Here is a 57,671-nt window from a genome sequence, read left to right as displayed (position 1 = left end):
TCAATGGGTGCAAGACTTGAGTCTCAGCATGTAAACGATCACCAACAATTAGACTATCCCGTAATTCCGTGCCAGCACTAGTCGCACCTTTAATAACATGCCGCACACCAATCTGATAGCTGGCATCGCCTTCAAAATTATCATCTAAGGTGAAACCAAACCTTAAACGTTGATCTCCAGTAGAGCGCTGCCGCGCAGTGACATGTAAATCGTATAAATCTTTACCCGCAGGCGTTAAGCTGTAATCAACAATATCGAAATAGCCTAAACCGTGTACACTGTCTAAGCCACGCTGTAATTGCTCGATATTTAAAGCATCGCCTTCTTTAATCCCTAAGCGCTTGAGGAGAATATTATCTTTGAGACTCGAGTTATTTTCTAAAATAATTTTTGCCACATGCCCATCACGAATACCTTGCTCTTCTTGCTCATCCACCTTGCGTTTGGCTCGTTGCGTTTCTTGGTAATTAGGTACATAAGCCGCTAAACGCTTAATGGCACCGAGTTGAGCAAGTGCTGCTTTTTCCCCAATCGGAATTGTTTCACGCACACGATTAAAGGAGAGCGAGCCAATATCTTTTAAATCCGGTTCAATCACAATATTCGGTGCGCTTAAGCCCTTTAGTTGCGGCAAACTGTTTTTAGCAGTTAGGAATTGCATAGCCTGCACCGTGACTGCTACCGCAGAATTCAATTGCTCCCGCTTTTCAAATTTATAAGGCAAGCTCACCACGATCAGAATATCCGCTCCCATTTGCTTAGCGACATCCACTGGCACATTGTTCGACACAAAGCCATCCACTAGTACCCGATTATCAATCGTGATGGGTGAGAAAACGCCCGGAATCGACATACTAGCACGTACCGCCGTGGCTAAATTGCCTTTGCGTAAGACGACTTGTTCACCCGTTTCAATATCAGTGGCAATAGCACGGAAAGGAATCGGTAAGCGGTCAAAATCTTCGACTTGTGCCACGCGCTCTAATAAGCGCCGCAATTCAAACATCAGTTTTTGCCCACTCACTAAACCATCAGGGAGCTTTAAGGGTTTATCCTTAATCCCCACTTCAGCCGTATTAAAAAACCCCGCATTATCGCGTTTGAGTTGAAAACTTTGCATTTCCCGGGCTTGCTGATCTTCAAAAAGTCCCGGCCAATCTAATTCTTTAACGACTTTTTCTAGCTCTTCGGCTCTATAACCAGCCGCATATAAACTGCCTACAATCGCCCCCATACTCGTCCCTGCAATCACATCAATGGGCACGCCTTGCTGTTCTAAAATCTTTAAAACACCCACATGCGCAATACCTGCAGCACCACCTCCGCCTAACACTAAACCAATCCGTGGACGTTGTTTAGCAGATGGATTAGCAGCACAAGCAGAAGACGACAAGCTGGCTAGCAAACTTAGGCTAAGAACAAAGGCAAGTAGTTTAATAAAATTCATAATTTAGACTCTGAATAACTGCATAAAGTATAGGTGTCCAGACGAGCTGAACTCAACTTTGGGGGAATTACTGTTACAATAATCTGCATTAATTATAAAAATAAGAGATCCTCTAAGATGGCTTTAAAAGATTATTTACGCATTCTCGCGACTCGTGATGGCTCCGATTTATATCTCACGGCTGATGCGCCCCCCGCCGCTAAATTTCAAGGCTCGCTCAAACCCTTAGCCCGTGAACGCTTAAGCCCTGAAGATGTACATACGATGGCTTATGAACTCATGGATGCTGATCAGCGCCAGCAGTTTGAACACAAACCAGAGATGAATCTAGCGATTAGCGAGGAGGGAATTGGGCGTTTTCGGGTCAATATTTTCAAGCAACGGCATAAAGTGGCGATGGTGATTCGGAATATTAAAACTGAAATCCCAGATGCCAATAAGATTGGCCTGCCTGAAGTCCTAAAAAACGTCATTATGGAAAAACGCGGCTTGATTCTGTTTGTGGGCGGTACCGGCTCTGGGAAATCGACTTCACTAGCAGCTTTGATCGATTATCGTAATCGCAATTCTGATGGGCATATCATTACGATCGAAGACCCCATCGAATATGTGCATCCACACCGTAAATCAATCATCAGTCAACGTGAAGTCGGCGTCGATACTGATAGCTATGAAGATGCTTTAAAAAATACCCTACGCCAAGCACCGGATGTGATTTTGATTGGGGAAATTCGCACCCGTGAAACCATGGAGCATGCCCTCGCTTTTGCTGAGACTGGACACTTATGCTTATCTACACTGCACGCGAATAGTGCGAATCAAGCCCTAGATCGGATTATTAACTTCTTCCCTGAAGAGCGTCACCATCAGCTCTTGCAAGATTTATCCCTTAATTTAAAAGCCTTTATCTCTCAGCGTTTGATTCCCACCATAGAAGGTAAGCGCACGGCGGCGATTGAGATTTTATTGGGAACGCCTATAGTGCGTGATTTGATTATAAAAGGTGATGTAGGCGCGATTAAGGAGATTATGGAAAAATCTGAACAGCAAGGCATGCAGACTTTCGATGGGCACTTATATCGCCTCTATCGTGAGAAGAAAATCACCTTAGAAGATGCCTTACGCAATGCGGATTCGGCTAGTAATTTAAAACTGCGCATTAATCTTTCTCCAGATAATACCGCTACAGGCAACGGTGAAGCCGTTAAACCCGCCGAACGTTTGTCTGCTTTAGAGGGTCTATCTTTGGAACCGAAAGCGGAGGAAGTGGAAGAAGAAGCTTTCTAAACTTGCAGACTTCAGCTCAAGCCTAGCAAGTGGGAGCTTGAATCCTAATCTGTTCTAGCCCATGCTTAACACTTATTGCGATTACTGAATCAAAGAGTTCGCCATGACTGCCAAAACACCTCGTGTTCCTTTAATTAAGATTCCGATTACGGCTCAGGTTGAGTCCTTACGCCCACATTATACCCCTGAACAAAAGGCTGAAATTAAAGCCAAAATTGCTCAAAAGCTTAAAGAGCAGGATGCGGTTTTAGTCGCCCATTATTATGTCGATCGCGATCTACAAGAGCTAGCTGATGAAACGGGTGGTTATGTCTCTGATTCTTTAGATATGGCCCGCTTTGGGAATGAGCATCCGGCTAAAACGCTGATTGTTGCCGGTGTGCGCTTCATGGGCGAGACAGCGAAAATTCTGAATCCTGAAAAGCGCGTGCTCATGCCCACTTTAGAGGCAGAATGTTCTTTAGATTTAGAATGCCCTGCTGAACCCTTCTATAAATTCTGTGATGACAACCCAGATCGTACGGTGGTCGTTTACTCCAATACCAGTGCAGCGGTCAAAGCACGTGCTGATTACGTGGTGACTTCCAGTATTGCAGTTGAGTTGATTTCTTGGCTGGACGAACAAGGCAAGAAAATTCTCTGGGCACCGGATCGGCATTTAGGTCGGTATATCCAACAAGTCACAGGGGCAGATATGTTGCTGTGGCAGGGTGCTTGTATCGTGCATGACGAATTCAAGCATTTAGCTTTAGCCGACATGAAAGAAAAATATCCAGATGCCGGTGTACTAGTGCATCCAGAATCACCTGAAAAAGTGATTAAGCTCGCTGATGCTGTTGGTTCGACTACGCAGTTAATTAAAGCGGCGCAAACCTTGCCCAATAAGCGTTTTATTGTGGCAACCGATAGCGGCATTTTCTACAAAATGCAAAAAGCAGCACCGGATAAAGAATTTATTGCTGCCCCTACGATGGGTGAAGGCGCGACTTGTAAAAGCTGTGCACATTGCCCGTGGATGGCAATGAATGGCTTACACAATCTGCTACAAGTTTTGGAAACGGGCAAAAACGAGATCTTCGTGGATGAAGAAATCCGGGTGAAGGCTTTACGCTCCACCCAGCGTATGCTCGATTTTGCCAAAATGCGGCGTGGCTAATTTAGGTCAGTACTTGTGCAACTAAGGCACGTACTGAACCTAAGCCGGTAGCAACCCCATTACTGCCGTGTCCTGCATTAATATACAGGCCACGAATCTCGGGATGCTCACCCATGAAGGGTTCATCATTTTCTGAGAACGACAGTAAGCTACTCCAATGATTATGGATCGGCAGTTCTTCCAAGTCGGGCATTAAGCTCACTGCCACTTCGCGCAATGCTGCCTGTGCTTGTTCACTTAGGGATTTCTCTAAGCCTTGGGAAGAAAATACCGAGCCACACACAATTCGACCATCTTTACGCGGAATCAGATAATAATCCTTATGCACAATCATGCGTTGTAGCGTCTGATTGGGGGTACGGAACATAATTGACTCTGCCAGCAAGGGACGTAATTGCAGCTCGCTATCTTGGACTTCAGCAAACGCACTAGTCCAAGCACCAGCCGTCAAAATCACTTTATGCGCTTTGAATAATTCATCACCAATATAAACCCCGCTTGCTTGCCCATTTACAATATGTAATTGCTGTACAGCGAGGTGCTGACTTACTAACACTGGACGCATGCGTAACATGGCGCGTAAAGCTGCATTTAAACGGGGGCTGCGGACTTGCGCTAATTCTGGAAAATACAAGGCTTGTTTAAAAGCGGAACTGAGATATGCCTCATTAGCTTTCAAGATATGCCCCTCTAACAACTGCAACTGATAACCCCAAGTCTCAGCCCAAGCTTGTGCTGCCTGCTGCTGACTGGTATCAGTAATCAGTAGGCCAGACTGAATCCATTGTGGATCAATGCCCGTTTCCTGATACAGACGCTCACACAAAGCCGGATAATGCTTTTGGCTATCCTTTACCAAAGCACTCACAAATGCGCTAGCCTGCCAAGGGTATAAAGGCGTGATTAAACCACCACCTGCCCAAGACGATTCTCGACCTAATTCGTTTTGGTCGACTAGCATAACTTTCAGCCCTGCATCATGCAGGAATAAGGCGGTCAGCATGCCTTTTAGGCCACCGCCTACAATGATGACATCTTTCATGCAAATCCTTCGGGGTTGACTACGCAGCAGTATATCAGCCCCGAAGCGAGGATTTGATTAAAACAGTTTGAATGGATGGTCGCGAGTTTGCTCGTTAGGTGTACCCGGATTAGTGAATAGACTAGGATCAGGCATCCCCGACTGATGGGTTGGTGGTGTTGCTGCTACTATCGTTCCATCAGGAGCAACGACCGTACTAGGTGTATTTTCACTCGAAGCTGCTGCACGTTTGCCTAAACCAAAAATATCCACGGCATTATCGCTGGTTTGCTCAGATAAATTATTGACCTGTGTAAACAAGGCAGGATCAGGCATAGGGTCGTCTTGTTTAACTCCAGCAGCGGTTGGAGTGGCTACGGCTACTGTGGCAGGTGTTTTACTAGGGCCACCGACATTAAAAAAACTTTGATCAATGGTACTGGTGTCTGCTTGAACTAAAGAACTGAGCAACACCGCCAGTAGAGAAGAAGACAGCAACAATTTAGACATAATGGCTTACCTATCAAGCGAATTAGGGCAAAGCGCCTATCGGGTTATTATACCGAGGAATCCACGCTGCAAGCCAATAAGCTTAAAGGCTCGCGCTATACATGATCAGCATTAAACCTAACCAAGCAGCACTATGCATCCACATCGCCCGTCGATAGCGATGAGCTAGACGTGCGGGTGGCAAATTAGTAATCATAAACAAGCGTCCACCGCTCGATTGCTCAATCACATGTGTGCCGACCGTGTGTTGCTCATCCAGAAAATCCTCTTGAGCGACACGAGCGGCTGTTTTACACACTTCTTGCCATTCCGCTTCATCCAAGCGCCCATTCCCATTGGTGTCATAAGTCTCTAGCAGGACTTTGGGTCTCAATTTCCAGCGAGCTAAGAGTTCGGCTATCCGCTGGCGCATTGGTTGATGATTATCCGCTTTAAGGGTGCGCATATCACCGAGGACATAAAGCTCTTGTCCGGGGTAAATAGCATGCAGCCAATCGAAATGGGTATCGGCAGGACTCGTAATAATCTCCGCCTGTCGTGGATAAAGTAGGCAACGCCCATACCCATCATCCAACACGAAGGGCTGATCTTCGATATACCCCGGAATCCACAAAGTGACGGGTAAATTAGCTAACCCACGGATCGCTTCACCCGTTGGTAGAAAAGCCCGCCCACGTAAAGACAGATAACCTTGAGCGCTATGATTAATAAACGAATGCGGCGTATCCAACATTAAGCGGTAGCGCTTAAAAAAACCAATTGCAAACCACAAATTCAAACCAGCGGGCAGCAACAACCAAATCGGCTCAGTTTTAAGTATCAGCAGATAGCAAAGCAGCAACCACAGCGGTACAAATTTAAGTTGCGCTGCAAAATTGAGTAGACCCGCACGCCGTAACACCGCCGCAAACTGATTACGTGCTACCTGCTCCCAATCAAAAACGCCAATGTCTTGCATTTAGGATTGAAAGTGTGCGGCTACATCCACATCCGCTTTTTCTGCACTTGAAAAGGTCATTAGGCGGTAAGGCTTAAAACTTAAAGGACGTGCAATCAGTAAATCAGGAAATTGATCAATGCGGATATTATTAATCGTGGCTGCATCATTATAAAACTCACGCCGATCCGCGATGCTGTCTTCTAAACTAGTAATTCGCCGTTGCAATTGTAAAAAACCTTGGCTGGCTTTTAATTCGGGATAAGCTTCGGCCACTGCAAATAAATTGCCTAAACCTATCCGCAATTGCTCTTCGGCTGCACCTAAAGCACCTAAGTCGCCGCTATTCATGGCGCTGGCGACTTGGCTGCGTGCCTCAATCACGTGTTGCAAGGTATCCTTTTCATATTTCATATGCTCTTTACAGACCGTGATTAGCTTTGGCAATTCTTCATTACGCTGCTTGAGCAGTACCGCAATATTACTCCAAGCTTTATCCGTATTATTTTTGAGCATCACGAGCTGGTTATACAGCGCGATACCCCAAAACGCGAGACCACCCAACAGGGCAAAAAAGATTAAAAGTCCGCTGGTCATAGCTTTGTTTTTATAATGCATTTAGGGAATTTAACAGTAGCAAATTGTTAGGAAGGAGGTCGCTAGAGCCGATGATTGGTGGATACTAGTTCGAGCTGTTTAGAGTAGAATGGTTTTACGTTTTTTATATTTTTGGTACTAACCAGAAAAACGTATTACACTAATCTAATCGATCTAAGGTATAAGGAGCTTTTTATGCAACTCGCGACTATCTCACCAAAATTTCAGGTAGTAATTCCCCGCGCCATTCGTGAGCCGATGGGAATTCAAGCCGGGCAAAAGCTACAGGTACTGCGTTATGGCAATCGCATTGAGTTGATTCCATTTAAAACCGCTAAAGAACTGCGAGGCTTTCTCAAAGGCATTGATACCACGGTTGAGCGTGAGGGTGATCGGGTATGAAAGTCGTGGATTCTTGTGGCTGGCTAGAATACTTCGCTGATGGTAAGAATGCTGAGCATTTCGCGGCTGCTATTGAAGATACTGAACAACTTTTGGTTCCCTCGATTAGCATTTTTGAGGTATTCAAACGCACCCTCCAACAAAGTGGTGAAGATGCCGCTCTGCAAGTTGTTGCCATTATGGCTCAAGGGACTGTCATAGATCTGGATATGTCGATTGCCTTGAGTGCTGCGAAATTATCTGTAGAGCATAAAATGCCGATGGCAGATAGCATTATTCTAGCGACTGCTCAGCAGTACCAAGCTAGGGTATTGACTCAGGATAATGATTTTGAAGGTTTGACAGGAGTGGAGTATTTCAAGAAATAGCCAAATTTGTGGTATTAATGGCTAGACTTGGGTTTGGAGTGTCTTGAATGCCGCAAGTGGGCTTATGTCGAATTTTATTAGTCTCGTTATTGGGCGGTTTAGCTTGGCTTTATCAAGATACCTTGCTGAGCCTAGTAAGCTGGTTTCAAGCTGCCCAAGGCGATGATGCGCTGGATACGGCGGATAAAAAAAGTAGTGTCCTCAGCCTCCTATTAGCGCTCGTGGTTTTATTGCTGGGTTGGTGGCAAGGCTGGTGTAAGTCTATCACCACTGCGCTACACCGTTTATTGACACCCAAGCCTGCTCGGCAATTAGAACAGCAGTATTTGCAAACACTGCTACAAGATAAGCGCCGCATTCCTTTAGTGATGCGCGGCTATGTTAGTCTGGCTGCTGATTTTTGTAAGCATTCGCAGCTCGATTTGGGTGAGTGGATGCCAACTTTATATAGGCATGAGCCTTATTTAATGGCTAAAGCAAAACCCACTGCACAAACTACTGAAACTCACACCGATTTACTACAAGCCTTTCGCCGTTATCAACGCGTGGTGATTTTAGGCGAACCGGGGGCGGGCAAAACCTTTTCCTTGTGGCGCATAGCGGCTGAATATGCGCAAGCTGCGTTAAAAAACCAACGCGCTCCGCTGCCCGTGGTGATTCCGCTGAATTTATGGACACAGCCTGAGCAAAGTTTAGAGGCTTTTGTGGTACAGCAGATGGGGGTTTTAGCGCAGGAGTTTACGCGTTTGTGTCACGAGCGGCGCTTGTTGCCCTTATTAGATGCTTTGAATGAAATTCCGCATGAGCAGCAAACCCATAAATTAGCGCAAGTACGCGCTTGGCTGGCTGAAGACTTTCCTTATCTGGTTTTGACCTGTCGGGAGCGCGACTATGCCAAGATGGAGCAACATTTAGACCGACTAACCCTAGAGCCACTCAAGCCCCCACAGATTCAGCGCTTTCTGCAAAATTACTTTGCGTTTTTTGCCCAACAAGGTCGCGGGCGCGGCCAACAGGATGCTGAGGCTTTGTTTTGGCAATTAGCCGGTACGGAAATGCAGCAAGCTTGGCGACGCTGGCACACGCATCGCCCTGACTGGGAAACTAGATGGCGGAATTTCTGGCGACCTTATACACCCGCCGATTGGCAGCACTTCTGGCGAGAGGCTGAACCAGAAGGTTGGTTTTGGGAAAACTATTGGTGGGATGACACTCGCCAGAGTCAGCTAAAAAATCCACGTAGTTTATTAAAGCTTGCAGTCAATCCGTATTTACTGAACTTGATTACCTTGCTGTATGCCGAAGCAGGGGCTTTACCAGCGAGTCGGGTGGCTTTATTCCAAACCTTTGTGCAGGCGCTGCTCGTCCGTGAGCTGCACGAGCAAGGCAAGCTCCAAGCTAAGGCTGAGTTACCGACGACGGACTTACTCGAAACTGAGCTACGCCAATTAGCTTGGGCTTTACAAACCACCAATGCTAACGAACAAGAAGCGCGCACCGCCTTGGATTATCTGGCCGCTACTGAATTCATGCCAGTGGCTCATTTAGAATTTGCTCAAGCCGCAAGTTTATTGGAAATTACCCAAGGTCAAGTGCGCTTTACACATCAACTCTTGCAGGAATTTTTCACTGCACAGAGCTTCAAAGAACATCGAGAACAAGGCTGGCAGGCAGAGCAAATCTGGCTAAAGGCGAATTGGTGGGAGACGAATGGCTGGGAGGAAGCCGCTAAGCTGGCGGCAGACTATGAAGCCGAGCCGCAAGCCTTGATGGAGTGGTTAGTGCCAGCCCAACCACTGCTAGCCTATGAAATCGCTGAACAGCTTAATAGTTTAGACCCTGCTTTATTCGCGCCCTTCCGCGCTAACTGGCAAATGGCTATCACGGATATTGAAAACTACCCCAATCCCCATGAGCGCCACGCACTCAGCACTTTACTTGGCCATTTTGCTTGGGATCAACGCTTCGGCATCGGTTTGGATGCACAAGGCTTACCAGAGATTGATTGGCTAGACATTCCGGCAGGAGAGTTTATTTATCAAGACGGGGAGGTTTTGAATTTGCCCAGTTTTAAAATCAGCCGCTACTTGATCACTAATGCCCAATTTCAAGCCTTTGTGCAAGCAGCGGACGGGTATGCTGACCCACGCTGGTGGCAAGGCTTGAAGCGGCCTAAAACAGTCCAGCAATCCTATTGGCAAGCAAGCAATCGTCCTGTGGAGCGCGTCGATTGGTATGAAGCTCTTGCCTTTTGCCGATGGTTGTCTTTTAAGACGGATTTAAATATTAATTTGCCGACTGAGCAACAATGGGAAAAAGCTGCACGCGGTACCGATGGGCGCGAATATCCTTGGGGAGTCGAGTTCAAATCTTCGTATTGCAATGCTGAGGATAATCTGGGTGAAGCCTCCGCTGTAGGCATTTATCCGCAAGGGCAAGCACCTTCTGGAGCGATGGATATAGCGGGTAACGTTTGGGAATGGTGTTTAAATAAAGTTGACTCGTCTGAGGTAATTACACCGGATTTATCAGAAAATTCTCGAGTACGGCGCGGCGGCTCTTGGCTCAATGCCTCTGTTAATTTGCGGTGTGCGGTTCGTTTCTGGATTCATCCTTCTCTTCGGAACGACAATCTGGGTTTTCGGATTGTGAATTGTCCCTGCTAGTGGTTGGCTGCTTTCTGCATACTGTCTTCTGCTGGTTAGCTTGCCTCAAGGGCAAGCGTATCCGCCGCGTAGCGGCGGCGAAAATTTTGTTTTTTTGGAATCCGCATTTGACAGCTTAAATAGTGTATATACAATAAATAAAATACAGACTGCAACGAGAATTAGCTAAATGCTCGAGTTTGAATGGGATGACACTAAAGCACTTATCAATGAGAAAAAGCATGGTATTAGTTTTATTGAGGCAATGAGCATTTTCTCTGACCCACTTGAGTTGACCATGCTTGATCCAGAACACTCTAAAGAAGAGTTTCGCTTTCTCAGTATCGGACGCTCGGCACAGGGTCATTTACTCGTAGTGTCTTATACCGAGCGTCAACCTGCAGCCATTCGCTTAATTAGTGCGCGTCCAGCCACTCGCCATGAAAGGAAACAATATGAACAAGCTTGAAGACATGAAAGCCGAATATGATTTTTCGGGGGCGGTTCGTGGTAAACATCATGAAGCTTATACACAAGGCACTAGGCTCGTGATTACACGCGGCCGCCCCAAAGCCGAAGTCACCAAAGAGCGAATTAGCGTGCGGCTATCCGCAGAGGTTACGCAATATTTCCGTGCAACGGGCAAAGGCTGGCAAACCCGTATGGATGAAGTCCTAAAAGCCTATGTCGAGCAACAGCGTAGCTCTGGCTAAAGCTCAGGCAGTGGCAACTTAGCCCGCCACCCCATGCTCCCGCGTCGAGTTGAATTTAATCTCTGGCCATTTTTCCTGCGCCATTTGCAGATTCACTCGTGTGGGCGCGATATACACCAATTCACCCGCATGATCATAAGCTAAATTCTGTGCAGCCTTGGTTTTGAATTCTTCAAACTTTTTCTCATTATCGGAAGAAACCCAACGCGCTGTGGTCACATTCACGCCTTCAAAAATCGCATCAACTTTGTATTCATCTTTCAAGCGTTGCATGACCACATCAAATTGCAGCACACCGACTGCCCCTAGAATCAGGTCATTATTCAGTAGTGGTTTGAAAAGCTGAGTAGCACCTTCTTCGCAGAGTTCCGCTAAGCCTTTTTGGAGTTGCTTCATTTTCAGCGGGTCTTTGAGCTGAGCACGGCGGAAGAGTTCAGGGGCGAAGTTCGGGATGCCTGTGAATTGCAGGTTTTCGCCCATTGTGAAGGTATCACCGATGCGAATACTACCGTGGTTATGAATGCCGATAATATCGCCCGGATAAGCATCTTCTACGTGCTCGCGGTCGGAGGCCATGAAAGTAAGCGCATCCGGGATTTTCACATCCTTACCAATCCGCACATGCTTGGCTTTCATGCCTTTTTCAAACTTGCCCGAGCAAACCCGCAAAAAAGCGATGCGGTCGCGGTGCTGCGGATCCATATTCGCCTGAATCTTGAAGACAAAACCGGTGAAGTTATCTTCATTTGCCTCGACTTTGCGTGTCGTGGTGGGACGCGCTTGGGGAGCAGGTGCATTCGCGACGAAATCATCTAGCAGCTCACGAATGCCAAAGCTATTTAAAGCCGTGCCGAAATAAACGGGCGTGAGTTTGCCATCTAAATAGTCCTGCAAATCAAACTCATGGCTCGCACCTTGGACTAATTCAATTTCATCACGCAATTCTTGGGCTTGCGTACCGATTTTCTCATCCAGTGCTGGATTATTGATGCCTTGAATTTCTTCGTACTCTTGGCGACGCTCAGTATCTGGCTTGTATAAAATCACTTTGTCTTGATAAAGATGATAAATGCCTTTTAAGCGTTTACCCATACCAATCGGCCAAGTAATCGGTGCACATTTAATTTTTAAAACGGTTTCGACTTCATCTAGTAACTCAATCGGCTCTTTGCCTTCGCGGTCGAGCTTATTAATAAAAGTCATGATGGGGGTATCCCGCAAGCGACAGACTTCCATCAAATTGATGGTGCGCTCTTCAACACCTTTGGCTACATCAATCACCATCAGGGCTGAGTCGACTGCGGTCAAAACCCGATAAGTATCTTCCGAGAAGTCTTCATGGCCGGGGGTGTCAAGTAAATTGACGATGTGATTTTTGTAAGGGAATTGCATGACCGAAGAAGTCACCGAAATCCCCCGCTCCTTTTCCATCGTCATCCAGTCTGACGTCGCATGTCGCCCTGCTTTGCGCCCTTTAATCGTACCCGCCAACTGAATCGCGCCCCCGAATAATAAGACCTTTTCAGTCATGGTGGTTTTACCCGCATCAGGATGCGAAATAATCGCAAAAGTTCGGCGGCGGGCGGTTTCTTTTAAGCGGTCGGTCATGATCTTAAGTCGAGCTAAGGTGTTGAAAGGGGTGGAGTATAGCGGAATTTCGTGGCTGAGGGCAGACTGTAGAAGCACGCCTCATTTAAAATGCAACCTAAGCACGTCTGCACAATCTATGTTAATAATAAGACTCCAAACCATTAGCGAGGGTAATCAGATGCGTTTCATTTTCAAAGCTTTAAGTGTGCTGGGTTTATGCTTAGCGGCTCAGCTCACACCCAGTTATGCGGAAACCAGTACAGCCTATCAAGCGCCCAAAATTATTGCTGGAACGGGAGTACGGGTACGAACCAATCCCGCCGTGTCAGCGGTTGAAGTAGGTAAGTTGCCGTTTGGCACGGTGCTGGTGACTCAACAACGCTCGTCTACTCAGTCCACGATTGGCGCTAAAAAAGATTATTGGTACAAGGTAAATACACCAGTTAAAGGATGGGTGTTTGGTGGTTTGCTACAGGATTATGATGCAAAAAATCCGGATAAAATTGCCGTACAGCTCATTCGTGGCAAATTAGGGAAAGCTGAGCAAATCACAGACAGTGGCATTCTCAATTTCAATGATGCACTGGAAGTCAGTCAGTTTGCCCAGCAAGCGGCTAATAAAGCAAAAACGCTTGATTTAGCAGGGGATTTACAACTCGCTTATCTGCAAGCGGTACAGCAAGGCTTGTCTGCTATTCCGATCAATCAGGAAAAGAAACTGCCGTATGCGCCTTGGATTAAATCTTTGGGTAGCTTAGTGTTTTATCACGAATTAGCAGGCGGCTATTATGTGGACTCACGCAGTTTCTGGAAGCTAGCAGATCGCTATAAGCAAGCACAAATCGGGGATGTGATTGCTTGGCAAGCGGCTCATGCGGCCTTAGGTGGCGAGTGTGAAGGCTTTATAGAATGTATGTCGTATCGCCTGCAAATTACTCAAGGTGAGTATCTAAAGCGCTATCCGAAAGGCCAATATGTGACTCCAGCCTTGAAAGAAATCAATGCAGATTTAACCTATATGCTTAAGGAAGCTCCTCAGCAAAAAGAAAATATCAAGGAAATCGACTTTGCGCTGTGGGATAAATTGCTCGCCCCAGTAGCTGCTAGCCCAAGCTTAGAGCAAACCAAACAGTATTTAAAACAAATCAAAGCTTTAGGCAAATAAAAGCTGATCGACCTTCCCTTATTCTGAGGGAAGGCTTCGAATATCCTACTTATAAAAACTATTTAATCACGCCACACACCATGCGCGCGCCACCACCGCCTAACAGGGCTGGGTGATCTGCATGATTATCCCCACCCGCATGAATCATTAAAGCGCGCCCACTTAAATCCGTCAGTTTTAAACGCGGTGCTAAGACTGGAGTGCTCACTTTACCTTCAGTATCCACATACAAGGCTGGCAAATCCCCCAAATGACCATCACCCCAAGGCAAACCATGCTTGCCAGTTTTCGCCGGGTCATAATGCCCACCCGCACCCAAAGCAGCGGTCATCTTGCCATCTTTTTCTTTAGGTTCACAGCTTGGATTTTCATGTACATGAAAGCCATGTAAACCAGCCGGTAAACCCGCTAAATTCGGGGTAAACACCAGACCATAAGGGGTTTCACTAATGACGACTTGGCCTAGCTCGCCCGCAATGCCTTTCTCATCAACCGCATTCATACTGACGGTCAAATCCGCTGCCATACTCGCAGCACTTAAACTTAACAATAAACCGAATAAACTGGAATGAAGTAAAGCTTTCACCTGTCAATCTCCACATAGTAAAAGCTTGTATGTAGCGGGCGACAGCTAGCTTGTCAATACAAGCTAGCTTTCTGTGAGGAATTAAGCAGCGGCGATTATGGTACGCTGGACAAAATCACCGAAGCTTTCTTTAGTGCGGCGCGTACTAGCAAAAGACGCAAATAAGCCATCGAGCGCACTTAGGATCGCTTTTTCATCCTGATTTTCACGATATAACGTGTTCAAACGATCACCATTGAAGCTCGCGCCCAAATACAAGTTATACCGCCCCGGAGACTTACCAATTAAACCAATCTCGCCTAAGACTGAACGCCCACAACCATTGGGGCAACCGGTCATGCGAATCTTGATGTCTTCTTGGCGTAAACTGTATTTATCCAGAGAAGCTTCCAGCTTGGTAATCAAATCAGGTAAATAGCGTTCCGCTTCAGCCATCGCTTGCGGGCAGGTATTTAAAGCCACACAAGCGATTGAATTGCGACGTAAACCCGAGAGATGACTCGCATCAGCCTCATAACCGTATTGCTTTAACAAGCCTTTAATAACGACTTTGTCTTCCGGCTTGACATTCACTAGTACCAGATTCTGATTGCCCGTCATGCGAAAACTGCACAGATTAGCCCGCGCTATTTCTAATAAAGCGGTTTTCAACTGTTGGGTTTCAGTATCCAGAATACGTCCGTATTCTAAGCGTAGACCTAAATGCCATAAGCCATCCGTCGTTTCGCTCCAACCAAAACGGTCGCCTGTCGTGGTGAACTCAAAAGGACGGATGGGTGTAAGCTCAAAGCCTAAGCGCGTATTCAGCTCTTGCTTAAACCAATCTAAGCCGTATTGATCAAGCGTGTACTTGAAGCGCGACAACTTACGATCTTGACGATTACCAAAGTCCCGCTGAATGCCAACGATGTGATAACACACTTTTAGCACTTGTTCAGGTGTGCAGAAACCAATCACTGACGCTAAACGCGCATAGGTATCTTCGCGCCCAAAGGTCATCCCCAAACCACCACCGACTGCCACATTGAAGCCTTGTAATTTGCCATTCTCAGCAATCGCAATCAGGCCAATGTCATTCGCGTACACATCCATATCGTTATAGGGTGGAATGGTAATCGCGATTTTAAACTTACGCGGCAGATAATGCTTACCATATAAAGGCTCGACCTCTTCCGCTTCGCCACCTGCAACTAACCGCCGACCGGCTGGCTCATCCAACCAAATTTCATGATAAGCACGCGAGCGTGGCAGTAAATGCTCACTGATCTTTTCGGCATACGGAAAAATCTCTGCGCTCAATGGTGAGAGACTCGGGTCAGGTGTACACATCACATTGCGGTTCACATCCCCGCAACCGGAAATACTATCCAAAGCTGCAGCATGCATGGCTTGGATGGTTTTCTTCATCTCAAACTTGATGATGCCGTGAAATTGCAGGGCTTGGCGAGTGGTAATCCGCATGGTGTGATTCCCGTAAGTATCACTAATCGCATCCATTTTTTGCCATTGTTCTGCGCTTAACTCACCACCCGGCACACGCAAACGAATCATGAAGGAATGGGCTGGTTCTAGCTTTTTCTCTTGGCGCTGCAAACGCACATCACGATCATCTTGCTGATAGAAGCCGTGGAATTTCACTAACTGTACATTATCTTCACTGACTGCCGCAGTAATCGGATTCAGAAAATCTTCGACTAAATTGCCACGCAGATAATCACTACGATCTTTAATATGCTCGACCGCCGAACCATTCGGCACAACAACATTCCACGCTTTAGGGCTGGGTGCAGTCATTAGGCGGCACTCCTTATTCCACTCACGGTTCCATCATGTAGGCCACATTCTTGGTTATGGCTTTCCCACCACCATCGACCGGCGCGCTCATCTTCACCCACCGATACTGCACGAGTGCAAGGCGCACAACCAATACTCGGGAAATACTGATCATGCAGTTTGTTGTAGGGTACTTGATGCTCTTTCACATGAGCCCATAAGTCTTTGGTTTTCCACTTCAACAGCGGGTTGAATTTCACTAAACTCCGTTGCGCATCCCATTCAAAAAACTTCATATTCGCCCGAAAACCCGACTGTGCCGCGCGTACGCCCGTAATCCAAACCTCAGCCCCAGCTAATGCTCGATTCAAAGGCTCAATCTTGCGGATATTGCAGCATTCTTTACGGTGCTCGACTGATTCGTAAAACGCATTAATGCCTTTCAAACTCACATATTGCTGAATTACTTCGGTTTGCGGATACATTACACGAATCGTTTTGCCATAATGTCTCACCGTTTCAGCGAGCGTATCGTAAGTTTCCTTAAAATTACGCCCCGTATCTAAGGTGAACACATCGACATCAAGATGATTACGGAAAATCGCATCAGTGATGACTTGATCTTCTAAACCAAGGCTGGTCGAAAAGGCAATACGTCCACTGAAATGGGCGCGTAAAGCACGCAAAGCCTCATCCAAAGCGAAGTGGGTGTAAGCGCTCTCTAGTGCGTGTAATTGTTCGTCATGTTGTGTCATGATTTTACTTCTATTGAGTCGAATGACGGCAGTATCGGCGAGATTAAACATCTAAAAAAGTGATATATTTCGATATTTATATCTCTAAAATAACTAAAAACTCTAGCTTGGCTAAAGGTACTACAAGATGGCACAGACTACTGAATTAATTGAAATGCTCAAGAAGCTGCTCAAACGACATAATAAAACCTATGCTGAAGTCGCCGTCTGTTTAGATTTGTCTGAAGCCAGCGTCAAACGCTTGTTTTCTGAACAAAACTTATCCTTACAACGCTTAGATACCATTTGTGCACTAATGGATTTAGAGATTTCTGATCTAGTGCGCGAAATGAGTTCCGAACAAATTCATACGATTAGCGAACTCAGCCATGATCAAGAAAAGGAAATCGCAGATGATTTGAATCTGATGATGATTACGGTTTGTGTGCTCAACCGTTGGAACTTAAAAGATATTCTTAAGCATTACCGCTTCACAGAACCACAATGTATTCGCTATCTTGCCCACTTAGACCGCTTACATATTATTGAATTACAGCCCGGCAACCGCATTAAGCTCCTGACCGCACCGAACTTCAAATGGCGAGAAAATGGCCCGATCATGAATCTGTTCCGCGCCAAAATCGAAAGCGAATATTTCCGTACCAACTTCGGCAAACGCAGCGAAAAATTAGTCGTGATGAACGGCATGCTCAGCGACACTTCTAATCAACTCTTCCAGCGCAAAATGGCACAGCTTGCCAAAGAATTTGATACAATGAGTAAAGAGGATTCAAGCTTGCCGATTGGTGAGCGTAAAGGCTCCACATTGTTGGTTGGCTTACGAGATTGGGATTATGAGCGCTTGTTTAGACAGCAGTGAGGAAGCTTTGAAAACTCATCAAGTCAATTCATACTAACAAAAATACCAAAAGATAGCAGTTGACCAGTGGCATGGGTTGTAAGAGAAACTTACAACCCGAAGACAATTAACTAAAGTCTACTTCTGTGGGTAAACACCAACGCCGCAGAAGAATCCTTTAGAATTTTTAATCACATAGCTTTTCTTGTCTTGTGGCTCAGTCCCACCGGGTAAAGGCCATTTGTAATCAACCCAGCCCTTACCTTCTGCGCTCATCGCAGTCGCTACCATTTTCTCGAAAGGTTTATCACCATATTTGTCAAAGCTCAGCATATCTGTGCCCACTAGCTCTTGCTTGAGCGCATGCGATAGCATTTTGCCCTTCTCGTCCATGCAGAACACATATAAATCCTTGTCTTGGAAACCGCCGTCTTTAGCTTTAAAAGTCTCGAAGGCTGCTTCGCCTTTTTCATCCACTAATTTAGCTGCTTTTTCGCTCATGGCTTGAGCTTCAGCTTCAGTGCCCATCTTAGCATCTTCCGCTACTACGGATAAACTTAAGGCCAATAAAGCGGCACCGATCACAGTACTCAATGATTTCATCGTTGGGACTCCTCCAAGAATAGATAAGCCAGCTCGTTGTTTGACACTCGGAAACTTACTGGCACTGTTTGTACACTATTTGCACAGCAAGGGATTTTAATTATTTTTTTTACGAATGCACTAAAAACGAACAAAAGATTTGTAAAGGAATGGTAAATCTAATAAGTATCATTAAATTAAAAGTGAAATCATTAAATTCAACTATCTCCAAGAGGTAGCTTGAGAGTTCTATCCTCTATTTATGGGATGCTGCATAGTCACTCTTGAATGCTAGACTATAATTTTTAACCAACGGAATCGGCTCTATGCGTATCAAACAGTCCATTTATTTGCTAGCTCTAACACTAGGCTTATTAGCGCAAATACATCCAGTACAGGCTTTGCCCAACCCTGCTGCGGCCAATTGTATTAAGCAAAGTGGTAAGTACAGCATCGTCGACACACCCGCTGGTCAAGTCGGTTACTGTGTATTACCTAATGGTACACGCTGTGAGGAATGGGCATTATTTCGTCATGAATGCCCTTTGCCTATTATTAAGCCGGGTAGCTATCAGCCTATTTCTGTTAAGGATAAACATGTCCAAAGTGCAGCAAGATTTGCAGTACAAACGCTTAGTCATCGCAAAGCTTCACTCAAGCGTATTTTGAAAGCGGAAGAACAAATAGTCGCTGGCAGAAATTACCGCCTCTTAATGGAGTTAAGCAATGGCAAACGCTATCAAGTAGTAGTTTTCAAACCACTTGCTAACAAGCCACTGAAATTAACCAGTTTTCAGCTACTACGTTCATAATCAAACTAAACCTATTATTTGGCCAATACACGGCTAACTTTTAGTAGCCGCCTAAAATGAATGCTCATGTATTATGAAAACGAAGACGCCTAATCTGAAAATTATTCCCGATTTTTTACCAAACGCTAGTGATTTGTTTCACTTAGTCATGCAAAAAGTTCAATGGGATGAACGGATGCGTGCGCGTAAAACAGCGAGCTTTGGAGTCTCTTATGATTATTCAGGAATAAGCTATCCAAAAATTTCTTTACCTACATTTTTAGAAGCGATTTGCCAAAAAATCGATCAAACCCTTGGCTTCTACCCAAATAACTGCTTATTGAACTATTACGTTGACGGTAATACTTCGATGGGTTTTCATTCGGATTCGTCCGTAGAATTAGCAGAAGGAACAGGCGTCGCAATTGTGTCTTTAGGCTGTGAGCGCAACATTATTTACCGTTTAAAAACCGATAGACAGCACGAAATCACTTATCCACTCCAATCTGGTGCCTTATTATACATGGGTAAAGACGTGCAAGAGGAGTGGTTACATGCGATTCCAAAACAGTTAAATGCTGGTGAGCGAGTGAGCTTGACGTTCCGACAACTAGTTAAATAGTAGCTAGGCTGTCTAGTTTACGCTTAAATGTGACTTTGTTTTTACCCTAAAAACACCTAATCTATGTCCCTTGAACTTGCTGTAACTGTCCCAACAAACTCGTACCTAAGTCCCGATCCGTCATGGCGATATAAGCCGCGTAGCCACGCAAACGCTGGATACTTTCACCTTCTGGCAAAGCTTTGCCCTGCCTTAGATTATGCACAGCGGCACGCATTTGTCGCTTCAAGGCGCGGCTGACCCGTGGCGCTTGCTCGCCATTCACGACTAAGCCGGTCACTGCCTGCACATCGCCTTGGCGAATCACCCGTGTTTTCTTTTCGTTCAACTCAAAACCTTCTTCGCCTAACACCCGTTTGAGCGTGCCTAATAAACGACTAATTTCTGCTGGGTTTTTGCTAGTCGTAGGCAAGCTAAAAGTTAAATCATCCGCATAGCGCGTATAACGCCAGCCTGCTTTATGGGCAAAGCCTGTTAAACGTCTGTCCAAACGTAAACACAGCGCATTCGTTAAAGCTGGACTAGTCGGTGCACCTTGCGGCAAGCAACGCTCAGCGAGTGCCACATAAACTTGCTTGCCTTCATGTTCAACGATTTCCCGTGGGGATTCGGTACAAAGTAAAGCTAACAGCGTGGCAATTTGTTCTGGATAACCAGCTTTACGAAATACGCCTTTGACACGCCTCCAGCTAATACTTGGGAAGAAATTTTCAACATCGACCTTTAACAACATTTGGCTATTGATGTGCTCCGCTGCATTGCTGACAATTGAGCGTCCAGTGATAAAGCCATGAGCCGAACCATGCACCACTAAGCGCTCAAGAATTTCGTGCAATATCCAATGTTGAGCTTGCTTTAATTTCGGCAAAGGTGCCCAAATCGCCCGCATTCCACCGGAGCGCTTGGGAATTTCAAAACGGGTATAATGACTGTGCTCAGTAACTTCACGTTGATAACACAGCCAACGTAATTCATGTACTGAAAGCTTCAAGGCTTCGCAGAGCTGTGCGACTTTAGTAACGGCCGGCAATTGATTTTCCAGTAAGCGCTTATAGGCATTGGGTAAATCCCATTGATCTTCGCTAGTATCATCCGTCCAATAAATGCCTTCGCCTAAATGTACAATATGCTTGGACTTGTACGCTTGCCACGCTTCTTTATTCAGACGGCGTTGTTCGGTAGCTTCTTTTTTCAGCTCTTGGCGGTATTTTTCTAATTCAGTTTTCGACAGATTATCAGTTGGACGACGTGACACCATGAAGCCATTTTTTTGCATTTGCTCGCGCACATAAGCATTGACGCTACCGGCTTTTTCAATCGCTTGCCAAATTTGTTCGTAACGAGTCAAGGTTTCACTCATATTTTAGCCCTCAATAAAGCCGCTGGCTTCCAATTGCGCGATTTTGCCTAGATACGCATGACGCGCTTCCTGCACGGAATTGAAGGCGAATTGCTGTTGTTTGGGTTGCTGATTGACTTCGCGGCTAATCAATAAGCGCTTTTGATTTAAAGTCACTTGAATTTGCTCAGGTTGCTGCTTATGCCGACGAGTGAGTAAGCGCGTTTCTTGGGTAAGCAAATTCAGATCGCGATTGCCTAGTTGCGCTGCATAAGCAATCCGTAGCGCAAGCAAATGGCTGCATGCACCTTGACTCAAGCCATGAGTCATAATTTGATGACAAGAACAAGCCGCTTTACTGATTTGACCCTCTTCGGTAATTTTCAGTTTAGCGAGGTATTCGCGCTTATCTTCCTTCACGGTAATTTCTGCGGAAATCTCGGTGCCTTCCAATGGAATCACATTAATCTGCAATGGGCTGATGGCTTTTTGGCGCGCGACTAAATCATAAGCGAGCTTTTCAGCCGGATGGCGGAACTGGAAGTGTGCCATCTCTAGTGGCCTCTCAGTGAGCGGACGATAGCGATAGACATCATGGGCGAGATCAAAAATCACCAACCCTTGTTGGCTAGCTTGTTGTAGCGCAGTGCGGCAAGTCTGCTCGTTAAATTTAGTCGCTTGCATTAGATCCTCTAAAGTCGAAACATAGACCTGTTTCAGTTGATCCACCACAGTTTTCAACTCAGCCACGGTGTCAGTACGGCGTGGTAGCAGTAAATCAAAATTCAACGCTTGCGCCCAATTACTAGCCGTAAAGCCCGTTATCGCCAGCGTCAAACTCATACCCTTACCACCTAAGATCCAGAAGCTTGGCATGCCATTGCCTAAAACTTGTACTTCAATCGTTTCAGCAAAAGGTAAACAACGCTTCAACAAGCTCAAACGTCGGCGCCCCCATAAACGAATCACTTTCGCTTGCTTACCCTGATAAGCTTCAGCACTGCCCTCGATCACCCAATCATTCGGCTCTAACACTAAGCGTGGTTGCTGATGCGGCACAAGCTCAATCCGCAAACCGCGTTTTTTGCCTTTAATATCGGCATTCAAGCGCAAATAACGCAGCACGTTGTACAGATCAATCGGCTTTAAGAAAAAGGTATCACTCGGCAATTGCGCAGCAGATTGGACTTGTAATAAGCCACGAATCCAAGTTGGTGGCACTTGAATACGCTTCTCGATCACTTCGGTATTGGGCAGGGCTGCTGCCGTTTCGGTTTTAAAACTTACTGCCTCTTTACCAACTGCAAAATGAGTAGAACGGAAGCTACGAATTTGTTCAATACCTTGCGCGAGTTCTTGGCTAAAATCGATATTGGTAGTACCAAATTGAGTTTCACCTTGCGCATCAAAAAACTCATTATCTAAGGCAAGTGAGGCATAACAGCCTTCATCTTTGCTAAAGACTTCGAGCAATAGGCCGTCTGGATGCACACTAACAATTGGGTCAAGCATCAACCAAGCTTGCGGATCATTGCGTAACAACCAATCAAAATAAGCCCGATATGCCTTCGCTAAACCTTGATTTCGCGAACTGCGGCGCATTTGCATAAAGGCCTCATAAGCGGCGCGATCTTTCGGTATATAGCGATAGTCGCTACTAACAATCGCAAATAAAGTGGCTAGACTTTCCCGAAAAGCTAGTGGCTCTTTGATGCGTGCACTAAATTGCACCGTATCGCGTTCGAGGTGTGTGAATAGTTGCAGCGCATCAGCGTGAAAATCACTAGGCTGTTGATAGCGCAAGGTAAAGCGCTCAGTGGTTTGAACTGGCGTTATTTCAGTATTCATGCAACTACTCCTGTCGAGGCTTTTGCTTGGCTACGCTGCCAGCGGCGCAAGGCACGATAGGCAGCTCTGCCAATATCGGCATCCTTAGTCGTATCTTTAAGCATTTGTAAAGCGCTTGCGGCTTCCGGTGTAATAATCCGCGCTAAACCTTCAATCGCGCCCAAACGCAAGATTTCTTGTTGCTGAGAGTCATTGGCAATCTGCACCAAAGTTTTTACTTCGTGTTTAGCGATCAGAATAGGTAAGACCTGAGCCTGATGCGCTGAGCTGGCCGCTGCTGCAGATAAAGTGTTTGCGAACGTATCCTGCATTAAGGTTTCCGGTTGGGCGAGTAACTGCTGCCAATCAACCTGTGCTTTCGGTTGATGCATCGCCAATAATTGATTCGTTAAGCTACGGACTTGCAAAACTGGCGAAGTTTTTAGGCCACTTAAGACCTCTAATAATGCCTTAACGCTAAGCTTATCAACGGCTAATAGCGCGGTCAGAATCTGCACTTGGAAACCACGCTCAGACTTCTGTTCAGTCGTCAGCAATTCTAGTAAAAGGGTAGGCTGTAGGTTTTGCTGCACCAGTGTCCAGAGTAATTGATTTAAGGTTTTGCCTAAGGCGTGGGCTGTCATTTGCCGCTTATAATCATCCAGTTTTTGTTCTGCGTGCTGTGAGGCGGTTTGCCAACGCCTAAAATGGCTTTCAAGTGCATGCTCCAAACTAGTTGCTAAGGTTTTAGTGACCTTGTTCATACGCCCTATTAAGCGCGCAACCAATTCCACGACTTCTGGTTTCTGCGCGGTTAATAAATCCTGTAACTCATCCACTTGGTAATCACTGCGATCCAACAAACCTTGACCTAAAGCGCTGATAATATGTTGTGCATAAGCAGGATCATCCGGCACATAATCCTTAGCAATCAAGTCTAATAAGATTGCGGTTGGTGCTGTCTTGACAAGCCGCTCCAGAAGTTTTGGATCGGTTTGCGGGCAATGACTCTGTAGGAGGGCATAATCTACCTCAGTGGCGGTATTAGGCTCTGCTTTCCATAGTAAGCGCGCGGTATTGAAGGCCGCCTCAATCACACCATTATCGGCCGGCTCTTCGCGCAAAAGTTTCAGCAAGAAATTACGGGTGGCTGCGGTATCGCGGTATTGCAACAAACTCACTGCATGTACACGGTAATCACTATAGCGTGTACCATCAGCAGCATAATCTTGCACCAGCGTCCAAGCGGCTTGTGTATTTAACCAGCGCAAGCCATTCAAAGCATGCTTGGCTAAGTCAGAGAAATATTCGGCATTCCATAAGCGTGATTTAATCTGCTTAAAGATACGTTCGCCTTGCTCACCTTGACCTAAATGCCCAATAGCTTCAATCGCGGCTTCGTGTAAGAAATGCTCTTGATCTTCGGCTAGTTTTAGTAATTTATCTAAAGCACGTTCATCACCCGATTGACCTAAAGCGAGAACGGCACGTTGGCGGAACTCATCATTTTTCTGATAATCCATTGCGGCCAGCAGAATACTAAAACCTTGCTGATGACCACTATTGGCTAAACCTTCTGCTGCTAAGAACTGTAGATCTAAATCTTTATGTGTGAGCATCGTCAGCAAGCCAGTTACTCGACCTTCACGCTTTAGAGCGCGGTGTGACATAGCTTGTAAAACGGGACGGAGTTGTGTGGTATCCAAAATCGGCAAGGTGTCGGCTAAAGCATTATCTGCGTCTTGGCTTTGTACCCAACCGAGTGGATAGGCTAAACGCACTGCCTCATCCAAATAATTCAAGCGAATCAAACTATTGAACAGTTGAATTAACAACGCTTCATGGCGTGGAAACTGTAAGTCTAACCAACGCTTATCCGCCGATTCACCCTTATAATCTGCAATCGGCTGATCAAAGCCGGTAAGAGTGACAAGTGTCTTAATAATCGCTTTAGCTTCTTTTGGCTGCTGTTCTAAGCGCTGCAATAGAGGCTTAAATACCTCAACTGGACGTTGACTGGCCATCACTTCATACGCTTGATTCAGCAAATCGGCGCTAAGAAATTCGGTATTGAGATAATGCACCAACCACTGTGCAGGTTCAGCACTGGGCAATAAACGTAGTGCATTCAATACCGTGCGTTTTTGGGCATCACTGCTCCGTTTAAATAAGCCGACTAAAGCATTGAAAGCCTGTGGATGCTTGTATTGGGCTAAGGTTTCAGCCGCTTTCATTGCAACTGCCAAGGTACTGTTGTTGCTCGCTTCGACCAATAAAGTGTGTACGCCTGCATCCGTATAATGAGCAGCTAATTCATTCACGACTTGTAGGCGCAAAGCTGGGTAATTGGACTCTAGAGCAAACGGAGCTACTTTCACCAAACCAAGATCGCTGCTATAGAGTTTCCACGCCTCAGGCGCAAGAACTTCATGATTGCTAGCAATCAGGGTTTGTAGCAATTGATGTGATTGTTTGATGGGATAGTGCTTAATCAGTAGTTCCAAACCTTTACGCGCAATATCACTGCGCGGTGAAGTTGTCGCGGTATTGCCTAAGAGCGCTAAATCTACTCCCATCGTTTGTAGGGTATCAAAAGCAAATAAACGTATTTCGACTTGCTCATGGTTTAGCAAGGTCAGGAAGCTACTCACCACACTGGCATGCAAAGTTTGATCGCGCTGCGCCAAATCTTGTAGGCTACGCAAAGCCTTTAAGCGTGCTGCTTGCAAATTATCTTGCCGCACCAAACCTAAATAAGCGCCAAAAGCCCGTTGATTCCATGCCGCTTGCTCAGGCTTCGCAAGAGCAGGTTTGACGACTTTCGTTTCAGCAGCCTTGACCTCCTTGTCAAAACGCTTACTGAAAGCCTCAAAGTGTAATTGCCACTCTTTGCCCGTCATACCCGTCAAGCGCACTAAAATATCTAGCAAATAAGCTTTTAAATGCCCACTGCCGTAAACCAAAATCGCAGCAATCTGCTGTAAACTCGCGCTACTGAGATTCCAGCACTTGTCTTGATCTTTGCCATCTAAACCTTGTTGCTGTTGCAGCCATCGTTCTACATAAGCCCAGCGTGCGTCTTCATCACTATAACGCACCAGTAAATCCGCACAGAATTGCTGCAATGCAGGCTGGTTTAAGCTCAAAGCCCAAGTGCTTAATTCAGGCTCATCACCATGCAAGAGAAACTCATGACTCACTAGAGCTAATACACTGGGAATAAAGCTGGCCTCGCTTTGCAGGAAGCTTTGTAGATTGAGTGGTGTAGAGGGTTCCAAGGCTAGTTGAGCCGCCAAACGCTGCTGCACACTTAAGTGCTGTTCGACTAATTTTTTTTCTGCTAAGACGACTTTAGCTTGTGGTTCGCCGAGTAAGGCTAAGGCAAAACCTGCATTTACACGTACTACGGGGCGTTCATCGGCCTGTAAGTCTAATAAAATGGGCAGTTGTTCAGTACTCACTACATAAGGCAAAGCTTTAGCAGCTACTTCCACTAAGGTGGTATATTTTGACTGCAAATAAGCATGAATCGTCGGGAAAGCTTGCACTTGTGCGGTGGAGGCTAAGCATGCCAACGCTTGTGAGCTAATACGTAGCCATTGTTCTTGTTCCGCTTTGATGCTGGGTTCAGGGCGGGCGAGTAAGTTTTCCAAGGTTTTGAAGGCTTCTGGATTGCCCCATTTCACTAAAGCATTTGCAGCAGTGACTTGCACATCTGCATAGGGGCTAGTTAAAGCCTGCAACAAAGCACTTGGCTGACCCGCATCGACCAATAATTTAATCGCTAAATTGCGTAAAGAGTCGTGCTCATCAGTTAGCAAAGCTGGTAAATGCGTTTGATTTGCTTTACTTGGATTCTTTTGGATATAGACCAAGGCTTCACCTTGCACATCAGCAAAGGGACTGTTGATTGCAGCGGCTAAAGCAGTTTGGGTATCGATGCGTTTCTTTTCGGTTAAAGCAAATTGTAAGGCTTGCAGACGCACACTGGCAAAGCGATTATGAAATAACTCGAATAAGAGTGGCTCAACCCAAGCTAACGGCGGCAAGACTCGCGCTTTAGCTAAAACCTCCAGCAACACTTCACGATGTAGATTCTCATAACGACTGGTGAGCAATAAGCGTAAGGTATCCAGTTCTGAACCACCTAGTTGCCGATTCAAACAAGTCTTCAAGGTTTCTTGGCGAATGGGTTCAAATGGATCATTCAGGGCGAGTTGCAGTAAATGTAAGGCTCGTTCTGCGTCATGATTGTGAACCACTGGTTCAGTATTTTTACTACCCAGTAAAGCTGATTTCAGCGAACCTAATAAGGATTTTTTCGGCTTTTCGTCCGCTTCCGGTTCGGCCAACACATCGAGTAAGCTTTTTAAGCTACGCGCATGAATATCTTGGTGTTGTGAGGCAAAGCCCCGTTCTGCAGTTAAGAGCGGATTGGCTTGAAGTTTTTGCAAAGCATTGAAAGCCGCATCACGCACTTCGGGTGCTTGGTCATTCAAGAGGATTTCTAAGCTGGGAATGCTATCGGCTTGATTCAGCCAAGCAAAAGCACGCCCGACACCGGCACGAATTGCAGCATTCGATTCTTGGCTTAAAACCAGCAAGATACCGAAAGCCCGTTGATCTTGCAGTACGGCTAACGCAAACGCTGCTAAGAAGCTAATATCCGCATGGCGATTGCTCATACCTTGTAGTAGTACATTATAATCGGCGAATGCTAAGGCTTTAATGAGTTTTGCCGTGTCTTTGCTAGAAACTTTAATAGCTTCGGCGGGTTTAGCGGTGCCATCGCTGAGTAACTCAAAATCCTCTAGCTCTTGCAACTGACGTGCTAAATCCGGCTCTAGTGCTTTTAGTGCTTGAGTTAAATTTGCTTGGCTTAGAATTGCAACCAAAAAGGCGGTATGCCGGAGGTTCGCATCATTCGCTGGCTGGGCGAGCAATAAAGCACGTTGTACCTCCATCTCTTGCAATAAATTCCGCTGATACAAGCGAATCAAGGCAGCGCGTTGTAAGTCAGGTTGTGGAATGCTTAAAGCTTGTAGGGAGGCTTTGGGCGAGTTGCCATACACTGTTTCGAGCAGACTCAAGGCTGTTAAGCGTAAGATGCCCTGTTTATGACTGAGTGCTTGTACCAGCATTTGTTCCGCACGTGGCTGTTCATGAGCCAGCGATGCCAATACCTTTAAGGCTTCTTTGCCAATATCAAGTTGATTAGTCGCAAGTGCTACTTCATAAGGGCGTAAATCATCCGCTGCCACTTTGCCTTCCCAAGCTTTAAAAGCCTGCAGGCGCACCGTATCATGGCGTGTATCTTTGGTGGCTGCTTCTAACAAACTTAAAGCCCGTGGATGCTTAGCTTTAGCCACCAGCTTAATCATTTGCTCACGTAAACTACGGTCTTGCTCAGTTTTAAGCTGATTATCTAATAAATCGAAAGCGCGTTTATCATCATACTCAGCCAATAATCCTAAGGCTTTTTCACGCTCTAAGGGATCGGTGCGACTAGCAAACTCTTTCGCCCAAGCATAGCCATCATTAATCGTAACTTTGATTTCGCCGAATTTTTCTTCTTCCGTTAAACCGACAATCGTTAAAGACGCATCTATACCGGCAACTAACAAAGCGGGTTTATCTAAATAGTGAATCAAGCTCAGATAGGCAATATTCGGTAAACCTTGTTTTAACGTCGTCGGTTGACCGCCGCTATACGCCCAAACTTTTACGCTTTTATCATGCGCACCCGTGAATAAGCGTTCTTTGCCGAGTAACAGTGCACTAATGGGGAGCTCATGATTACTACTCTTGCCTTTGTCTAAAGGCTGTAAACTGCCGCGTGCATGCGTCAAAAATAGTTTTTTATCCGCACCTGCCGAATAGAATTGCAACTCATTGGGGGCAAATAACAAGGCGGTCACTTGCCCTTGATGTACTGCCCCTTCGCTGGATAAAACAAATTCGCTGGTGAGCGTTTCAGCGTGATAAACCGCGACCTTACCTTGGCGGAAACCGATTACGAACCATAAACCATCCGGGCTACTTGCTAAGGTAGTGGCAACATCAATCTGCTCCAAGCTTTGCGCAATACTATTGGTTTTTAAATCAATAATATGGACTTGCTTGGCTTGCAAGACGGCTAATCGGTTCTGTGCTAATAAAGCGAGTGCTAAAACTGCAGTTTGACTGAAGTCTAAGTTGCCTAAAGCTTTAACTTTGCCTTCTTTCAAGGCGCTGCTATAGAGCCTGCCGTCCGTACCCGCCAGCCAAATTTGTTCGGCGTTCCCGATTAAAGCGGTAGCGCTGCAAGGCAAGGCTTCGCGTTGTAGATTGGTGTATTCAGTACTGGTATTTAAACGATACAGTTCAGTCGCTTGGTTTTCAGGATGTTGGGTGACAAAAACACTCTGGCTTCCATAGCTCACTAAGCCCTGAATTTGACCACGATAGGTATGCAGTAAATGAATCATCGCGCTTCCTTATACCGCCAAAGCAGGGTGGGTGGTTTGTAAACGAATCACTGCAACCAAACAGGCTGCTTGCTCCATGCGCCCCTTCGAGCGAGTGAAGTTCTTAAATAGCGGCAGCACTAGTTGCGCAAACTCTACATCCTCTAACGCGACATCACGGAAGGTTTCTATTAACGCCTTCTTAGCTTGGCTGGCCGACAAAGGTTTAAGGCGCGTCTTTAAACGCTCAGTGCTCATGCGTCCGGGGGGAAGTTCATACAACCAGCGACGTAACAACTGTTGTAATGATGCATGATCCGCTGGCAAATTATCCGGGTGTTTTGGTAAACCACTGCCCAGTTTTTTCAAAGCAGCTTCACGCTTAGCGTGATCAAGGCTACTTAAATTTGCCATGACAGGTAAACTCGGTTTCCAATGAGCAGTGGTGGAATAACGGCGATACAGTGCCCACAAGATTCGCACCACAAAGCTACGTAATTCTCGATCAGGGCTTTCAGTGAGTTGAAACAGCGCTTCAGGTAATTGAAACTTTTCATACTGTTGAATCAATTGCATCCCTAATTGACGCGTATGCGCTGAACGCGTTTCACAGAAACTATAAACCTCACTCGCAGGCAATAAACTCGCATCTAAACGATAGCGACGATTTTCTTGGTTGGCTTCCTCAGTGAGGGCTTTACTGACAAACTCACGCACATCACTGTATTTCGATTCAGTTAAAACTATTAAATCAGCAACACTCGGATTCCAGCGTACAAACTCATACTGAGCATAATCCAAAGCCAGATTGCGTAACGGCGGATTAGCATGATTAAACAACGGTTTAAACTGCTTGAAAGTTGCGAAACTATGCGGAATTTCACTACCCGGATCAACTGGCCGGTCAGTCAACTTCAGACATAATTCAGGGTGGTGATAACGCAAATAGTGAATCGCAAACTTGCTAATCGGTGTATCCGGCTTATCTACTGCCATCGACCAGAGTGTTTTGCAGCCTTCCAAGCTGGTATCTTCGGAAAACTCGCGTTGCTCACCCGCGAGCATCTGCAAGAAAGCCGTCTCAGAAATAATTTTGATGCTCGCCCCATCCGCAATTAGCTTTTCCGCGCTAACTTGCTTGCTACCTTTGCGGCCATTGCCATAGAGCGGCGAACCTTCATCTCCAATGACTAAATAAGCTAATTTGGCATTCACACTGCCCGCATTTTTGCCATTCGCAGCCGTGACCTTCGCTTCTGCTTCACCACGCGTCATCGTGCTGAGCTTGCCAGTGAATAAGAAGGTTTTCTGCTCTAAATCAATAGCTTTGTCGTTAGCAAGAGTTTCACTCATAGCAGAGCTAGCGGCTTGTGTGGGGGCGAAGTCGGCGGGTGTAAACGCCTTGATCATTAATTTCACTGCGAAATCGTGATAAGCCACTTCTTCGCGATTTACCAATTTCATCAGCCATTCAAAGCCCATATCAGTGGGTGAGAAACGGCGTACATCCAATAACCAACTGCGCACTTGCTCAGCGAGACTCGCATCAAAACTCAGGTATTTTGTCCAAGGCAAATTCGACTGACGCAAATTCTGAATAAAGGGATGCGCATACCAATCGACTTCATAAGCCAGTGCTTGATAAAAATCGAGGGGCAATTGGCGAGTTTTGATGAGATCGTTTTGCAGCCATTCACGGAATTTCCACGTCAAGAACGGATGAAACAACGCGGTTTGAATAAACTCCGTTGATAGCTCTTTTAACTCTAATTGAACCAGTTGAGTAAGTGCGAAATCAGCGACTTCACGGTGCTCATCATTATTCGTATCAAGCTGTTCTAAAATGCCTTGAAAATAAGCCGTACCTAGAGTTTTGAGCGGATGCCATTCTAATAAATATTTTTTGGCAAATTTCAAACCAGCGCTCGAACTTAAGAGCAGTGGCTGGAACCATTCAGTACTTAATTCTTTGCGACCAAAATGCTTACGTAACGCTTCTTCAGCAAATTCATAATAATTAGGCAGGGCAAGCAGTTGCCCCCAAGCCTCTAAGCCAAGCTCCCTACGTGGATCTCGCTCGCTAATTAATTGTCGAACCAGCTTAGCTAAGTCAGCATTGGGCTTCAGAGCTAAACGCAATAGCTCACTCACTGGCAAATCCCGCGCCTGCGCTTTCACATAGTGAATCGCGTAATTCAGTGCTTCTGAGTCTTGCGACTCCAACAGACCAATCACAATCGTATGCAAGCCTAATTTACGGAATTGCTGTTGTTCTAACTTGGGCGAGTTCTGTAATAGCCAAACGATAAAATTATCAATCACTGTACTGCGTACTGGCAAATGAGCTAAATCAATCAACCATTGGACTTCGACATCACGCAAGATCACGGCGAAATCTGTTTTGAGTGCATCACAAGCAAATTTCCGAATAGGTTCAGCCCGCGCCATACTTAATAAACGCAATAAAGGCTCAGGTGAGCGCTGCCAAGCTTCTTTGAAAGCACGCTTGTCTAAGAGATTAGTTTTTGGCGAAATATAGCCAAACTGGGCAGAACCATACGCATGGGTTTCATGATAGAAAATATGCTTAGCTATCCATGTTTGCTGCCAATGGGTATCATCGGTATAGGCTGCTAAAAAGTGGCTAGCTGCTTCTGGATAGACCACTGGTAGCGTTTGTCCCAATTGCCGCAAATAACGCCAAGCGCGACGGCGCATATACAACAAAGTAGCCCTACTAAACTCGGGCTTGATTGCCATATCACAGCGTGCAGCAAGTGCCCCTAAGAGCGGGTAATCATTGCTAGCCTCAGCCGCTTTGAAAATATGTTTTAGTGCACGCCACGGGCCATACACAAGCGGAATTTTAGTGATTACTTCCAATAAGACATGCCGCGCATACAGGCTTTTATCAGTCCACAACAGCAGAATGATTTTGTGTAATTTCAAGCGTTCGGCTAAAGGTAGTTCAGCATCCTCAGCCTCCAATAAACGTATTTGCTCTACACGCCATGCCTGTTGCTCTTCGGTCGGTTTAGCTAAGAAACTTGGACTGAAAATCGTATTCAGGAATTTTTGGAAGGTAAGCGCCTCAGAGCGAATCGGTTTATCGGGTACAGGATCGGGCTGGCTTGCGAGGGTAATTATATAATCGACTAAGGCAGGGTCTTTGGATGCCCAAGCTTTTTCAATATCAGAGAGGGTAAGTTGCATGGATATTGACCCCTGCTTTATTCAAGATCTGAGAATAGGGAAAACGGTAATCATTAAGCCGCATCGCTGTTGGTGCTTATTATTATCTAGGCTTATTTAGGCTTAAAACGAAGGGGATACGAGATCCCCTTAGCTTGCTGAAAAAATCTACCTTATTACCTGGTACATGGAAGACTCACTGACTCGCGCCCTAGATAACGTGCCGGTGACGGTACGAAATTGCGAAGGCGCGATTGACCCAGCTCGTACCGTCACCGGCACGTTATCTAGGGCAATAGCGAGGCTGAAACAGTCTTCCTTGTGCTGCTATGCTCGGTTTAATTCACAGGTGGCGCAACGCCAACCGGATCCGAAGATCAAACGCTAGACTTTTCATAGACAAAATTGTAGTCAATACGCTTAAAAACACAATCATCAATTAATTTTATTTATTAAAAAATTTTAAAATTTAATTGTTTATCTAAGTAACTGCTTAGTTTTACTGAGATTTAGCTTCATGCACTAAAACTTCAAAGCTACGTTCGATCCGATTACCGGCTTCGTTAACTACCACTAATCGGTGTTTTCCTGCCGCTGGTTGTGCTGCTAACTGATGGAAATGTTGAGTAGTCCCTAAAAATTGATTATCCAAATGCCAATATAACAAAGCTTCGGGGTGTGTTGGTATGGCACGGAAGACCAGCTCACCTAATTTGCCATCGATCTCGCGTGGCAAGTAAACCTGTGTACCTTCTTGTGGATAAATCAGGCTGAGAGCATCTACCTGATTCACTAGCTCAGCGACACAATCTGCTCGCCATGCAGGTAAAGGTTGATAATCGGCATGATATTGCTGGTAGTAATGTGCCTGATCCGGCGGCAAAACAAACCAATCTCGCGTTTGCATCGTAACGACCGACTCACAATCACTATTTACGCGCCACTGTTGGGTAGCATCGAGATAAATGCGCTGATGATAGGGCGTAATACGCGCAAAGTGGCTACTTGTTGGCACTTTCACTGTTTTAGTCGCACAAAAACCATTGCTTAGATAGCCATCATCTCGACAGATATTTATGTCAGTGAGTTGGGCATCTGGTCGTTGAAACCACCCCTTACTTGGTGGCAGAAAATTAAAGGTATTGAATAAAATGGGTGCTGCACTTTGAGTACCGGTTAAACCAGCACGCCCTTCGCCATTCGCATTCCCGACCCATACGCCTACGGTATATTCAGGCGTAGTACCAATCGCCCAAGCATCGCGCTGTCCATAGCTAGTACCTGTTTTCCAAGCCACTTTACGGCTACTGCTAAATTTATCCCAATAACCTTCATCCCCCGGACGCGCTACCCCTAAGAGTGAGTCTAAAGTGAGCCATGCACTGGCGGCAGATAGAGTAGCTACGCGATTGGTAGGAGCAGCTTCTGTCTGCAAGCGTCGCCCTTGCTGCCAATAAGCTGGCTTATTCGATTGATCTTGAGCCAAATGCGCCAAATTTGCATAAGCTACTGTCAAATCCCAAAGTGAAGCTTCTGCACCCCCTAGTACTAAACTCAAGCCATAGTTTTGTGCCGAGCGTTGCAGATGCTGGAATCCCATCTGCCGTAAATACATCAAAAAAGGGTCTACCCCACGCAGGCTTAATAAATTCACAAAAGGAATATTTAACGAGCGTGCTAAAGCCTCACGTGCAGTCACGGCCCCATGATATTGACGATTGAAATTCTGCGGAGTAAACCCTGTATAATTCACCGGTACATCCGCGATTAGTGAATCCGGTAGGATTAAACCTTGCTCCAGCATATCGGCAAATAATAAGGGCTTGAGAGTACTTCCCGTACTGCGTGCGCGCTGCACGAGATCAATCGCATGGCCCTGTTCGGTGCGATAGTCCATAGCAGGACGATTGCCGATGTAAGCTAGGGTTTCCATGCTGCGATTATCCAGCACTAAAATCGCTAGATTCTGAATACCTTCTAAGGCTAATTGCTCACCCGTGCGTTGCGCTAAAGTGCTTAATTGCTGCTGCAAGGTTGCATCTATGGTGCTACGAAAGCGTTCACCTTGCGGATAGCGTAGTGCTAAGGTATCAAGTAAATGGGGTGCTAAGCGTGGCAATAAATGGGGTGCTTCCGGTAAAGGTTCTGCTAAAGCTAGTTCATAATCAAGCTTAGATAGTGCTTTGACCTCATATAAGCGTGCTAGCAAGCGATTACGCTTTTGCAGTAATTGACCACGATTTCGTCCGGGATGAATCAAAGCTGGATTATTGGGTAATACCGCAAGCATCGCTTGCTCAGCCCAAGATAAATGCTCAGGGTCACGCGCAAAATAACGCCAAGCTGCTGCCTCTAAACCGACGACATTGCCGCCAAAGGGTGCATGACTGGCATAGAGCTGTAAAATTTCATCCTTGCTATACACAGACTCTAAGCGCCAAGCACGAAATAATTCTACTAGTTTTTCCACGAAGGTACGGGGCGGGTTGCCACGTGCAATCCGAATCACCTGCATGCTTAAGGTGCTAGCACCACTAACAATGCGTTGCTGGTGTAGATTGTCATAGGTCGCACGCAGCAACGCTAACATATCTACCCCACGGTGCTCGCGAAAGCGCCGATCCTCGAATTGAATTAAAGCCTGTGCAAATTTATCAGGAACTTTCTCAATCGCAGGAAAGCGCCATTGTCCATCATCCGCAATATGGGCACTGAGTAAACGCCCTTGTCGGTCAAGTATGACTTGAGAATGAGTTTTGGTAACGAGAGTAGTAGGGAGACTTTGGAAATACCACCAGTTAAAGCCAAAGCTTAATAAACCCAAACATAATGCGCCGAGTAGAAACTTGGCTAGTGTTCGGCGTTGAACACTAGCCAATAGGTTTGGCTGTTGAGCCATGATTTAGTCAGTTGGAATAGAGTTAGTTAGTGGCTTCTTCCTCTTCCTCAAGTGCATCAGGATTGGTATCCGTTTCAGCTTCTTCAGCCGCTATTTTATCGCTAGCAGCCACAGTTGTTGGTGTAGCTTTGAAGGATTCAGCACTAGCACTAGTGGCCGAAGGAGCAGCCGGAGCGGGTGCAGTTTTCACAATACTGACTGGTAAACCAGCCGTACGCGCACGGATAGCAGGCTGATACATCGCTTCTGCACTTAATCCGGGGAAATAATATTTCCCTAAATAAGCAGCATTCATACGGATTTTCACGTTTTGGCTTGCACCAGCGGCTAAATCAAAATAACTCAACACACGATCATCACGCAGATCTTGATAGCTCAAACCATTGCTAGCAGCCGGTGGTACGGGGGTTTCGGTGCTTTCACCTTCTGGTGTAGTCGTAGTGGTGGTTTCTGTTTCAGCCGTACCAATTTCTACACCTGAAGGGACTAAAGCTGATAAGGCTAAATGCTTAAGATTCTGGGTAGTAGCATTGCTAACGGTAATACTCAGATCATAATCCTGCCCTTGTTGTAGGCGCAGATTAGGATCAGCCGTTTCAGCATCCCAAACCTTATTACCCGCTTTATCCAACAACTCCGCTTGAATATGCAGACCTTGGGCTTCCGCTTGCTCATTACCCATTTGCGCAATACCACGTTGGTTCAAGCTAGCATACAGCTTGTTTGCGCCCTTATTGCTTACAGTCAACACAAAGGCATTGTCATTGGCAGCTAGTAACTGACTCAACACCGGTTGCGCACTATTGAGCGCGATAGGTGTTGCTTGATCAAGCACATAGTCAGCCGTCACTGTTTCTTTCATCGTACTGAGATAATGCGAAACAGATAATAAAGCCCAGCTTAAATCATGAGTGTTGAAAGCTTTAGTGCCATCCCCTAACTCGGCTGAAATCTGCTGTACCACTAGATCTGCATCTTGAGGTCTTTTCAGGGTCAATAAAGTTTCTAATTGCAAACCTAATTGGCCTAAGCGTTGGCTAAAAGTCGCTTCAGATAAAGACGCAGTTAGATTATTTGCGACTAAGCCAGCCGTGGTTTGTTGAGCGGCTTCTGCTTGGCCTGCTTGTTGATAAGCCGCTGCTAATAACCAGCGAGCTTGCTCATTGGCCTTACCAGATTCACGCAAGCGGTTCATCGCGCCCATTTGGGGTTTGCCGGCTGCGGCTAAGACATATAAGCGATAAGCTTGAATCGCACTGGTGTCTTCAGCCGTCGCAGCACTCGTCCAGTCTTGGGCTTGGCGCACTTGATAAGCTTGCCAAGCACTCAGCAAACTCAAAGGCACGTTATAGCCCTGCTTTTGCGCTTCGATTAAGAAATGACCTGCATAGAGACTTGCCCAATCATTTGCCTCCGTTGAACCCGGCCAGTACATTAGATTCCCACTACTGGCTTGGAAACTAGAGAACTTGGCAATGGCACGCTTCACATAGTGCTCAATTTTTTGCTGACGTTCTGGCTCTAATTTAAGCAGTTTCGGCAAATACAATTGTGGGAATACCGCTGAAGTCGTTTGCTCCAAGCAGCCATGAGGGTAGTTAATCAGATAATCTAAATGTTGCTCCAGATTCAAATTCGGGAGCGGCGACAACTCAATACTTGCTTGATTGGTACCTGCTAAACCAAAGGGTGTTAGAGTTTGTTTCCAAGCAGCATTTGGGTCTAGATTACTACTGACCGTACGTACACTGGGTAAATTGGGGGTTTGCACTTCAATATTGACTTCATGGCTACTGGTTTGATCGCCACTTTTTGCAGTGAAACGCAGTTTGCCTTGCATCGGTTTATCGCCTGCCTTAATGAAAACGGTAGCTGTTTTTTCACCCGCTTGAGTGAATGGTACGGTGATCACAGGCCCCACACTGGCAAAGGCGGCATCAGCTTCTGCTTTCACTTCGACCGCTTTCAGATTGGCATCCGCGACAAATAAAGTCAGTGGGACTTCAATGCTTTCACCCACTTTCAAGGTACGGGGTAGTGAGGATTGTAACATCAAGGGTTGCCGTACAAAGACGGGCTTTTCAGCCATCCCATAAGCATTATTCCCTTCAGCGGCAACGAGCATTACCCGCACAGCACCGAGATAAGAGGGCAGCTCTACAGAATGCTCACGTTTTTGGCCTGCGTCTAAATGGAAAGCCCCCAAGAACTTTACGACCGGAGGGAAGCGTTTAGGCTTATTGGCCGCATCATCAATTTGCGCTTCATCACCACCACCAATGGCTAACATACGTTCTAAATTGCCGCTATATGCACCGATGACACTATCGAATAAATCCCAAGTTTTAATCCCTAAAGCTTCTTTACGATAGAAGGCTTTATGCAAATCAGTTACTTGGAAGCGGGTTAAGCCTAATAAGCCCTCATCAACCACCGCTAAAGTGTAATCCATCGGGCGACCTGTTTGCTCAGCAACAGTGAAGAGCTGGGTACTTTCTGGCTTCCATTCATCGGCAGCTTGAATCGTGGGTTGCAACTTAGTGCTTGGATCTTCTACTAAGAGCGGAAGCACACCATATAAACGTAAGGGGCGATCATTCTGCTTATTCTGATGACCTTGCAGTAAACTAATGCTCACATAAGCATTGGGTGCCATCGCATTGGTGATCGGAATACTCACTTGCCCGCGTTGGCCATTGAACTCAATCCAGCGTTGCTCAAGAATTTGGCTACTGGTTTCTACGGTCAATAAAGCACGGCCTGCTTGCGCTTCTGGCAATTGGATTTGCGCGGTTTCCCCCACTTTGTAATTGGCTTTATCACTAGTGAAACGCAACATAGCCGCTGCACCACTACCCTCTTCTTGCGCACGCCCTGCCCAACCCGGCCAATCCACATAGACCGTTTTACCCGTGCAATGTTTGCCTTGTAGGTCACATGCACGCACTAAATAGCGTCCCCAATCGGGGTATTTAATCTGGAATTTCCATTCACCTTTACCATTAGTAGTACTGACGATGGATTGTTGCAGTTTGCTGCTATGGCTGGAGTCAGCGTATTCAGCTAGGGAATCGGGGGTTTTATCCCACCACCATTTCCAGTCGATTTTGTAGAGGGTGACTTCGACTTGTGGCAAGGAAACTTCTTTACCTTCAGCATTTAAACTTCCAATCGACACCGTATGCTCGGTATCGGTGAGCAGCATATTGCGCTCAGCATCGCCCTTGGGCAGTTTGATACCCACATAGTTTTCAAAGGGATAGTAATCCAGCTCTTGCTTGCTAATGCTAAAGCCTGCGCCATCTTCAAACACTCGACTGGTAAACCACGCACTGAGCATCCCCGGAGCCGCTTGCTCAGGTTGAAAGCCTTTGTTAAAAGTTAGATAGCCTTGATTATCTAAGCGACCTTCTAGCAATTGCTGATCTTCGCTATCCAGTTTGCGGGTTGGGTCATCGAAAGTGTAGTCGCTGAAAGTGCCAAAGCTAGTGGTTTTTTCCCGCAACCGCACACTAACATCAGCTTTCAAATTACCGGCTGTACCACCATGCAGCCATTGCGCAAATAACTTAGCGTCCGGTAAAGGCTTATAACCGAATAAAGCCGGTACACCATAATTTAAATCCACCTTGAGACGATTCGGGCGCACGGTTTCGATCTTTAAGGATTTATTGAAGGTACTGCTACCTAACACCGCTTTCACCAACCAATCACCGGTTGGATCGCTATCCGCAGTTTTCAAGTTAAAGGTATAGAAAGGCCCCACAGGCTGCCGACTAGTAATGGTTTGCTTGAGCTTGCCGCTGGGGTCGAATAATTGCACAGTAACCGGATGGTTGGGCGGCAGTGTTTTACTTTTATCCTGCAAAGCAAAGGTGAGGTGAATATCATCTCCGGGGCGCCAAACCCCACGTTCCCCATACAAGCTGCCTTTTAAGCCTTTGCTAATGGTATCGCCGCCAATATCGAACTGGCTGACTTCGAGAGCATTATTCGCATTGATCTTTAAATAAGCTTTGTCATTGCCTTGTTGAGCAATTAACAGAAAGGGAGTACTGGGGGTAGCTAATGCTGCAAAGCCCTCAGCATTGGTTGTCCCAGTCGCTAACACTTGGCCTTGAAAGTTTTTCAAGGTCACGCTGGTATTAGCGGAGGGTGCAGCGGTGCGTAAGTCTGTAGCAACGATATGTACTTTGCCCACAGTATCTTGTTTGGCAATTAAACCTAAGTTACTCGCAATGAAATTGTGCGTGGCTCTAACGGTATCGCTGTAATTAAAATAACTATCGGTACAGGCGTCATCACGCTTTTCCCAATCGTATTCAATGTTTTCGCTGCTGGCATAGTATTCAGAAATACCATCCCAACCACTGGCGGCGGAGCTATCGTAATCCTCACTGCTGGCTAACGGTTTATTCTGAATTTGCGGTACTGGTGTACCTACGGGGCAAGGGAAAGTCGAATGGCGGCGATCAATCGCTAGCTCTAAGCGATACATCGCGCCCGGTTTAGTTTTGAATAAATCGCTAGCGTTGATGCTATAGCGATTCCATTGATTCGGATTGGCTGCATTCAAAGGAATCGTTTTGCGCCAAATATACCGTCCAACCCGCTCGGACTCAGAATCGCCGTCGAGACTATTCACTTGCAAGAATTGCTCGATTTTTTCGGGGAAAATCTCCATCGCAGTTATCTGTACTGCATTCACCCCACGCGCTTCCAGCGGAATCTCCATAGCTTGATTATCTGGCAGGATGCTACCTTTACCCACAAAACGAATACCCGGCTTAGGCGGATCAAGGGTAATACTTTGCTCAGTGCGCTCAGCAATTTTGCCTAATTCTGCAGAAGCGGCTTTAATCCCTGCATTCAGAATCATTTTATGCTCGCCCGGCTCTAGCTCCGCTGCGGGATAAACTAATAAGCGATTACCGACAATTTGCGTTTTAACTTCACTCGTACCTAACTGCACCAAGCCGGTTAAATCTTGTTGTGGGTCAAGAGGGTCAGAGAAACTAATACTGACATAAGGTTTGCCATCCGCCTGATCACTTAGGGTTTCAAAGCGCGTGACAGTAAAACTTTTAATACTCGGCACGGGTAACGCTTTTTGGCCAATGCTATTAATACCAACAGCATTGAGTGCTTTACCATCCCATTTTAAATTCAAATCGGTCGCGAACGTCTCACGCGGAATCGCTTTAACCGTAAAGCGGTGCTCTGTACCACTTTCATCATGCTCCCAACTAATCGTCAGGGGCTTTTGCTGCACACTCGCTTGTAAGACTTTTTCAATTTGATCGGGCTCCACATAGTCAGAGCTAAAGACTTTACCACTCAACTGTAATTGATTCGTTTGATCAGGAACAGGATCTAAGCCACTGGTCTGAACTTCTAGTTCTAAAGCTTTGGTTTTGAAAGCAAACTCTAGTTCAGGCGTATCGGGAGCGATATTGAGTAAACCTTGCGGTTTCAGCTTGAGCAGATAAGCCTGACCCGAGGCCAAGGGTGCATCGGGTAAAAAGATAATACGATTCGTCCCGTCAAATTGTGCTTTGCCAGGGACTTGCGGGGTTAAGCTGATATAAGCATCTGCACTGGTTCCAACCTTATCGGCCGAAACAATCGCTTGACGGAAACCTAAACTGATGGGTTGGTTACGAACTTGAATGGGATTCGGGCGCTGTGCGAGTAATTCACTAGCCATGCGGGCTGGATCAAGCACTGGCTTAGCTGGCGCTACATTAGTAGCAGTGCTAGTGGTATTCGTCTCTGGCTGAACGCTCGTACCAGTAGCATTAGCCGGCGGTGTACCCTCACCACAACCACCCAAACCGAGCGCACCTGCAAACAGTAAAGTGAGTGGTAAAGCCCTTCGTTTCAAAGGCATTAATTTCATTATCGATCCCCGCAAAAGTGTAAGTTATTGTCCCTTAATTTTAGACAGACATTCTAAGCTTTTGTTGTTAGAAAAAAATATTTTTAGTGGATTTTTGCTGCAGGTTTTACGGGTAGAAATAAAGAACTCCCTAAGCAAGCTGATACCTAGGGAGCCTGTCAGGGAAAATTAGAAGTTCACGGTTTGTCCATCAAACTTAGTTAAAGTGAAAGTTGTTGAACTTCCCTCGTTTAGCAGCAATTTAGATTCACTCAATAAATTAAGAGCGACTTTTTCACCTAATAACAAACCTTGGATAGCATCTTGACGGTAGTGTACACCTGCATAATCACGCGCAATCGCAATATTTCCTGCCAATTTATTCAGCTCAGTGCCTACAGTTAAATTCGCAGCGTTATAAGGCAGTAAACTCAAACCATCATCACTGACTAGCACATTGTTATTCAGACTAAAAGCTTCATTAAAGAAAGCCTTTAGAACGGTCGTGCAAGCACCCGCAATGGTGGCATGACCGGAGGGATAAGAAGGATGCGTTGGTGAACCTTCTGGGTAAACTTGTGGCAACAAGTAACTATCGTAGCGGGAGAAAATCTGTTGTGCACCTGCTGAATTTAATAAGCTCGCATGCAGCGGATAATTAGCAGCACCACGTATGTGATTATGAATCCGTCCTGCTAAGACCTCAGGCCGCAAGGAGCGGTGTACATGCCATTTTTGATGCCAAGCTGCTTTCAAAGCGGCATAAGCGGCTCTGGATACCATGTCTAAAATATGTGGGCCACCGAAGGTAATAAATCCAGCTTGGCTAGGCGAGCTGGAATAGAGATGTGTATCACGTTGAGCATTTAAGCCCATTAGAATTAAAGCTGCATTTTGGAAAGCTTGGAACGTAAAGTCCTTATGTACCCACTCTGCCATATCATGGGCATTGCGCATATAACGTGGAGTGCCATCAAACGCCGTGCTGGTAGCAGCCGGTGTACCCCGCTGAATCGCTAACCATTGATCATAGTTAGTCATATGCACATCACCAGCAACTGGCACTTTATAGCGCTGTTGTATTGTAAAAGGGCCGCAAGGTACATCGCGCCATAAGAATTGTGAAACTAAGGGACCTGTAGCATCACCCGGTAAACCAACGCGGAATAAATTCCCTGCATTCACATGGCTATAATTTTTAAAGCGTTTTAAGTCATTAATGGCTGCTGCGGTTTGTGGCTCTTGACCGTATTGGGAGAAAGGCACATCCAAAGCTAGTGCATGCCAATACATTTCTACCATCTCACCCGCTAATGACTCACTAGATAAGGAATTGAATGGTGGGCAAGCGTAGGTATGGGAATCTCCGCCTTCCAATTGATAAGCCAAGGCCGCTTGTGGATTAGCTAATTTAACGCTGCCACCCATTGGAATCGCTTCATAATCGCTATGCCGACCGGAACTAATGGCCTTTAACAAACGGTCATAGGCCAGCACTTCAACTTCGCCTAAGTTGTTATGAGGTAAGCCTTTAGAGAAGTTTGCAATTTTACCAGTATATAAACGTTCATCAGCATTCGGAGTTTGGCTTGGAATGCTCAAGCTGTACTGGATCATGGCAGCGAATTGACGAACGGATAGACTCTTGCTACGACGAGTCAGAACATTTGTGGATGGAGTCGTACCATAATAAAAGTCTGCTGCCTGAACTTTGTTTAAAGCACCCGAAATCAAGGGCAAGGAAGTAATAGAAGCTGCTGCAACACCCAGATTTTTCAAGAAACTACGACGACTGCTGGTAACTTCAGTAGTATTAGTGATCTCTGTGGATTTGTTCATGACACTCTGCACTCAAATTTAATAAGTTAATTTTTTATTAGATAAAATTATTGGATATTAAGGAGAGGGTCAGCTATGCGTAGCACGATAAATGGTAGTTATTGGGTGACAGATAAAAATAACTAATGCATCCAAAATGAGAGTACAAGCGTAATTAGCCAGTTTTTCAGCAAGCTTTATAGAAAATTAAGTCTGAATAGACAACTGACTCGCAGTCATTTATGCTTTCTCTCCAGCGGCTCTTCGCTATGCAGAAGCAGAGACAGTTAGCTATGCCCCCACGCGCCATTCATCCAGAAGAAAAGCTGCGCAAGCGTGCGTCTATTTTGGATGCAGCCCAAGATTTATGGACAACTCATACCGATCGGCTCAGTAGTATGGATGCCCTCGCTCAAGCGAGTGGAGTGGCTAAAGGTACTTTGTATTTATATTTTCGCAGTAAAGAAGAAGTACTCTTAGCTTTACATGAACGCGATATGGAGCAGTTTTTTGGACGGGTGATTGAACGTGCCCAGCAAGCTGAGCCAATGAAGGCGCAAGACTTATCTAAGTTGGTGATTGAGTCCATCCAAAACTCACCCACTTTTATGCCACTAGCCGCTTTATGTTTAGGTTTAATGGAGCGGCATATTCCCGTTGAGCTAGGTGTGGCTTTTAAGCTGCGCATAACTGAACAAATTGATAAGGCCGTACTGGCTCTACGACAGCATTTTCCCACTATTAGCTGCGAAACCATGATGCAATGTTATGCATTAATGTTAGGTTTGTGGCAACTGATTAAGCAAAATCCTGTGCACCAGCATTTAGTGACTCAAGGTATTGAAACGAACTGTAAAATTCCTGTCACTGAAGAGCAGTTCTTGCAGTTTTTAGGTAATAGCCTGTCAACCCTCCTTATCGGCCTTCTTGCTCAAGCCCATCCGGAGCATTCTTTATGAAACCAGCTTTAGGATTATTAGGTTTACTGGCTGCCTTCAGCCTAACTGCCTGCAAACAAGAAAGCGTCGAAGCTGAGCCACTTCGACCCGCCCAAGTTTGGCAAACTCAAAACACAATGGCTCAACACACCGAAACCTATAGTGGTGAAATTACAGCTCGCCAAGAAGTTGATTTAGCTTTTCGTGTCGGCGGCAAGCTGATTGAGCGCTTAGTGGATGTTGGTGCAGCCGTTAAACAAGGCCAAGTCTTAGCGCGCTTAGACAATGAAGATTCTAAACTTGCAGTCAATCAGTCAGCGGCTGGTTTACAAGCTAGTATGGGCAGCCTCAGTTCAGCACAAAGCAATTTAAGTGGAGCACAAGGCCGTTTGGCCAGTTCTAAAGCTAATTTAATTGCAGCACAAGCGAACTTAGATACAGCTTACAGTGCAGTTGATACGGCTAAATCCAGTGCTGCTGCCGCTGAAGCATCTGTTGGGGTAGCGCAAGCTGAAGTCGAGAATGCACAACTAGAATACAACCGCACGCTTAAATTAATTAAGCAAGGCTTTGCTAGCCAAGCCGTCTTAGATGGCAATACCCAACGTCTTAAAAGTGCACAAGCGAATTTGAGGTCGGTACAATCAAATGTTGCAGCCGCCCGCGCCCAAGTGAAAAGTGCAGAATCTAAAGTCGCTAGCACTCAAGCTCAAGTGAGCGCTGCTGAAGGTGATGTAGCGGCAGCAAATGCGAATATTCAGGCCTTAAACGGGCAAATAAAAAGTGCTCAAGCCCAAGTGGATAGCACTCAAGAACAGCTCAAGCTCATTAAAAATCAATCAGGTTATACCAGCTTAAACAGTAATGTAGATGGAGTAGTCACGCGCACGCTCGTGGAAGCTGGTCAAGTGGTGGCTGCCGGACAGGTGGTCGTAACTATCGCAAAAGCCGGTGAATATGAAGTACAGATTCGTGTTGGAGAGCAAGCCATCCAGCAAGCGAAAGTCGACACCCCAGCTAGCATTCGTTTATGGGCTGATAACCAGCAAACTTTAAAAGGCAAGATTCGTGAAATTGCCCCTGCTGCGGATGCAAATCGGACTTGGCTGGTCAAAGTCGCCGTGGAAGACCCCGAACAAATTTTGAAATTAGGCATGACGGCTACGGTAACTTTCAGCCAAGACTTAAGTATGCCCGTCACTTGGTTACCACCCACTGCTTTATTTCAACAAGGTGAACAAGCGGCTGTTTGGCTAGTGGATGCGAATCAGCAAACGCAGCTTAAACCGGTTAAAGTGGAGCGCTATTTGAATAATGGTTTGCTTGTGTCTGGCTTAGATCCGAATCAAACCGTGATTGCTGCAGGTGCCACGCGGGTACATGCTGGTCAGCAAGTTGTCCCCGTGCCTTATAATGGCGAAGCCAAACCAGAGCTGTAAATATGGGCAAAACTAATTTATCTAGCTGGGCGCTCAAGCACCAAAATCTTGTTTTATATTTTTTTGTTTTAATCATCATTTTAGGTATTTGGGGTTATACCAAACTCGGTCAAGCCGAAGACCCCCCCTTTACCTTCAAAGTCATGTTGGTACAAGTTCGTTGGCCGGGTGCAAGTGCTTTAGAAATAGAAAAAGAAGTCGTCAATCGGATTGAAAAAGTGGTGATGGAAACCCCTTATGTCTCTGATGTACGCAGCTACTCCATGCCTACAAGTGCCAATATTATGGTGATCGGGCGTGACAGTGCCGAATCCAAATATATGCCTGACATGTTTTACCAAGTACGCAAACGCGTACAAGATATTAAAGCTACTCTGCCTCAAGGCGTACAAGGGCCTTTTTTTAACGATGAGTTTGGCGATACCTTCGGCAATATTTATTCTTTATCGGGCGATGGCTTCAGTATGGCGCAACTGCGGGATGCAGCCGATCAAATCCGTAAGGAGCTATTACGCGTTCCGTCGGTAGCTAAAGTGCTCTTGATTGGTGAACAAGCTGAGCGCGTTTATATTCAATTGAGTAATGCCAAAGCGGCTAATCTCGGTATTACCCTTCAACAGCTACAAACCACCTTAGCTAAGCAAAATGCTGTCGTGGCAACCGGTGAATATGAACTCAGTAGTGACCGAATTATTGTCAATCCTACCGGTCGCTTTACCGATGTAGACAGTATTCGTAATTTGCCATTACAGATTGGCACGCAAACCTTAAAACTACGGGATGTCGCCGAAGTAATACGGGGTTATAGCGATCCACCGACTGAACTGTTTCGTTACATGGGCAAGCCCTCTTTAGGAATTGGTGTGTCCATGCAGCAAGGTGGTGACATTATTCAGTTAGGCAAAAATCTCGAAGCCACTATGCAACGTATTCAAAATCAATTACCGCTTGGGATGGATATTCGTGATGTTAATAATCAGCCCGTGGCCGTTAAAGACTCAATTAATGAATTTACCCAGTCTGTATTTGAAGCTGTAGTCATCGTATTGGGGGTTAGCTTCTTAAGCTTGGGTTTGCGGGCTGGAGCTGTAGTAGCGTTTTCGATTCCGTTAGTGTTAGCCGGTACTTTTTTCTGTATGTTCCTGTTCAATATTGGCTTACACAAAATCTCTTTAGGTTCGCTGATTTTAGCACTTGGGCTGTTAGTCGATGATGCCATTATTGCCGTCGAAATGATGGCACGGAAACTAGAAGAAGGTTTTGATCGCCTAACTGCCGCAAGTTTTGCCTACAGCACCACAGCTTTTCCAATGCTGTCTGGGACTCTGGTCACAGTGGCTGGTTTTTTGCCGATAGCTACTGCTAAATCTGCCACCGGCGAATATACTCGCGCTATTTTTGAAGTCGTGTCGATTGCCCTGATTTTATCTTGGTTTGCAGCAGTTATTATTGTGCCTTGGTTAGGCTACCATTTACTAAAAATTACTCCACATAGCGAGCGTGAGCACAACAAAAAGTCAGGTTTGCTTGGAAAAATACAAGGCGCTGAACACAAGATGACTGATGGTTTTTCTAACTGGTTTCGTCGCCTGATTAATCGCTGCGTGAATTATCCTAAAACCGTGATTCTGATTACTTTATTAGTGTTCACTAGCTCGGTGTTTGGATTTAAATTAGTTCAACAGCAGTTTTTCCCCGACTCTATCCGCTTAGAATTATTGGTAGATTTAAAACTACCTGAAGGCGCTTCAATTGAAGCAACTAAGCAAAATGTAAACCGTGTAGAACAATATTTAACTACTCAAACCGAACATATTGAGAACTTTGTGAGCTATGTGGGCACAGGTTCGCCACGTTTCTATTTGCCCCTCGATCAGCAATTACCGAATCCGAGTTTTGCGCAATTTGTAATTACCACTAAAGGCATTCCAGATCGCGAAGCTTTACGTAGTAAGTTGATCGCTTTAATGGATAGCGAGCAATTTTCGCAATTACGTGGGCGAGTATTGCGTTTAGAAAATGGCCCTCCAGTGGGTTATCCGGTGCAATTCCGCGTCTCAGGCGATGACTTATGGCAATTGCGTCATCTCGCGGAACAAGTAGCTACTTATATGCGGGTGAATCCCAATTTGCGGAATGTGCATTTAGATTGGAATGAATTGCGTAAGTCCGTCCGACTGCAAGTGGATGCAAACAAAGCGATTGCCTTAGGTATCACACAATCAGATATTAACCAAGCCCTCTCAAGCACATTGCAAGGGGCTGCTGTTGGAGAGTTTTTGCAAGGCGATCAGGCCATTCCGATTATGGTACGCGGCGATACAAATGATCGGAATAATATTGAAGCTCTAGCATCACTCACCATTCCCACCACTAATGGTAAATCAGTGCCTATATCGCAAATCGCACATTTAGAAAATGTCCAAGAAGAAGGCTTAATCTGGCATCGAAATCGTGTCCCGACCATCACAGTCAAAGGTGATATTTACAGCACTGTGCAAGCGCCAACTGTCACTAATGAAATCATGGCAAGAATTAGCCAAGACAAATTCGTTGAGAATTTACCGCTAGGTTATAATTTTGCGATCGGTGGGAGTGTCGAGGAAAGTGCTAAGGGCGGTGCTTCGATTGCTGCGGGCATGCCTTTATTCATCATTGCTGTGCTCACGATTCTGATGCTGCAATTACAAAGCTTTCAGCGGGTGGTGATGGTGGTGTTAACGGCTCCTTTTGGTTTGATTGGTGTCACCGCTTTTTTATTACTCTTTAACAAGCCGTTCGGTTTCGTGGCGATGCTGGGTACGATTGCTTTGTCGGGTATGATTATGCGCAACTCGGTTATTTTGGTAGATCAAATTGACCGCAATATTGAAGATGGGATGATTCCGCATCAAGCGGTGGTGGATGCGGCTGTTAAACGCTTCCGCCCGATTATGCTCACAGCCATGGCGGCTATTTTAGCGATGATCCCTCTGTCAAAAAGTGTATTTTTTGGCCCTATGGCAGTGGCAATTATGGGCGGCCTATTAGGTGCGACCTTGCTGACTCTATTGTTTTTACCTGCTTTATATACACTCTGGTTTAAGTTGACGCGAGGGAAGAAGGCGTTTGAGGAGCTTCCGCAGCAAGTTTTAAATTAGCAACAACGCTGCGTGCACAGCACAAAACTGCTAAAGTATCTGCATTAATACGCCTAGTTTTGCTTACGAGGATACCCTGTGCTAGTTGCCGCTAATGTCACCATGCAGTTTGGTGCAAAACCCTTATTTGATAACGTCTCCGTCAAGTTCGGTGACGGCAACCGCTACGGCCTGATTGGCGCGAATGGAGCGGGAAAATCGACATTTATGAAAATCCTTTGTGGGCAGCAAGAGCCTACTCATGGGAATGTTTCTAAAGACACTAATGAGCGCATGGCCTATCTGCGCCAAGACCAATTCGCCTATGAAGAGATGCGCGTATTGGATGTCGTCATGATGGGCCATGATGACATGTGGAAAATCATGTCAGAGAAAGACGCGATTTATGCGAATCTCGAAGCGACCGAAGATGACTACATGCGGGCGGCGGAACTCGAAGGTCAATTCGCCGAAATCGACGGTTATACCGCTGAAGCACGTGCGGGTGAGTTATTGCTCGCGGTGGGGATTCCGGTCGAACAACACAATGGCCCGATGCGTGAAGTCGCTCCGGGTTGGAAATTACGGGTACTGTTGTGCCAAGCTTTGTTTGCAAATCCTGATATTTTGCTGTTGGACGAACCCACCAATAACCTTGATATCAACACGATTCGCTGGCTAGAAGATACCCTGAATAATCGTGAATCCACCATGATTATTATTTCGCATGACCGGCACTTCCTCAACCAAGTCTGCACGCATACGGCGGACTTGGATTACGGCAAGATTCAGGTTTATCCGGGCAATTACGACGAATTTATGGAAGCGGCCACCATGGCTCGTGAGCGTCAAGCGAATGCGAATGCGAAAGCTAAAGAACGGATTTTAGAGCTGCAAGATTTCGTGCGCCGTTTCTCGGCGAATAAATCTAAAGCGAAACAAGCGACCAGCCGCCGTAAACTGATTGAAAAACTCAAGCCAGAGGATGTGAAACCGTCCAGCCGTCAATATCCTTGGATTCGCTTTGAATACGATGAAAAAGAGCGTCTACATCGCTTTGCGGTGGAAGTGGAAAACCTCAGTTTCGGCTATGAAGGGATGGAGCAACCCCTGATTAAGAACTTCAGCTTCACCGTCGAAGCCGGTGAAAAAGTCGCCGTGATCGGGGAAAACGGGGTGGGGAAAACCACACTGATGAAGCTCTTACTGGGGCAGTTACAGCCACAAAAAGGCACTATTAAATGGGCGGAGAAAGTGCGCATTTCCACCTATGATCAAGATCATGAAGATGAATTCAAAAGCGACCGCGCCCTCACCGATTGGATCGCCGAATATGTGCGTAAACAAGGCTATGAAGGCGAAGATGCGGAAACCCAAATTCGCGGCACTTTAGGACGGCTGTTATTTGGTGGTGATACTGTGAAAAAAGCCGTAAAAGTCCTATCAGGTGGTGAGAAAGGCCGGATGATTTTTGGGCGGATGATGCTGTCGCGTACTAATGTGATGCTGATGGATGAACCTACCAACCACTTGGATATGGAGTCTATCGAGTCTTTGAACGGTGCTTTAGCACGTTACGATGGCACGCTAATCTTCGTTTCCCACGACCGCGAATTCGTAAGCTCCTTAGCCACTCGGATTTTCGATGTGAAAGGCGATGGCTCGATAGTAGATTATCGCGGCACGTATGACGAATATCTAAACAGCCAAGGCTTAGAGTAAGGTAGTTTATCTTGCAGCTCACTAGACTTCGCTCTTTAGATTTAGCCGAACCCACTGCCATTGGCCGCCCGCTGTTTTTGGCAGCAGCGAGTGGCTTAGTCAGTGTCGGCGATTACTTATATGTGATAGCCGATGACGAAAATCATTTAGGGATTTTTTCACGTAGCCAAACCGCGCCCGGACGCTTATTGCGTTTATTGGAAGGTGCTTTGCCCGATGAGCCAAAAGAACGCAAGGCATATAAACCCGACTTTGAAGCTTTAACCTTACTACCCGCTTTTGGTACTTATCCCAACGGTGCATTATTAGCACTTGGCTCTGGCTCAAAAAAACGCCGTCGTCAAGGAGTGCTCTTGGGTTTGGCGGCTGATGGGGCGATTAATACATCACCGCTCATCATTGATCTAAGCCTCTTATATGCAAAACTCTCCGAGCATTTCGCTGATCTGAATATTGAGGGTGCTTTCGTTGATGGCTATTTGAATTTGCTGCAACGGGGCAATCAAGCGGCTAATAGCCAGAATGCTTGTATTCGTTTAGAGCTCGCACAAACTTTAAGCACAATCACTAAGCAGCAAAGTTTAGTGCCGGAGCTGATTATTTCGATTCAAGCCTATCCATTAGGTGAAGTCGAAGGTGTGCCCTTATGCTTTACCGATGCGGCTTCTTTGCCGGATGGTAGCTGGGTGTTTTCTGCAGCAGCAGAAGCCACCGATAATAGTTATGCGGATGGTGACTTAGTAGCAGCAGCTCTGGGTGTGATCAATGCTCAAGGTAAGCTAGTTAATTTGACGATCTTAGATAATCGTTACAAAATCGAGGGTATCACTGCACAAGTCGAGGGGAATCAGGTGCACTTGCTCTTAGTGACTGATGCAGATGACCCAAAGCAAGCAGCCGTATTATTAAATGTGAGTTTAAGCGGCTATCCATTTTAAGACTTAAAATAAAAATCGTTCTGCTGAGGAGAGAAGACGATGAATATTAAAATCGACGTTGAGGTAACGCCTGAGGAAATGCGTCGTCTGGTAGGCTTACCAGATGTACAGGAATTCAATAGACAGGTCATGGATAAGATGCTGGAGCGCCTGACTTCGGGTGCTGATGGCTATGATCCTATGGGTTTTTTTCAGTCTTCCATTATGAATAACGCTGATTTTGCCAAACGTTGGATGGATACTTTTAATATTTTCAGCGGAAAAAGTGGCTCCAGTAGCTCTTAATTGCTAGCCTCTAACCTTTTAATCCTCGCAGTTACCTTGGAGCTGCGAGAAAAGGCTCTCCACTAACTCATTTAACACTGCTCCACAATCTGCCCGAATATGTAATTGCGCTATTTCGTCCGCGCGCGTGTTCCCGGGATTAAGTAAAATAATCGGCTTACCCCATTCTTTGGCACGCACGCAAAACCGATAACCTGAATAAACTTTGAGCGAACTACCAACCACGAATAAAGCGTCAGACTTTTCCAGTGCAGTCAAACAGTTATCTACCCGTGTAACTGGAACAGTACCCCCAAAAAATACGACATCAGGCATCAGTACACCCGCGCAAACTAAACAAGTAGGTAAGTGTAAATGCGCAAAATAATCATCTGCTAAGGCCGCATCGCCATCAGGGCGAACTTCAGCTTGCAAGCTTGGTAGCTGAGGATTAAGTTCTGCTAAGCGTACTTGTTGTTCAGCACGCGTAGTCTTTGCTCCACATTGTAAGCATATGACTCTCTGCAAGTTGCCATGTAAATCTACTACTTGTTCACTGCCTGCTGCTTGATGCAGATTGTCTACATTTTGTGTCACTAGCTGCTCAATTAAACCCAGTTTTTCTAATTGGGCTAGAGCCTGATGAGCTATATTAGGTTGAGCTTGAGAGATACTTGGCCAACCGACAAAGGAACGCGCCCAGTATCGCTTACGCACAGCTTCTTTTTGAATGAAATCATAGTGCTGCAACGGTGTACCACGCTGCCATACCCCATTTTCATCCCGATAAGTAGGAATACCCGATGCTAAGCTTACGCCAGCACCAGTTAATACTAGCAAACGTGGATGGAGTTGAATGAAGCGGTAGAGTGTATCGGCTTGAATACGCAATTGATTTGCCAAGTCTAGTTCCCTTTTTTCATAGATTTTTAGCTAGGCCTATAAAATCTTACTGGGCACTAATAGTTATCTGGGTTTTCACTGAATTAGCAATAAAACACTCTTCGTGTGCCTCATCATGCATCTGCTGAATTGCTGCTAGTGAAGGTAGTTTAACTCCTGAAAATAGAATTTTTGGCTGGAGCACCACTTCTGAAACCCAATATTTTTTGTGTGCATTAGCTGTCATCACACCTACCGCTTGATCATGATAAAAGTCGACCACAAAACCTCGTTTTGCAGCAATCGATAAGAACCACAGCATGTGACAACTTGAAATAGCTGAAACAAAAGATTCCTCTGGATCAACTGCCTGAGGTGCTGACAACGGCAGCGGAACTACCCAAGGGGAGGATGAGCCGATGACTTCGATGCCCCCATCAAATTTCATAAGATATTGTCGACTGTAACGATTATCGAGAAAAGCTTGTTGCCCACGCTCCCAAATCACTTCTGCTGTATATTGATGAGCCATTTGTTCCTCTGACATAAGATCTAAGCTAAAGTTAATAGGCTATGCTTGCGTACTGAAGACACAAGCTTGAATGATTCATCCTAGCTTGCTACTAGGCAATTATTGACCCAGCGGTTCAAAACCAGCTTATTATAGAGTTTGTCTAGACTCCTCTATAATCCCCTCATCAAGAAAAAGTTTTGGAGCCAGCGATGCAGATTAAGGATATTTTAGATTTTTGGTATACGCCTCCAATGCAGCAACATTGGTTTAGCTCAACACCCACTATTGATGCAGAGATTCGTGAACGTTTCGAGAATACTTGGGCTGAAGCCAGAGACGGTAAATTAGATTCATGGAAACAAACTGCCGAAGGCTGCTTAGCTCTGTGTATTGTGCTCGACCAATTTCCATTGAATATGTATCGCGGTGCAGCGCTTAGCTTTTCCACGGAGCAGCAAGTCGTAGCCGTAACTAAACACGCGCTTGCGCAAAGCTTTGATCAGCAATTGCCACCTGAACGTGTGATGTTTTTGTATATGCCCTTGATGCACAGTGAACACTTAGCGGATCAGGATGAATCAGTGCGTTTATTTACAGCCGCTGGTTTGACCGAGAATGCACGCTTTGCAGAACATCATCGTGGGATTGTGCAACGCTTTGGGCGTTTTCCCCATCGAAATGCCGCCCTAGGGCGGGAAAGTACTCCAGCCGAACTAGAGTACCTAAATTCAAAAGAGGCTTTTAAAGGTTAAAAACTATCTGTGGGGCGGCGTAAACTCGCAATCAGCATCACTAACATGCCTAAGGCCATTACCACTGAGCAAATCATTAAAGCCTGAGCCATTGATAAGATCTGCGGAATCACCCACGGGGTATAGCCGCAAGAAGTCAATGGCTCAAATACAGCGGGTAGCCATTTGTTGAGCGCCAAGAAACTCGGGAAATTCGGGTTCATTGAACAGGCTCCATCCAAAAAACCCATTTCAGTACCTAAGGTGCGGTAAGAGCGCTCCACAAAGCCTAATGAACTGAGCAGCACTAGTAGATTCGAAATAATTAAACCAAGACGATTATTGCGGAGGATAAGGCCCAGTAGGGAAGCCACGAAAATCCCCAAAATCCACGCACGAATATGTACGCAGAGTACACAGGGATCGTAATAGAAAGCATATTGATAAACTAAAGCAGCGCCTTCTAGCGCAATACACAGCACAATCAAGATCAGCCAAAACGCAGCAGAACGGTTCCAACGTGCAAGTCTTTCTAGCATTTAAAATACAATCCTTGATAGTTCTTGTTAGCAAAGGTACATCTTTGCTGCTTTTATTTTAATTGTCTATGCTTGTTGTATCAAACTTATACCCCACGCCATAAACAGAACGAATCACTTCTTTCTCAGGAATAGCGGCTTCGAGCTTGCGACGCAGATTCTTAATATGGCTATCGACCGCACGATCCGTCACGATGCGATGGTCATTATACAAATGATCCAAGAGGTGATTACGTGAATAAACCTTACCGGGATTGTTAACAAACTGCTGCAATAGCCGAAACTCTACTGGTGTTAGCACTAAAGCCTGCCCGTTAATGCGTACCTCCATGCGCTCTGCATCAATCTCAATCCCAGTTTCGACTAATAATTCACGAGCTGGCATCGCTGCACGGCGCAGAATATTTTTCACCCGCACCACTAACTCACGCGGACTGTAGGGCTTACAGACATAATCGTCTGCACCCAACTCCAAACCCACTAAGCGATCAATTTCATCCACTTTAGCAGTTGCCATAATGATGGGTGTATCGGTGAATTGACGAACTTCGCGGAAAATCTGTAAGCCATCTTTGCCGGGCAGCATTAAATCCAGAATAATTAAATCCGGCTGCTGTTCTCGTACCCAAGCGACCACGTCTAAACCATTCGCGAGCCAATCCACCCTAAAGCCTGATTGCTGCAAATATTCTCGCAAAACTTCGGCCAGTTTCGGCTCATCTTCCACAATTAGAATATTTTTTTGCTTATCCATGCTTATGCTGTTACATCGGCTAGAGGAAATTCAACATACACCGCTAAGCCCCCTAAAGGCGAGTGCTGTGCATAAATCTGTCCCCCTAAACCTTCGACGATATTTTTACAAATCGACAAGCCTAAGCCAGAGCCACCTAAGGCACGACTACGCGACTTATCTACCCTAAATAAACGATCAAACAAGCGGGGTAACGCAGCATCAGGCACACCGGGTGAGCTGTCTTGTACAATCAATACTGCGTTACTGCCTTTTTGCTGACTACTTACCACCACCCGACCCGGTGTATCGGTATAGCGATAACTATTTTCTAGCAGGTTTCCAAACACTTGGCGCAGACTTTTATAGTCTGCTTGAATAACTAAAGGCTGAGGTTGCAACCGAGCTTCTAAACTTAAGCCCTTACTGGCAAGACGGACACTACTACTTTGCAGGAGATCTTGCAGCACCTCGTTCAGATCTAACACCGTCAGATCTGAACGATCCAACTCGCCTGCATCGGACATCGATAGCTGATGCAAATCATCCACCAATTTACTCAAAGATAAGACCTCAGCATGTAGAGAACGAATTCGCTCCGGCGTAGGGCTACGAATCCCATCTTGTAACGCTTCAATTTCGCTACGTAACACCGCTAAGGGTGTACGTAATTCGTGGGAAATATCCGCAATCCATTGAGCACGCTGTTCTTGATGCTGTTGCAAAGACTCCGCCAATTGATTAAAGCGCTGTGCTAAATCGCCCAGCTCATCGCTCGAACTCACTGAAATTTGCGTGCTGTAATGTCCCTCACTTAAGGTCTTTGCACCCTGCATCAAGCGCTTCACCGGACGCACAAATTGACGGGCTGCTAATAAAGCCATCAATACTGATAATCCTACTGCGAACAATCCGATCAAATAAGCATTGTGTGCTTGCTGTTTACGAAAGGTTTCAGCGATTTGATCCGTGATTAAAGTGCGTTGAATAATTTGTAGCCAACCCACTGTTTGCTGATTCACCGTAATTTCTAAACTGGTGGATTTATCTTCAGGGCGAAGAACAGGCATACCAATCAGGACTTCGCCATTTTTCGTTAGTAAGCGTAAACGCCCCGCTAAACTTTGATTAGGCGGAGGGGGAGGTGGCTGATTATTCTCTTGCCGACTACGTGTATGATGCACGTCATTGAGGAGGCGGTCAGCACGGCGTGCGAACCGGCCTTCGCCAATTTCAGCTAGCAATAACGACCAATTGCGACGGTCAGTTCGCAGACTATTCCAACTACCTTGCTCTTCCCAAACCTCTTCCAAACGTTCCACGAGCCGATGAGCACGCTCTAAATCATTGCGATATTGATAATCCGCAAAGCCCGTGCGAAAACTCCAATTCATGAAAAACATCATGAAGAGAATCACCACCAAGGTAGTGGTGAGAATCGTCAGCAAGAGTTTAGAGAAGATGGTCATTTTCATCGACTTATAGTAATCCCTAAATGCGTAGGAAAAATGGAGGGCATGCATGTAAATAGCAAAAATTCTGGGCGGCCTATTCCTTCAAGCTAATAGTTGCAACGATAAGTCGGGTTAGAATGCACCAAAACAAGGAATTTCTATGTTATTACTTAAATTGAATAACTACCTACAAAAGATGAAAGGGGGTGGCAATCGCTCACCTCATCCGATTCACTGGCGTAATGCGCTCTGCTCATGGATTGGTGGTTTCTTAGGGATTGCTTTAGTAGGCTGGCTCGATAGTCGCATGAGTTTAACGACACAAGATCATTTACTGTTGATTGGTTCTTTTGGTGCAACCGCAGTACTCCTATACGGTTCACCGAGTGCGCCTTTTTCTCAACCGCGCTATGTATTAGGCGGACATCTGATTTGTGCCTTAGTGGGTGTGAGTTTCTATAAATTACTCCCTGATCCTTTATGGTTAAGCTCTGCTTTGACGGTAGCGACTGCTATTGTGCTGATGTACTTAACCCGCACGACCCATCCTCCGGGCGGCGGCACTGCCCTGATTGCAGTAGCAGGTAGTGAGCGAGTGCATGAATTAGGTTATTGGTTCGTGCTTGATCCGATTTTGCTGGGCGTCGTTTTACTCTTAGTCGTCGCATTATTCATTAATAATCTGTCGCCGTTGCGGCGTTATCCGAATTACTGGTTTTAAGCAAACTCCTTATTTTTTTCTGCTAGATGTGAAGTATCAATTTTAAACATCAACTTGAATGAGTTAGGTAGACTTGCTCAAATTTTCGGTATACATTCTAAACTAGACTCCATTGAAATCTGAGGGTGGTTGGCAACTAAACTCAGATTTAAAACCCCGCACAGGATTTTATTCCATGTCTTTGACGAAACTACTTGCTTTCGATACTCAAAGTCTTAGTGAAGCTTTTCTTCAGCTCCACGCTCAAGCGGGGTTTTCCCGTTTACCACCTTCCTCTTTATTACATGACTCCGTGCCTATGTCGTTTGTGATGAGTGCGGGTTTAATTCAAGTAGAAAATGATTTAGAAAAAATCATTGCCGAAACTAACGGCCAATTTGCGTTTACTCAGCCCTGCTTTCGACATTTTGATATGCAGCAGGTCGGCTTAGATCCCACTCGGGTCATGCACCAGAGGAGTTGAAGAGCCACTAAAGCGGTAGTAACTTAAGCG

General features: G+C 45.8%; 42 protein-coding genes (1 of these 42 running past the window's edge). 20 read left to right on the top strand and 22 right to left on the bottom strand.

All coding sequences use genetic code 11. The features are described from left to right. Window positions 1–1,447, bottom strand: the 5' portion of a protein-coding gene (locus Q0307_RS10560) for a patatin-like phospholipase family protein (RefSeq protein ID WP_298660311.1). 785 nt of this gene lie to the left of the window's left edge; only the first 1,447 of its 2,232 coding nucleotides appear in the window; its start codon is at window positions 1,445–1,447; its stop codon lies off the left edge, out of view. A gap of 117 nt (window positions 1,448–1,564) precedes the next feature. Between Q0307_RS10560 and Q0307_RS10555 the strand changes: the two genes are divergently transcribed. Both Q0307_RS10555 and nadA read left to right on the top strand, forming a co-directional pair. Beyond that, window positions 1,565–2,734, top strand: a complete 1,170-nt coding sequence (locus Q0307_RS10555) for a PilT/PilU family type 4a pilus ATPase (RefSeq protein WP_298660309.1) — start codon at window positions 1,565–1,567, stop codon at window positions 2,732–2,734. A gap of 103 nt (window positions 2,735–2,837) precedes the next feature. Beyond that, window positions 2,838–3,890 carry a quinolinate synthase NadA gene (gene nadA, locus Q0307_RS10550; protein ID WP_298660307.1) on the top strand — a complete coding sequence of 351 codons (1,053 nt, stop codon included), beginning with the start codon at window positions 2,838–2,840 and terminating at the stop codon, window positions 3,888–3,890. Window position 3,891: 1 nt separating this feature from the next. Here the strand turns inward: nadA and Q0307_RS10545 are convergent, their stop codons facing one another. The 4 genes from Q0307_RS10545 to Q0307_RS10530 all read right to left on the bottom strand — a co-directional run bounded on the left by Q0307_RS10545 (window position 3,892) and on the right by Q0307_RS10530 (window position 6,955). Further along, window positions 3,892–4,932 (bottom strand): FAD-dependent oxidoreductase, encoded by a 1,041-nt coding sequence (locus Q0307_RS10545; protein WP_298660305.1) that lies wholly within the window; start codon window positions 4,930–4,932, stop codon window positions 3,892–3,894. A 57-nt stretch (window positions 4,933–4,989) separates the two neighbouring features. After that, a complete protein-coding gene (locus Q0307_RS10540; protein WP_298660303.1) occupies window positions 4,990–5,421 on the bottom strand; it encodes a hypothetical protein in 432 nt (143 codons plus the stop codon). An 82-nt stretch (window positions 5,422–5,503) separates the two neighbouring features. After that, entirely contained in the window at window positions 5,504–6,379 is an 876-nt protein-coding gene (locus Q0307_RS10535) for a hypothetical protein (RefSeq protein ID WP_298660302.1), read from the bottom strand. Continuing rightward, the gene (locus Q0307_RS10530) at window positions 6,380–6,955 is read right to left on the bottom strand and encodes a LemA family protein (RefSeq protein ID WP_298660300.1); all 576 of its coding nucleotides are present in this window, start codon (window positions 6,953–6,955) and stop codon (window positions 6,380–6,382) included. A 195-nt stretch (window positions 6,956–7,150) separates the two neighbouring features. Between Q0307_RS10530 and Q0307_RS10525 the strand changes: the two genes are divergently transcribed. The 5 genes from Q0307_RS10525 to Q0307_RS10505 all read left to right on the top strand — a co-directional run bounded on the left by Q0307_RS10525 (window position 7,151) and on the right by Q0307_RS10505 (window position 11,083). Further along, window positions 7,151–7,357 (top strand): AbrB/MazE/SpoVT family DNA-binding domain-containing protein, encoded by a 207-nt coding sequence (locus Q0307_RS10525; protein WP_298660297.1) that lies wholly within the window; start codon window positions 7,151–7,153, stop codon window positions 7,355–7,357. Continuing rightward, entirely contained in the window at window positions 7,354–7,725 is a 372-nt protein-coding gene (locus Q0307_RS10520) for a type II toxin-antitoxin system VapC family toxin (RefSeq protein ID WP_298660294.1), read from the top strand. Before Q0307_RS10525 ends, Q0307_RS10520 begins: the two co-directional genes overlap by 4 nt. A gap of 47 nt (window positions 7,726–7,772) precedes the next feature. Next, window positions 7,773–10,391 (top strand): SUMF1/EgtB/PvdO family nonheme iron enzyme, encoded by a 2,619-nt coding sequence (locus tag Q0307_RS10515; RefSeq protein WP_298660292.1) that lies wholly within the window; start codon window positions 7,773–7,775, stop codon window positions 10,389–10,391. A 169-nt stretch (window positions 10,392–10,560) separates the two neighbouring features. Beyond that, a complete protein-coding gene (locus Q0307_RS10510) occupies window positions 10,561–10,839 on the top strand; it encodes a BrnT family toxin (protein ID WP_298660290.1) in 279 nt (92 codons plus the stop codon). Beyond that, window positions 10,826–11,083: a BrnA antitoxin family protein gene (locus Q0307_RS10505; protein WP_298660288.1), complete on the top strand. Its 258-nt coding sequence runs from the start codon at window positions 10,826–10,828 to the stop codon at window positions 11,081–11,083. Before Q0307_RS10510 ends, Q0307_RS10505 begins: the two co-directional genes overlap by 14 nt. An 18-nt stretch (window positions 11,084–11,101) precedes the next feature. Here the strand turns inward: Q0307_RS10505 and Q0307_RS10500 are convergent, their stop codons facing one another. After that, window positions 11,102–12,691, bottom strand: coding sequence for a peptide chain release factor 3 (locus Q0307_RS10500; protein WP_298660286.1), 1,590 nt, complete (start codon window positions 12,689–12,691; stop codon window positions 11,102–11,104). Between the two features lie 160 nt (window positions 12,692–12,851). On the opposite strand from Q0307_RS10500, the gene Q0307_RS10495 reads away from it, so the two are divergent. Continuing rightward, entirely contained in the window at window positions 12,852–13,838 is a 987-nt protein-coding gene (locus tag Q0307_RS10495) for an SH3 domain-containing protein (RefSeq protein WP_298660284.1), read from the top strand. 58 nt (window positions 13,839–13,896) lie between these two features. On the opposite strand, the gene sodC is transcribed toward Q0307_RS10495, so the two are convergent. The 3 genes from sodC to Q0307_RS10480 form a co-directional block, all read right to left on the bottom strand. After that, window positions 13,897–14,424: a superoxide dismutase [Cu-Zn] SodC gene (gene sodC / locus Q0307_RS10490; protein WP_298660281.1), complete on the bottom strand. Its 528-nt coding sequence runs from the start codon at window positions 14,422–14,424 to the stop codon at window positions 13,897–13,899. Window positions 14,425–14,505: 81 nt separating this feature from the next. Beyond that, entirely contained in the window at window positions 14,506–16,218 is a 1,713-nt protein-coding gene (gene cysI, locus Q0307_RS10485) for an assimilatory sulfite reductase (NADPH) hemoprotein subunit (protein WP_298660279.1), read from the bottom strand. Then, entirely contained in the window at window positions 16,218–16,952 is a 735-nt protein-coding gene (locus Q0307_RS10480; protein ID WP_298660277.1) for a phosphoadenylyl-sulfate reductase, read from the bottom strand. The genes cysI and Q0307_RS10480 overlap by 1 nt, the downstream gene beginning before the upstream one ends. Window positions 16,953–17,079: 127 nt before the next feature. On the opposite strand from Q0307_RS10480, the gene Q0307_RS10475 reads away from it, so the two are divergent. Further along, window positions 17,080–17,811, top strand: coding sequence for a helix-turn-helix transcriptional regulator (locus tag Q0307_RS10475; RefSeq protein WP_298660275.1), 732 nt, complete (start codon window positions 17,080–17,082; stop codon window positions 17,809–17,811). Window positions 17,812–17,928: 117 nt separating this feature from the next. On the opposite strand, the gene Q0307_RS10470 is transcribed toward Q0307_RS10475, so the two are convergent. After that, window positions 17,929–18,393 (bottom strand): cache domain-containing protein, encoded by a 465-nt coding sequence (locus Q0307_RS10470; protein WP_298660273.1) that lies wholly within the window; start codon window positions 18,391–18,393, stop codon window positions 17,929–17,931. 305 nt (window positions 18,394–18,698) lie between these two features. On the opposite strand from Q0307_RS10470, the gene Q0307_RS10465 reads away from it, so the two are divergent. Then, the gene (locus tag Q0307_RS10465) at window positions 18,699–19,184 is read left to right on the top strand and encodes a DUF333 domain-containing protein (protein ID WP_298660270.1); all 486 of its coding nucleotides are present in this window, start codon (window positions 18,699–18,701) and stop codon (window positions 19,182–19,184) included. A 73-nt stretch (window positions 19,185–19,257) separates the two neighbouring features. Next, entirely contained in the window at window positions 19,258–19,785 is a 528-nt protein-coding gene (locus tag Q0307_RS10460; protein ID WP_298660268.1) for an alpha-ketoglutarate-dependent dioxygenase AlkB, read from the top strand. 61 nt (window positions 19,786–19,846) lie between these two features. Here the strand turns inward: Q0307_RS10460 and Q0307_RS10455 are convergent, their stop codons facing one another. The 7 genes from Q0307_RS10455 to Q0307_RS10425 form a co-directional block, all read right to left on the bottom strand. Continuing rightward, the gene (locus Q0307_RS10455) at window positions 19,847–21,145 is read right to left on the bottom strand and encodes a retron St85 family RNA-directed DNA polymerase (protein ID WP_298660266.1); all 1,299 of its coding nucleotides are present in this window, start codon (window positions 21,143–21,145) and stop codon (window positions 19,847–19,849) included. Window positions 21,146–21,148: 3 nt separating this feature from the next. After that, entirely contained in the window at window positions 21,149–22,972 is a 1,824-nt protein-coding gene (locus Q0307_RS10450) for a hypothetical protein (RefSeq protein ID WP_298660264.1), read from the bottom strand. Continuing rightward, window positions 22,969–29,418, bottom strand: a complete 6,450-nt coding sequence (locus Q0307_RS10445; RefSeq protein WP_298660262.1) for a HEAT repeat domain-containing protein — start codon at window positions 29,416–29,418, stop codon at window positions 22,969–22,971. Before Q0307_RS10445 ends, Q0307_RS10450 begins: the two co-directional genes overlap by 4 nt. Before the next feature lie 9 nt (window positions 29,419–29,427). After that, on the bottom strand, window positions 29,428–32,610 hold the full coding sequence (locus Q0307_RS10440; RefSeq protein WP_298660260.1) for a BRCT domain-containing protein: 3,183 nt from the start codon (window positions 32,608–32,610) through the stop codon (window positions 29,428–29,430). Between the two features lie 478 nt (window positions 32,611–33,088). Then, a complete protein-coding gene (gene pbpC, locus Q0307_RS10435; protein WP_298660258.1) occupies window positions 33,089–35,488 on the bottom strand; it encodes a penicillin-binding protein 1C in 2,400 nt (799 codons plus the stop codon). Between the two features lie 22 nt (window positions 35,489–35,510). Further along, a complete protein-coding gene (locus tag Q0307_RS10430) occupies window positions 35,511–41,387 on the bottom strand; it encodes an MG2 domain-containing protein (protein ID WP_298660256.1) in 5,877 nt (1,958 codons plus the stop codon). Between the two features lie 168 nt (window positions 41,388–41,555). Beyond that, complete coding sequence (locus tag Q0307_RS10425; protein WP_298660254.1) at window positions 41,556–43,205, bottom strand: vanadium-dependent haloperoxidase; 1,650 nt, start codon at window positions 43,203–43,205, stop codon at window positions 41,556–41,558. Window positions 43,206–43,453: 248 nt separating this feature from the next. On the opposite strand from Q0307_RS10425, the gene Q0307_RS10420 reads away from it, so the two are divergent. The 6 genes from Q0307_RS10420 to Q0307_RS10395 all read left to right on the top strand — a co-directional run bounded on the left by Q0307_RS10420 (window position 43,454) and on the right by Q0307_RS10395 (window position 51,625). Further along, on the top strand, window positions 43,454–44,143 hold the full coding sequence (locus Q0307_RS10420) for a TetR/AcrR family transcriptional regulator (protein ID WP_298660251.1): 690 nt from the start codon (window positions 43,454–43,456) through the stop codon (window positions 44,141–44,143). After that, complete coding sequence (locus Q0307_RS10415) at window positions 44,140–45,561, top strand: efflux RND transporter periplasmic adaptor subunit (protein ID WP_298660248.1); 1,422 nt, start codon at window positions 44,140–44,142, stop codon at window positions 45,559–45,561. The genes Q0307_RS10420 and Q0307_RS10415 overlap by 4 nt, the downstream gene beginning before the upstream one ends. A 2-nt stretch (window positions 45,562–45,563) precedes the next feature. Continuing rightward, on the top strand, window positions 45,564–48,701 hold the full coding sequence (locus Q0307_RS10410; RefSeq protein ID WP_298660246.1) for an efflux RND transporter permease subunit: 3,138 nt from the start codon (window positions 45,564–45,566) through the stop codon (window positions 48,699–48,701). Between the two features lie 78 nt (window positions 48,702–48,779). Next, complete coding sequence (locus Q0307_RS10405) at window positions 48,780–50,402, top strand: ABC-F family ATPase (protein ID WP_298660243.1); 1,623 nt, start codon at window positions 48,780–48,782, stop codon at window positions 50,400–50,402. Window positions 50,403–50,413: 11 nt separating this feature from the next. Further along, complete coding sequence (locus Q0307_RS10400; RefSeq protein WP_298660241.1) at window positions 50,414–51,340, top strand: hypothetical protein; 927 nt, start codon at window positions 50,414–50,416, stop codon at window positions 51,338–51,340. A 39-nt stretch (window positions 51,341–51,379) separates the two neighbouring features. Further along, window positions 51,380–51,625 carry a DUF6489 family protein gene (locus Q0307_RS10395; protein WP_298660239.1) on the top strand — a complete coding sequence of 82 codons (246 nt, stop codon included), beginning with the start codon at window positions 51,380–51,382 and terminating at the stop codon, window positions 51,623–51,625. Between the two features lie 18 nt (window positions 51,626–51,643). Here Q0307_RS10395 and Q0307_RS10390 read toward each other — a convergent pair whose 3' ends face one another. Both Q0307_RS10390 and Q0307_RS10385 read right to left on the bottom strand, forming a co-directional pair. Then, a complete protein-coding gene (locus Q0307_RS10390) occupies window positions 51,644–52,507 on the bottom strand; it encodes an NAD-dependent protein deacetylase (RefSeq protein ID WP_298660236.1) in 864 nt (287 codons plus the stop codon). A gap of 46 nt (window positions 52,508–52,553) precedes the next feature. After that, window positions 52,554–53,018, bottom strand: coding sequence for an OsmC family protein (locus Q0307_RS10385; RefSeq protein ID WP_298660234.1), 465 nt, complete (start codon window positions 53,016–53,018; stop codon window positions 52,554–52,556). 191 nt (window positions 53,019–53,209) lie between these two features. Here Q0307_RS10385 and Q0307_RS10380 point away from each other — a divergent pair, with 191 nt between their 5' ends. Next, the gene (locus Q0307_RS10380; RefSeq protein WP_298660231.1) at window positions 53,210–53,752 is read left to right on the top strand and encodes a DUF924 family protein; all 543 of its coding nucleotides are present in this window, start codon (window positions 53,210–53,212) and stop codon (window positions 53,750–53,752) included. On the opposite strand, the gene Q0307_RS10375 is transcribed toward Q0307_RS10380, so the two are convergent. The 3 genes from Q0307_RS10375 to Q0307_RS10365 are packed head-to-tail and all read right to left on the bottom strand — an operon-like array spanning window position 53,749 to window position 56,478. Continuing rightward, complete coding sequence (locus Q0307_RS10375; protein ID WP_298660229.1) at window positions 53,749–54,270, bottom strand: disulfide bond formation protein B; 522 nt, start codon at window positions 54,268–54,270, stop codon at window positions 53,749–53,751. The two genes, Q0307_RS10380 and Q0307_RS10375, sit on opposite strands and share 4 nt — an antisense overlap. 58 nt (window positions 54,271–54,328) lie before the next feature. Continuing rightward, the gene (locus tag Q0307_RS10370; RefSeq protein ID WP_298660226.1) at window positions 54,329–55,024 is read right to left on the bottom strand and encodes a response regulator; all 696 of its coding nucleotides are present in this window, start codon (window positions 55,022–55,024) and stop codon (window positions 54,329–54,331) included. Window positions 55,025–55,026: 2 nt separating this feature from the next. Then, a complete protein-coding gene (locus Q0307_RS10365; RefSeq protein ID WP_298660223.1) occupies window positions 55,027–56,478 on the bottom strand; it encodes an ATP-binding protein in 1,452 nt (483 codons plus the stop codon). A 139-nt stretch (window positions 56,479–56,617) separates the two neighbouring features. Between Q0307_RS10365 and Q0307_RS10360 the strand changes: the two genes are divergently transcribed. Both Q0307_RS10360 and Q0307_RS10355 read left to right on the top strand, forming a co-directional pair. Next, a complete protein-coding gene (locus Q0307_RS10360; RefSeq protein ID WP_298660221.1) occupies window positions 56,618–57,178 on the top strand; it encodes an HPP family protein in 561 nt (186 codons plus the stop codon). 175 nt (window positions 57,179–57,353) lie between these two features. Then, window positions 57,354–57,641: a hypothetical protein gene (locus Q0307_RS10355; RefSeq protein WP_298660218.1), complete on the top strand. Its 288-nt coding sequence runs from the start codon at window positions 57,354–57,356 to the stop codon at window positions 57,639–57,641. Window positions 57,642–57,671: the final 30 nt, after the last annotated feature.

The organism is uncultured Thiothrix sp. (assembly GCF_937873765.1).
Taxonomy (GTDB): Bacteria; Pseudomonadota; Gammaproteobacteria; order Thiotrichales; family Thiotrichaceae; genus Thiolinea.
The sequence above is the reverse complement of the archived record's forward strand: the minus strand, read 5'-3'. Positions and strand labels throughout refer to the sequence as shown.

Excerpts from the sequence above, each read along its gene's own strand:
- Q0307_RS10365 (WP_298660223.1), bottom strand. The coding sequence starts at position 56,478 with ATGAAAATGACCATCTTCTCTAAACTCTTGCTGACGATTCTCACCACT.
- Q0307_RS10525 (WP_298660297.1), top strand. The coding sequence starts at position 7,151 with ATGCAACTCGCGACTATCTCACCAAAATTTCAGGTAGTAATTCCCCGC.
- Q0307_RS10360 (WP_298660221.1), top strand. The coding sequence starts at position 56,618 with ATGTTATTACTTAAATTGAATAACTACCTACAAAAGATGAAAGGGGGT.
- Q0307_RS10420 (WP_298660251.1), top strand. The coding sequence starts at position 43,454 with ATGCAGAAGCAGAGACAGTTAGCTATGCCCCCACGCGCCATTCATCCA.
- nadA (WP_298660307.1), top strand. The coding sequence starts at position 2,838 with ATGACTGCCAAAACACCTCGTGTTCCTTTAATTAAGATTCCGATTACG.
- Q0307_RS10500 (WP_298660286.1), bottom strand. The coding sequence starts at position 12,691 with ATGACCGACCGCTTAAAAGAAACCGCCCGCCGCCGAACTTTTGCGATT.
- Q0307_RS10475 (WP_298660275.1), top strand. The coding sequence starts at position 17,080 with ATGGCACAGACTACTGAATTAATTGAAATGCTCAAGAAGCTGCTCAAA.
- Q0307_RS10520 (WP_298660294.1), top strand. The coding sequence starts at position 7,354 with ATGAAAGTCGTGGATTCTTGTGGCTGGCTAGAATACTTCGCTGATGGT.
- Q0307_RS10510 (WP_298660290.1), top strand. The coding sequence starts at position 10,561 with ATGCTCGAGTTTGAATGGGATGACACTAAAGCACTTATCAATGAGAAA.
- Q0307_RS10480 (WP_298660277.1), bottom strand. The coding sequence starts at position 16,952 with ATGACACAACATGACGAACAATTACACGCACTAGAGAGCGCTTACACC.
- Q0307_RS10430 (WP_298660256.1), bottom strand. The coding sequence starts at position 41,387 with ATGAAATTAATGCCTTTGAAACGAAGGGCTTTACCACTCACTTTACTG.
- Q0307_RS10375 (WP_298660229.1), bottom strand. The coding sequence starts at position 54,270 with ATGCTAGAAAGACTTGCACGTTGGAACCGTTCTGCTGCGTTTTGGCTG.
- Q0307_RS10470 (WP_298660273.1), bottom strand. The coding sequence starts at position 18,393 with ATGAAATCATTGAGTACTGTGATCGGTGCCGCTTTATTGGCCTTAAGT.
- Q0307_RS10495 (WP_298660284.1), top strand. The coding sequence starts at position 12,852 with ATGCGTTTCATTTTCAAAGCTTTAAGTGTGCTGGGTTTATGCTTAGCG.
- Q0307_RS10535 (WP_298660302.1), bottom strand. The coding sequence starts at position 6,379 with ATGCAAGACATTGGCGTTTTTGATTGGGAGCAGGTAGCACGTAATCAG.
- Q0307_RS10415 (WP_298660248.1), top strand. The coding sequence starts at position 44,140 with ATGAAACCAGCTTTAGGATTATTAGGTTTACTGGCTGCCTTCAGCCTA.
- Q0307_RS10530 (WP_298660300.1), bottom strand. The coding sequence starts at position 6,955 with ATGACCAGCGGACTTTTAATCTTTTTTGCCCTGTTGGGTGGTCTCGCG.
- pbpC (WP_298660258.1), bottom strand. The coding sequence starts at position 35,488 with ATGGCTCAACAGCCAAACCTATTGGCTAGTGTTCAACGCCGAACACTA.
- Q0307_RS10515 (WP_298660292.1), top strand. The coding sequence starts at position 7,773 with ATGCCGCAAGTGGGCTTATGTCGAATTTTATTAGTCTCGTTATTGGGC.
- Q0307_RS10425 (WP_298660254.1), bottom strand. The coding sequence starts at position 43,205 with ATGAACAAATCCACAGAGATCACTAATACTACTGAAGTTACCAGCAGT.
- Q0307_RS10370 (WP_298660226.1), bottom strand. The coding sequence starts at position 55,024 with ATGGATAAGCAAAAAAATATTCTAATTGTGGAAGATGAGCCGAAACTG.
- Q0307_RS10545 (WP_298660305.1), bottom strand. The coding sequence starts at position 4,932 with ATGAAAGATGTCATCATTGTAGGCGGTGGCCTAAAAGGCATGCTGACC.
- Q0307_RS10395 (WP_298660239.1), top strand. The coding sequence starts at position 51,380 with ATGAATATTAAAATCGACGTTGAGGTAACGCCTGAGGAAATGCGTCGT.
- Q0307_RS10460 (WP_298660268.1), top strand. The coding sequence starts at position 19,258 with ATGAAAACGAAGACGCCTAATCTGAAAATTATTCCCGATTTTTTACCA.
- Q0307_RS10540 (WP_298660303.1), bottom strand. The coding sequence starts at position 5,421 with ATGTCTAAATTGTTGCTGTCTTCTTCTCTACTGGCGGTGTTGCTCAGT.
- Q0307_RS10465 (WP_298660270.1), top strand. The coding sequence starts at position 18,699 with ATGCGTATCAAACAGTCCATTTATTTGCTAGCTCTAACACTAGGCTTA.
- cysI (WP_298660279.1), bottom strand. The coding sequence starts at position 16,218 with ATGACTGCACCCAGCCCTAAAGCGTGGAATGTTGTTGTGCCGAATGGT.
- Q0307_RS10450 (WP_298660264.1), bottom strand. The coding sequence starts at position 22,972 with ATGAATACTGAAATAACGCCAGTTCAAACCACTGAGCGCTTTACCTTG.
- Q0307_RS10555 (WP_298660309.1), top strand. The coding sequence starts at position 1,565 with ATGGCTTTAAAAGATTATTTACGCATTCTCGCGACTCGTGATGGCTCC.
- Q0307_RS10505 (WP_298660288.1), top strand. The coding sequence starts at position 10,826 with ATGAACAAGCTTGAAGACATGAAAGCCGAATATGATTTTTCGGGGGCG.
- Q0307_RS10355 (WP_298660218.1), top strand. The coding sequence starts at position 57,354 with ATGTCTTTGACGAAACTACTTGCTTTCGATACTCAAAGTCTTAGTGAA.
- Q0307_RS10440 (WP_298660260.1), bottom strand. The coding sequence starts at position 32,610 with ATGCAACTTACCCTCTCTGATATTGAAAAAGCTTGGGCATCCAAAGAC.
- Q0307_RS10410 (WP_298660246.1), top strand. The coding sequence starts at position 45,564 with ATGGGCAAAACTAATTTATCTAGCTGGGCGCTCAAGCACCAAAATCTT.
- Q0307_RS10380 (WP_298660231.1), top strand. The coding sequence starts at position 53,210 with ATGCAGATTAAGGATATTTTAGATTTTTGGTATACGCCTCCAATGCAG.
- Q0307_RS10445 (WP_298660262.1), bottom strand. The coding sequence starts at position 29,418 with ATGATTCATTTACTGCATACCTATCGTGGTCAAATTCAGGGCTTAGTG.
- Q0307_RS10455 (WP_298660266.1), bottom strand. The coding sequence starts at position 21,145 with ATGAGTGAAACCTTGACTCGTTACGAACAAATTTGGCAAGCGATTGAA.
- Q0307_RS10385 (WP_298660234.1), bottom strand. The coding sequence starts at position 53,018 with ATGGCTCATCAATATACAGCAGAAGTGATTTGGGAGCGTGGGCAACAA.